General features: G+C 46.2%; 48 protein-coding genes and 3 pseudogenes. 34 read left to right on the top strand and 17 right to left on the bottom strand.

The features are described 5' to 3' along the window. Positions 1-51 precede the first annotated feature (51 nt). Positions 52-183 (top strand): annotated as a pseudogene (locus tag J7545_RS24040) (hypothetical protein); the annotation flags it as partial. On the opposite strand, the gene J7545_RS11355 reads toward J7545_RS24040, so the two are convergent. Together J7545_RS11355 and J7545_RS11350 are read right to left on the bottom strand one after the other, a co-directional pair. Next, entirely contained in the window at positions 172-474 is a 303-nt protein-coding gene (locus J7545_RS11355) for a DUF86 domain-containing protein (protein WP_318700175.1), read from the bottom strand. The pseudogene J7545_RS24040 and the gene J7545_RS11355 overlap by 12 nt on opposite strands. Next, the gene (locus J7545_RS11350) at positions 471-794 is read right to left on the bottom strand and encodes a nucleotidyltransferase family protein (protein WP_318700174.1); all 324 of its coding nucleotides are present in this window, start codon (positions 792-794) and stop codon (positions 471-473) included. The genes J7545_RS11355 and J7545_RS11350 overlap by 4 nt, the downstream gene beginning before the upstream one ends. Positions 795-1,018: 224 nt before the next feature. Between J7545_RS11350 and J7545_RS11345 the strand changes: the two genes are divergently transcribed. From J7545_RS11345 to J7545_RS11330, 4 genes are read left to right on the top strand one after another with little or no spacing between them, the layout of a single operon-like run. Beyond that, a complete protein-coding gene (locus J7545_RS11345; RefSeq protein ID WP_318719570.1) occupies positions 1,019-2,458 on the top strand; it encodes a cytochrome c biogenesis protein in 1,440 nt (479 codons plus the stop codon). A gap of 27 nt (positions 2,459-2,485) precedes the next feature. Continuing rightward, a complete protein-coding gene (locus J7545_RS11340) occupies positions 2,486-2,704 on the top strand; it encodes a hypothetical protein (protein ID WP_318719569.1) in 219 nt (72 codons plus the stop codon). A 53-nt stretch (positions 2,705-2,757) separates the two neighbouring features. Further along, positions 2,758-3,084, top strand: a complete 327-nt coding sequence (locus J7545_RS11335) for a Rieske 2Fe-2S domain-containing protein (protein WP_318700171.1) — start codon at positions 2,758-2,760, stop codon at positions 3,082-3,084. After that, the gene (locus tag J7545_RS11330; protein WP_318700170.1) at positions 3,084-3,206 is read left to right on the top strand and encodes a hypothetical protein; all 123 of its coding nucleotides are present in this window, start codon (positions 3,084-3,086) and stop codon (positions 3,204-3,206) included. The genes J7545_RS11335 and J7545_RS11330 overlap by 1 nt, the downstream gene beginning before the upstream one ends. A 489-nt stretch (positions 3,207-3,695) precedes the next feature. Here the strand turns inward: J7545_RS11330 and J7545_RS11325 are convergent, their stop codons facing one another. Beyond that, the gene (locus J7545_RS11325) at positions 3,696-4,250 is read right to left on the bottom strand and encodes a Uma2 family endonuclease (protein ID WP_318700169.1); all 555 of its coding nucleotides are present in this window, start codon (positions 4,248-4,250) and stop codon (positions 3,696-3,698) included. Positions 4,251-4,483: 233 nt separating this feature from the next. Here J7545_RS11325 and J7545_RS11320 point away from each other — a divergent pair, with 233 nt between their 5' ends. From J7545_RS11320 to J7545_RS11295, 6 genes are all read left to right on the top strand, one after another. Next, positions 4,484-5,083, top strand: coding sequence for a transposase (locus tag J7545_RS11320; protein WP_318700168.1), 600 nt, complete (start codon positions 4,484-4,486; stop codon positions 5,081-5,083). Between the two features lie 33 nt (positions 5,084-5,116). Beyond that, positions 5,117-5,521: a DUF3119 family protein gene (locus J7545_RS11315; protein WP_271939542.1), complete on the top strand. Its 405-nt coding sequence runs from the start codon at positions 5,117-5,119 to the stop codon at positions 5,519-5,521. Positions 5,522-5,546: 25 nt separating this feature from the next. Beyond that, entirely contained in the window at positions 5,547-6,893 is a 1,347-nt protein-coding gene (locus J7545_RS11310; protein ID WP_318700167.1) for a DUF3086 domain-containing protein, read from the top strand. 83 nt (positions 6,894-6,976) lie between these two features. Then, entirely contained in the window at positions 6,977-7,657 is a 681-nt protein-coding gene (gene plsY, locus J7545_RS11305) for a glycerol-3-phosphate 1-O-acyltransferase PlsY (protein ID WP_413038661.1), read from the top strand. Between the two features lie 28 nt (positions 7,658-7,685). Further along, on the top strand, positions 7,686-8,660 hold the full coding sequence (gene gshB, locus J7545_RS11300) for a glutathione synthase (protein ID WP_318700165.1): 975 nt from the start codon (positions 7,686-7,688) through the stop codon (positions 8,658-8,660). A gap of 50 nt (positions 8,661-8,710) precedes the next feature. Continuing rightward, a complete protein-coding gene (locus tag J7545_RS11295) occupies positions 8,711-9,283 on the top strand; it encodes a Uma2 family endonuclease (RefSeq protein WP_318700164.1) in 573 nt (190 codons plus the stop codon). Positions 9,284-9,323: 40 nt separating this feature from the next. Here J7545_RS11295 and menA read toward each other — a convergent pair whose 3' ends face one another. Further along, a complete protein-coding gene (gene menA, locus J7545_RS11290; protein ID WP_318700163.1) occupies positions 9,324-10,223 on the bottom strand; it encodes a 2-carboxy-1,4-naphthoquinone phytyltransferase in 900 nt (299 codons plus the stop codon). A 237-nt stretch (positions 10,224-10,460) separates the two neighbouring features. On the opposite strand from menA, the gene J7545_RS11285 reads away from it, so the two are divergent. The 11 genes and pseudogenes from J7545_RS11285 to J7545_RS11240 all read left to right on the top strand — a co-directional run bounded on the left by J7545_RS11285 (position 10,461) and on the right by J7545_RS11240 (position 19,114). Then, the gene (locus J7545_RS11285; RefSeq protein ID WP_318700162.1) at positions 10,461-10,796 is read left to right on the top strand and encodes a cation:proton antiporter subunit C; all 336 of its coding nucleotides are present in this window, start codon (positions 10,461-10,463) and stop codon (positions 10,794-10,796) included. Then, entirely contained in the window at positions 10,793-12,232 is a 1,440-nt protein-coding gene (locus tag J7545_RS11280; protein ID WP_318700161.1) for a cation:proton antiporter, read from the top strand. Before J7545_RS11285 ends, J7545_RS11280 begins: the two co-directional genes overlap by 4 nt. Continuing rightward, entirely contained in the window at positions 12,229-12,639 is a 411-nt protein-coding gene (locus J7545_RS11275) for a Na+/H+ antiporter subunit E (RefSeq protein ID WP_271939531.1), read from the top strand. Before J7545_RS11280 ends, J7545_RS11275 begins: the two co-directional genes overlap by 4 nt. Before the next feature lie 70 nt (positions 12,640-12,709). Next, on the top strand, positions 12,710-12,961 hold the full coding sequence (locus tag J7545_RS11270; protein WP_271939528.1) for a hypothetical protein: 252 nt from the start codon (positions 12,710-12,712) through the stop codon (positions 12,959-12,961). After that, on the top strand, positions 12,958-13,236 hold the full coding sequence (locus J7545_RS11265; protein ID WP_271939526.1) for a monovalent cation/H(+) antiporter subunit G: 279 nt from the start codon (positions 12,958-12,960) through the stop codon (positions 13,234-13,236). The genes J7545_RS11270 and J7545_RS11265 overlap by 4 nt, the downstream gene beginning before the upstream one ends. Positions 13,237-13,369: 133 nt before the next feature. Then, complete coding sequence (locus tag J7545_RS11260; RefSeq protein ID WP_318700160.1) at positions 13,370-14,809, top strand: cation:proton antiporter; 1,440 nt, start codon at positions 13,370-13,372, stop codon at positions 14,807-14,809. Between the two features lie 73 nt (positions 14,810-14,882). Next, positions 14,883-15,425, top strand: a complete 543-nt coding sequence (locus tag J7545_RS11255; protein ID WP_318700159.1) for a DUF4040 domain-containing protein — start codon at positions 14,883-14,885, stop codon at positions 15,423-15,425. Between the two features lie 87 nt (positions 15,426-15,512). Beyond that, on the top strand, positions 15,513-16,175 hold the full coding sequence (locus J7545_RS11250) for a Na(+)/H(+) antiporter subunit B (protein ID WP_318700158.1): 663 nt from the start codon (positions 15,513-15,515) through the stop codon (positions 16,173-16,175). Between the two features lie 83 nt (positions 16,176-16,258). Further along, positions 16,259-16,396 (top strand): annotated as a pseudogene (locus tag J7545_RS24035) (type II toxin-antitoxin system VapC family toxin); the annotation flags it as partial. An 80-nt stretch (positions 16,397-16,476) separates the two neighbouring features. Further along, positions 16,477-17,943, top strand: a complete 1,467-nt coding sequence (gene cysS / locus J7545_RS11245) for a cysteine--tRNA ligase (protein ID WP_318700157.1) — start codon at positions 16,477-16,479, stop codon at positions 17,941-17,943. Between the two features lie 76 nt (positions 17,944-18,019). Next, positions 18,020-19,114: an AI-2E family transporter gene (locus J7545_RS11240; protein ID WP_413038660.1), complete on the top strand. Its 1,095-nt coding sequence runs from the start codon at positions 18,020-18,022 to the stop codon at positions 19,112-19,114. 41 nt (positions 19,115-19,155) lie between these two features. Here the strand turns inward: J7545_RS11240 and J7545_RS11235 are convergent. Further along, positions 19,156-19,371, bottom strand: a pseudogene (locus J7545_RS11235) (hypothetical protein); the annotation flags it as partial. Between the two features lie 233 nt (positions 19,372-19,604). On the opposite strand from J7545_RS11235, the gene J7545_RS11230 reads away from it, so the two are divergent. The 3 genes from J7545_RS11230 (at position 19,605) to J7545_RS11220 (ending at position 21,882) form a co-directional block, all read left to right on the top strand. Beyond that, entirely contained in the window at positions 19,605-20,462 is an 858-nt protein-coding gene (locus J7545_RS11230) for a D-alanyl-D-alanine carboxypeptidase family protein (RefSeq protein WP_318700154.1), read from the top strand. 30 nt (positions 20,463-20,492) lie between these two features. After that, positions 20,493-21,215, top strand: coding sequence for an ATP-dependent Zn protease (locus tag J7545_RS11225; RefSeq protein ID WP_318700153.1), 723 nt, complete (start codon positions 20,493-20,495; stop codon positions 21,213-21,215). Positions 21,216-21,288: 73 nt separating this feature from the next. Then, the gene (locus tag J7545_RS11220) at positions 21,289-21,882 is read left to right on the top strand and encodes an Npun_F5749 family FMN-dependent PPOX-type flavoprotein (RefSeq protein WP_318700152.1); all 594 of its coding nucleotides are present in this window, start codon (positions 21,289-21,291) and stop codon (positions 21,880-21,882) included. A gap of 23 nt (positions 21,883-21,905) precedes the next feature. Here J7545_RS11220 and cysE read toward each other — a convergent pair whose 3' ends face one another. Further along, on the bottom strand, positions 21,906-22,709 hold the full coding sequence (gene cysE, locus J7545_RS11215) for a serine O-acetyltransferase (RefSeq protein WP_413038657.1): 804 nt from the start codon (positions 22,707-22,709) through the stop codon (positions 21,906-21,908). Between the two features lie 131 nt (positions 22,710-22,840). Between cysE and J7545_RS11210 the strand changes: the two genes are divergently transcribed. After that, the gene (locus tag J7545_RS11210) at positions 22,841-22,999 is read left to right on the top strand and encodes a hypothetical protein (RefSeq protein WP_318700151.1); all 159 of its coding nucleotides are present in this window, start codon (positions 22,841-22,843) and stop codon (positions 22,997-22,999) included. Between the two features lie 50 nt (positions 23,000-23,049). Here J7545_RS11210 and J7545_RS11205 read toward each other — a convergent pair whose 3' ends face one another. After that, positions 23,050-23,472, bottom strand: a complete 423-nt coding sequence (locus J7545_RS11205; protein ID WP_318719568.1) for an anti-sigma regulatory factor — start codon at positions 23,470-23,472, stop codon at positions 23,050-23,052. 652 nt (positions 23,473-24,124) lie between these two features. Here J7545_RS11205 and J7545_RS11200 point away from each other — a divergent pair. Beyond that, complete coding sequence (locus tag J7545_RS11200; protein ID WP_318700149.1) at positions 24,125-25,261, top strand: PP2C family protein-serine/threonine phosphatase; 1,137 nt, start codon at positions 24,125-24,127, stop codon at positions 25,259-25,261. Positions 25,262-25,271: 10 nt separating this feature from the next. On the opposite strand, the gene J7545_RS11195 is transcribed toward J7545_RS11200, so the two are convergent. After that, a complete protein-coding gene (locus J7545_RS11195; protein ID WP_318700148.1) occupies positions 25,272-25,595 on the bottom strand; it encodes an STAS domain-containing protein in 324 nt (107 codons plus the stop codon). Positions 25,596-25,961: 366 nt separating this feature from the next. Between J7545_RS11195 and J7545_RS11190 the strand changes: the two genes are divergently transcribed. Further along, positions 25,962-26,432 (top strand): hypothetical protein, encoded by a 471-nt coding sequence (locus J7545_RS11190; protein WP_318700147.1) that lies wholly within the window; start codon positions 25,962-25,964, stop codon positions 26,430-26,432. A gap of 81 nt (positions 26,433-26,513) precedes the next feature. After that, entirely contained in the window at positions 26,514-27,509 is a 996-nt protein-coding gene (locus tag J7545_RS11185; protein ID WP_318700146.1) for an anti-sigma factor antagonist, read from the top strand. Between the two features lie 33 nt (positions 27,510-27,542). On the opposite strand, the gene J7545_RS11180 is transcribed toward J7545_RS11185, so the two are convergent. Continuing rightward, complete coding sequence (locus J7545_RS11180; RefSeq protein WP_318719567.1) at positions 27,543-27,665, bottom strand: hypothetical protein; 123 nt, start codon at positions 27,663-27,665, stop codon at positions 27,543-27,545. Between the two features lie 111 nt (positions 27,666-27,776). Here J7545_RS11180 and recR point away from each other — a divergent pair, with 111 nt between their 5' ends. Beyond that, complete coding sequence (gene recR / locus J7545_RS11175) at positions 27,777-28,388, top strand: recombination mediator RecR (protein WP_413038659.1); 612 nt, start codon at positions 27,777-27,779, stop codon at positions 28,386-28,388. Positions 28,389-28,395: 7 nt separating this feature from the next. On the opposite strand, the gene J7545_RS11170 is transcribed toward recR, so the two are convergent. Beyond that, positions 28,396-29,004 (bottom strand): response regulator, encoded by a 609-nt coding sequence (locus tag J7545_RS11170; RefSeq protein WP_413038658.1) that lies wholly within the window; start codon positions 29,002-29,004, stop codon positions 28,396-28,398. A 233-nt stretch (positions 29,005-29,237) separates the two neighbouring features. On the opposite strand from J7545_RS11170, the gene lipA reads away from it, so the two are divergent. Next, positions 29,238-30,161, top strand: coding sequence for a lipoyl synthase (gene lipA / locus J7545_RS11165; protein WP_318700144.1), 924 nt, complete (start codon positions 29,238-29,240; stop codon positions 30,159-30,161). A 106-nt stretch (positions 30,162-30,267) separates the two neighbouring features. Further along, entirely contained in the window at positions 30,268-30,651 is a 384-nt protein-coding gene (locus J7545_RS11160; protein WP_318700143.1) for a GxxExxY protein, read from the top strand. Positions 30,652-30,685: 34 nt separating this feature from the next. On the opposite strand, the gene J7545_RS11155 is transcribed toward J7545_RS11160, so the two are convergent. The 5 genes from J7545_RS11155 to J7545_RS11135 form a co-directional block, all read right to left on the bottom strand. Beyond that, positions 30,686-30,868 carry a hypothetical protein gene (locus J7545_RS11155; protein WP_271939864.1) on the bottom strand — a complete coding sequence of 61 codons (183 nt, stop codon included), beginning with the start codon at positions 30,866-30,868 and terminating at the stop codon, positions 30,686-30,688. Between the two features lie 97 nt (positions 30,869-30,965). After that, positions 30,966-31,226 carry a MoaD/ThiS family protein gene (locus J7545_RS11150; protein ID WP_318700142.1) on the bottom strand — a complete coding sequence of 87 codons (261 nt, stop codon included), beginning with the start codon at positions 31,224-31,226 and terminating at the stop codon, positions 30,966-30,968. A 5-nt stretch (positions 31,227-31,231) separates the two neighbouring features. After that, positions 31,232-31,999: a YebC/PmpR family DNA-binding transcriptional regulator gene (locus tag J7545_RS11145; protein WP_318700141.1), complete on the bottom strand. Its 768-nt coding sequence runs from the start codon at positions 31,997-31,999 to the stop codon at positions 31,232-31,234. 84 nt (positions 32,000-32,083) lie between these two features. After that, positions 32,084-32,737: an HAD-IA family hydrolase gene (locus tag J7545_RS11140; RefSeq protein ID WP_318719566.1), complete on the bottom strand. Its 654-nt coding sequence runs from the start codon at positions 32,735-32,737 to the stop codon at positions 32,084-32,086. Positions 32,738-32,792: 55 nt separating this feature from the next. Next, entirely contained in the window at positions 32,793-33,320 is a 528-nt protein-coding gene (locus tag J7545_RS11135) for a hypothetical protein (protein WP_318700139.1), read from the bottom strand. A 252-nt stretch (positions 33,321-33,572) separates the two neighbouring features. Between J7545_RS11135 and purN the strand changes: the two genes are divergently transcribed. Beyond that, positions 33,573-34,223, top strand: coding sequence for a phosphoribosylglycinamide formyltransferase (purN, locus tag J7545_RS11130; protein ID WP_318700138.1), 651 nt, complete (start codon positions 33,573-33,575; stop codon positions 34,221-34,223). 88 nt (positions 34,224-34,311) lie between these two features. Further along, positions 34,312-35,799 carry a histidine kinase dimerization/phospho-acceptor domain-containing protein gene (locus J7545_RS11125; protein ID WP_318719565.1) on the top strand — a complete coding sequence of 496 codons (1,488 nt, stop codon included), beginning with the start codon at positions 34,312-34,314 and terminating at the stop codon, positions 35,797-35,799. Positions 35,800-35,886: 87 nt separating this feature from the next. Here J7545_RS11125 and J7545_RS11120 read toward each other — a convergent pair whose 3' ends face one another. Then, on the bottom strand, positions 35,887-36,942 hold the full coding sequence (locus J7545_RS11120; RefSeq protein WP_318700136.1) for a TIGR03032 family protein: 1,056 nt from the start codon (positions 36,940-36,942) through the stop codon (positions 35,887-35,889). 101 nt (positions 36,943-37,043) lie between these two features. Then, a partial coding sequence (locus J7545_RS11115; protein ID WP_318719564.1) for a beta strand repeat-containing protein occupies positions 37,044-40,459 on the bottom strand: 3,416 nt, incomplete at its 5' end.

Here is a 40,459-nt window from a genome sequence, read left to right as displayed (position 1 = left end):
TTCGCGCGGTAATAGGTAATAGGTAATAGGTAAACCATTTTTCACGCTATAATGCCCATTCTTCCGGCTTTTCATGGGAAGGCACTCTCAAGGAAAATTTCGATTACTGTACCTCATAACATCGAAAAGTGCTGTATCCCATGGAAGCAAATCGCAGGGATGAGGGACAAGTTAGTCCATGATTATCGACAAGTTGATATTGATATTATTTGGGAAGTCACCCAAGAAGTAGTGATGAATCATTTTGTCTCGCATTCCAGCAACTTCCTTCCAAGGGATATGAGGGTACTGCTCTTTGAATTCTGGCGGGATTTGTTTAGAAGCTTTACCAATAATTTCTACGGCATGAGTAACAGCAAATATCGTTTTTTGATCGGATTCAAAGGTGTCAAAATCAAAACCTATGACAAAAATTTCGGCAGCATTGATGGCTTCCAGGATATCTCGTAAGTAATCTTTGATGGTACGATTCATAGATAAACTACTTCCTTGAGGATATTTTCCCCGATATCGGGTTTTAAACCATCTTTAGTAACCAGATCTACTTGTTTACCCAGTTTTTCACTCAGGTAATTTTCAAGTTGACAGTAAGCAATTAGACCAAAACGAATGTCTGGTTGGAATTCAATGAGCAAATCAATGTCACTGGCTTCAGTTGCTTCACCTCGGACATACGAACCCAAAATCCCTAGCGTATTGATTTGGTATTGCTTTTGAATTTGGGGGAAGATTTCCCGGAGAGATTCAAGGATAGTGTCAGCAGTGAGAGCTGGAGTTTTATGGATACCGATCATGGATGAATTATAGAGATTATCTTGATCTTTATGCTCAATTATAGGTAAATTTTTATTTTGACTCCTACTTTATCACATAAAGGCTAACATTGTAGACTGATAAGTATAGGGTAATGGCTAGATGTTACCAGTGAGCAGAACAATTCCCCCCAGACAGTTACCAGTAAGGAATCAGGAATGTCTCAAGGCTTCCTTCCTCACCAAATCTGTAGCCTATACATTGTATGAATCCAATTAAATTTCTCATCGCCTTAACATTAGGTCTTCTCCTGTGCTTCTTTCCCGCATGGAAAGGGATAATCTCTAGTCCGGAAACAAGCTATGATTCTCTAAAAACACTGGCGGTGCAACTGGATGGACGCAAAAAGCCCCTCGATACAGTTGCCAGAGAAACGGTAACTCAAATTCATGGCAGTTTGCACTATCAACCTTTAAGCGGAGATAAGCTAGATTATCTCAATACTTATCTTTCCCTATTATTCAATAACCGAGACTGGAACGAAGAACCCTTTATCCTATTGAGTTATCGCCCTTTGAAAACCCAACTGGGATTCAATCCAGAACAGCAATATTTTTCCTTTGTGGAACTGGTTTCTTCTCCCTTAAGTTCGTTTGTTTTGCAAGCCCATAAAGATCAAGTGCAGAATCTAGATTTAACGCGAGATCAACGGGAAGCACTAACTTTAGAAGACCGTTTAGCGTTAATGTTAGAGACAGTTAGCAGTACCCAGTTACCGATTATTCCCCATCCAAGCGATCCGAAAGGGAAATGGTTGGGAATCGATCGGGCTTCTGAATATTATTCGCCGGAACAAGTCGAGACCTTGCAAGCAACCTATGGCGAAATTAAACAAGCGATGCAAATGGGTTTAACTTCCGATTTAAATGTCCAGGTTTCAACTTTGAAATCTCAACTGGTAGCATTAAGTCCCCAAGTCTATCCTTCTGGGGAAAAACTAATGCGAGAAGTTCGTTTTTATGGGCTGCATTGGTTTACCCAAGCCTGGATTTTATATGGTGTAGGCTTCCTGGTGATGTTGGTGACTTTGGGATGGGAAAAGTTACAAGCCTATTGGGTAGCATTAGGGTTATTTTGCAGTGGGTTAGCGGTGCATGGATATGGGTTTTGGGAGCGGATGCAAATCGCAGGACGACCCCCAGTGACGAATATGTATGAGTCAGTGATTTGGGTGAGTTTGGGAATAGCGGCGATCGCCGTTACCTTTGAGTTCCTGCATCGTGCGAAATATTACCTCTTGTCCGCTGCACTCCTATCTATCCTCTGCTTGATATTGGGCGATCGCCTCCCGGCTGTCCTCGATCCCAGCATTAAACCCCTGGTTCCCGTCCTACGCGATAACTTTTGGCTCAGTGTCCATGTACCTACCATTACCCTCGGTTACGCCAGTTTTGCCCTTGCCTTTGGCTTTGGTCATCTGCTCCTGGGCGCTTACCTATTCAAACCCACAGCCAAAGACTTTATCAATCGCCTCTCGCGCTGGAACTATTCCATCCTCCAAGTTGGCGTACTTTTCCTTACCACTGGTATTATCCTCGGTGGCATTTGGGCCCACTTTTCCTGGGGACGGTTTTGGGGATGGGACCCCAAAGAAACCTGGGCCTTAATCGCCCTCATGTGCTACATCGTGCCCCTACACGGTTGATTAGCCGGTTGGCTCGGCAACTTTGGCATGGCGATCGCCAGTATCGTCAGCTTTAATGCTATCCTCATGGCCTGGTATGGCGTGAATTTTGTCCTCGGAACTGGATTACACAGCTACGGCTTCAGTACCGGAGGCTCAGAACTGATTATCGGGAGCTTAATTGCCCTAGATCTCCTGTTTGTATTGGTCGTATTCCTGCGTCAAAAGATACTCAAAAACCCATCCCAATCTCCAGTCCTGTCCTAAAATTCAACTCCCATCTACTATCGAACGCTGTTACTTTATCAGTTGGATGACCCTTGGCGCACTCGTCAGCGTCCTCCCCCCCCACCCTCTCCAGTTGTCAGCCTGGAGAAACTCCCCCAACACCCTCCAGCAATGACACCCCTAAAATTGATACTTCCATGCGCGAAGACGGGTTTCAAGCCCTCGGTACAATCTCCCAACTCGAAGCCCAAGGAACCATTCTAGACCGACGCAACGCTCCCAAACCCGTCCTCATCTTCCGCCATCAAGAAACCCAAGCCATCACTGCCCTCAATCCCATGTGTACCCATCAAGGTTGCACCGTAGAACTGTTGAAGAAATTGAACCTTTTGAAATTCCTGCCAAAACCTATTTGGTAATGGCAGACAACCCAGAGTATGAGAACCTAGGGGCAGCCTTGTCTTTAGTGGAGCAAGATCAATTTCGCGGAGTGGTGTTTTTGCGGCTTTATCCGTTTAGTCGCATGGGAGGGATCAATTAACAATTAACAATTAACAATTAACAATTAACAATAGTACTATTACCATTAAGGAATCAGTAAAACTACTTTCTATAAGCGAAAAGAATCTTTAACGAAATGGCTAAATAAAAGCCTACCCAGTCGTTTTCAAAACAGAATCTTAAGTATAGATTTTTCAACAATGGTATTGTGGTGAAACTTAGTAGGACAATTAGAACAGAATGGGCGACCTATACCTGCTATGGATTCTCTGATTGCAGCGATCGCAATTCATAATTCTCTATCACTTGTCACCCGCAATGAAAAAGACTTTGCCGGGACAGGGGTTGTAATTATTAATCCTTGGTCTTTTTAACCGGACTTGATATAACCAGCTTCAGGATTTAAATTCATCAAGGTGGGCAGGGTCTATTGATGGGTATACAGATTTTCCTTTCTATTCTTGCCCACCCTACACTCTACTTGCCCTCTCCCACAGGAGAAGGAGGGGTAGGGGGATGAGGGGCATGATTATCCCAGGATTTCCTCAACTGAAAACTGGATATTGGGAAACAATTGCACCGCAACTTCTCCTTCTTCTAAGCGTTGCACCTGCTGATAGCCTTCTGGAGTCGGTTGTCGATAGACTTCTAAACACCGTTCGGGAATATTCAGCAGCCAAACCTCCGGAATTTGCGCTTGTGCATAAAGGGGAATTTTGATGTCGCGATCGCCGCGAAGCGTTGTATCTGCCACTTCTACCAGTAAAAATATATCATCCGGTTGCGGATGTCCCCCCTGATAAAAATCAGCACGGGGATGCGCCAGGCATAAATCTGGTTCTGGCTCAGAAGTATTATCTAACATAACTGGATCTTGTACTCTCACCAATACTCGTTTGCCGAATTGCAATATAAATAACTGAGTCAGGCGATTGACATAAGAGGCATGAATTGGGCCAATAGGTGACATTTGAATAATTTCTCCTCGGATTAGTTCTGTGCGATCGCCTTCAGACAGAATCCCAGTTGTGCCCATCCTATGGTACTCTTCCACCGTAAACAACCGTTTCAATAAGACTGACATCGCTCCCTCCTAGTTATACCCATGACCTATTTTACTGGGGATGGGGGGATCGGGACGCGGAGACACGGAGACACGGGGACGCGGGGATGGGGAGGATGGGATATAATGGGTCGTCAGTCTAACTTAGTTGGAGTATAGGAAGCGGCAGAGCTATTAGGTGTGTCAGAGCCAGACTATATGCCATAGAATAAATAGAGAGTAAAACAATTAAAGGAAGTAGCCAAAGATTGTAAGTGAAATCGTTCAAAACCTCACTCAACCTCAATAACAAGCAACGCACCTTAATGGCTAAACACGCAGGAGTAGCTCGTCACGCCTATAACTGGGAACTAGCCATCTGCATAGAAGCAAAAGAAAAAGGTGAAAAGCGCCCTAGTGCAGTCACCTTACATAAGCGCTTGGTAGCTGAGGTGAAATCGGAATATGAATGGTACTACGAAGTTTCAAAATGCGCTCCCCAACAAGCTTTGAGGGATTTAGAGAGTGCGTTTAAGAACTTCTTTACCGTGAAAGGACGTGGGTTCCCTAGATTCAAGAAAAAGGGAAGGCATGACAGTTTTTGCCTAGAAGGTAACCTTCAAATCAGGGGGAATAAAATCAAGTTGCCTCGCATTGGGTGGGTAAAGACCTATGAAAAGCATCTTCCTCCAATCTTAGTAAAATCCAACAGCAACGTAACCATTAGTCGTCATGCCGATCAATGGTTGATTTCCTACAAGGTGGACGTGGAACCGGAAAAAATTGACCATCCTAAAAGTGTTGTGGGTGTAGATTTGGGAGTGAAGACTCTAGCTACATGGTCTGATGGGGCATTACCAGCCAGGGCACGATAAAATAGTCAACCATAGGTGATTTAGAACTTTGTGATGACCTCAACTCCCTTTTCATCTTCAACCTCAAGCACCACCCTAGAAACGGTTACCCTGAAGCCCAGTTACCGGATACCCTTAGTGCTGGTGCTGTTGGCGATTCCTCTAGCAGCCGTGCAAATTGGATTAGGTGGGGCGATCGCCCTCTTTGGGTTATTCTTAACCCTACAAACCACCACTATCCGGCTCACCTTTACTCCAACGGCTCTTGAGGTTTACCGTTCCGACAAACAAATTCGCCAATTTCCTTACCAAGACTGGCAAAATTGGGAGATTTTCTGGGACAAACTGCCCATCTTGTTCTATTTCAAAGAAGTTAAGAGTATCCATTTTGTCCCCATAATCTTTGACTATTCAACCCTCAAGCGCACTCTGGAAGAACGCTGTCCCCGTTCTCGTTAATACCTGTAGAACTGATGAATAACTGATGAATACCGATCCATTGAATCCTTGGGACTCCAACCCCGAAACCTCTTCAACCCCCGTTCCTGAATCTGACGTTCCTCAACCCTCAGCCTCTCAAGAGACGGGGGAAAATGGCGATCGCCATGGCGATCGGAAAACAGAAGATGAAACCATAGAAAATCAAAAGAGTGAAACGGGAGATAGCTTACTTCCGCTTCAGCTTGATACCAAAACCCCCGATCATCCCGAACCCCGTGAAGAAATAGCAGCCACAGACGGGGGACTAGATCAACTAGATCAGGGTGAAGGAGTGGAGGAACAAGACTCGGAACCCCCCAGGGATGAAGAAGTGGATGAATGGCAAGCGCGGATTGAGGATCTGCGGTTTACTGAGCAAGCGCTGCAAAACCAGGTGGAGGAACTGCGACAGGAAGCCGAAACCCTGCAAGAGCAACTGACAGCCCAGCAATCAGCCATGGGACAATTGGTACAAGCGGGTTTAAGTGAGCTAGAACATCGCAAACATAAGCTAGAAGTTACGATTGAAAAACTAGAAAGACGTGCAGAGCGCATCCGTGCAGAAATGCGGACGAGCTTCGCTGGCGTTTCCCAGGATCTCGCTATCCGCGTTCAGGGATTTAAGGATTATTTGGTCGGTAGCTTGCAGGATTTGGCCAGTGCGGCGGAAAATATAGAGTTAGGGGCAGATGCTCGCGAACCCGTCGCTCCAGTGGAAGTGCCGATTATGCGATCGCGCGAGCGAGGCGAAGCCTTATCGCGTCGAGAACCAGAACGCCCCCCAGAATTAGAAAATCCCCAATTTGCCAAATCGAAGTTTGGCGATCAAGTGCGGCAAATTCGCCATCTATTGGATCAGTATCGCACCCGTCCAGATTATTATGGCCCAGCTTGGCAACTGCGGCGCACATTTGAACCCATCCATGCAGAACGGGTATCCCAGTGGTTCTTTACCCAAGGGGGACGGGGTGCAGTACGTACCATGGGGTCTCGTCTACAAAATATTTTGGTATCCTCGGCAGTAATTTCAGTCGTCTATAGTTTATATGGCGATCGCCTCAGACCGTTGATTTTAGTCAATACTCCAGAGCGCTTGGGCGAATGGCGACGGGGTTTACAGGATTGTTTGGGTATCTCTCGCATGGATTTTAGCTCGGACAGAGGGATTACTATGTTTGAAGCACCTGAACCCTTAGCCGTAAAAGCAGACCGAATTACCCAACAGAAGCAACTGCCTCTGATTATTATTGATGAGTCTGAGGATAAAGTGAGCGTGTCGATGTTGCAGTTTCCCCTATGGTTGGCCTTTGCACCGAATCCGGAAGCACCCCCGATGATTGATAATTGGTAAGGTTTCCCTGTTCCCTGAGCGGAGTCGAAGGGAACAGTGGGATGAGAACGTTAGATAAAGTAGATCGAGAAAGAGGTGAAGTTATGCAAGGGGCGATCGCCGTTGGTGTCTTGATTGGGGCTTATTTGTTGGGTTCTATTCCCACGGGATATTGGTTAACCAAAGCACTCAAAGGCATTGATATTCGCGAATCGGGTTCGGGTTCCACCGGCGCAACCAATGTATTGCGAACAGTAGGCAAAGGTGCGGCGTTAACCGTGCTATTGGTGGACGTTCTGAAAGGAGTAGCGGCAATTTTTCTCGTGCGCTTTGCCTATCAATGGCAGATTTTGACTTTAGATGAGCAAGGGCAATCCTGGATAGTAGTGTTAGCCGGATTTTTAGCCTTGTTTGGCCATAGTTTATCCATTTGGTTAATCTGGAATCAACCCGAAGGAAAATCCTTGAGTAAAGGAGGAAAATCAGCCGCCACCAGTTTAGGGGTATTGTTAGCTTTATATTGGCCGGTGGGTTTGCTCACCTTTGCCGTGTTTGGCAGCGTCATCGGCATTACCCGAATTGTATCACTCGGCTCGATGAGTGCGGCGATCGCCGTCTCTGCCCTCATGGCAGCCTTCCACCAACCCCTCGCCTATGAAATCTTTGGCATTATGGGCGGCTTATACGTCATTTGGCGACACCGCAGCAATATCGAACGCCTCTTAGCCGGAACCGAACCCAAAATCGGCCAAACTTCCCCCCAAGTTTCCGAACTCCCTAACTAACCCAATTTTTAATGATTAATTGAAAACCATGGATTTTGCCTTCATTATCGACCCCATTCACCGCCTCGATCCTTGCCATGATACCAGTGTGGCGATGATGGAAGCCGCTCAAAAACTAGGCCATCACGTTTGGATTACTGAAGCTCAAGACTTAGAAGTCAGATCCGGTAAAGCTTGGGCAAAACTATCTCCGCTCCACTTAACCCCAGTCGAATTAAAAGAAGATCATTGGGTGGCGACTCATCCCTGGTTTCAAGTCGAAAACCCAGTTGTTCGTCCCCTAGAAGAGATGGATGCAGTGTTTATGCGCACCGATCCACCCGTGACGATTTCCTATTTATATGCCACCTATATTTTAGATTATGTTGACCCGCAAAAAACCCTGGTGTTGAATAATCCCAAAGCGTTGCGCAATGCCAATGAAAAAATGTATGCGCTCCAATTTCCCCACTTGATCCCCGAAACCCAGGTAACAGCAGATAAAACCGCCATTCGCGAGTTTGTCCAAACTCACGGAAAAGCAATCATGAAACCCCTGGGAGGCAAAGCGGGGGAAGGGATTCTGATATTGGAGAGCGGCGATCGCAATTTCAACTCCCTGATTGAACTCAGTACCCAAAACGGGACATTACCAGTGATGGTACAGCAATTTTTACCAGCAGCCAAGGACGGAGATAAACGAATTATTCTCCTCAATGGAGAGCCGATTGGTGCAGTCAATCGGGTGTCCCGAACTGAAGAATTCCGCAATAATATGGCCGTCGGTGGAGAAGTAGAAAAGACAGAAATCACCGACCGAGAACAAGAGATTTGTTCCCAATTAGCCCCAGTTTTACAGCAAAATGCCCTCTATTTTGTTGGATTAGATGTCATTGGCGGCTATTTGACGGAAATTAATGTCACCAGTCCCACCGGTATTCGGGAAATTGACCGCTTAAATGACGTGCGCTTAGGAGAAGAAGTGATTGCTTGGTTGAGCGATTATGTGAAGTTTAGTTTATAACGATTCAAACAACAGTTCGTCGATTACCCATTCCTCACCCTCGACACACTATGACGGCTTATACACTCAACTTAGACTCGATTACAATGACTGACGAGCAATTTTTCCAACTCTGTCAGGACAATCAGAACTTGCAATTTGAGCGCAATGCCAATGGAGATTTAATTATCATGTCACCAACAGGAGGAGAAACAGGAAAGTGTAATGCCGCAATCACAGCACAACTGTGGGTATGGAATGGGCAAAGCAGACTGGGTATAGTTTTCGATTCCTCTACTGGCTTTAAGTTACCCAACGATGCAGAACGCTCTCCAGATGTTGCTTGGATACCCTTAGAGCGTTGGCAACAGTTAACCGCAGCAGAACAGCAGAAGTTTCTTCCCTTGTGTCCAGATTTTGCGATCGAATTACTGTCCCCAAGTGACAGTTTAAAAGTGACGCAACAGAAAATGCAAGAATATCTAGACAATGGCACTCGTTTAGCCTGGCTTATTATTCCTTTATCGCGGAAAGTGGAAGTTTATCGTCCGAATCAAGAAGTTGAAGTGTTAGACGCTCCAGATCGGTTGTCTGGAGAGACAGTTTTACCTGGATTTATATTAAATCTGGAATCAATTTGGTAAACGAAAATTATTAACTACATATGATTCAAAGCTATATCACCTATCCTAAAATAAATCCTAAACCCAATAAAACTCCACTGATAAAGTGAAAATTAACGGCAATAAACTTGCAGTTTTTCACTTGTTCCGGTTGGTCATGATAAGTTAGAACATGGTGACATAGTTGCACGGCAACGGGGATACTGAGGAAACTTAAGGCTGCCCATTGGGGGAAATATCCTTCAATAGTGAAAAGGGCGATCGCCGCAAAAACAGCTACACAAGCAGCCAACAGCAGTTGAGCGCCTTTTGTTGTACCAATACGGACAATGGGAGAGCGTTTTCCAGCGGCGATATCGTCTTCCACTTGATGGAAATGGGAGCAGAATAAAATAATACTGGTGGTAAGGCCAATAATAATGGATGCCTTCAGGCTAGCAGTTGACCAAGTGGCGTGTTGGGAATAGTATGCAGCAGAAACAGCTAAGGGGCCAAACGTAATAAAACAGATGATTTCTCCTAAACCTAAATAACCCAAACGAAAGGGCGGTCCTTGATAGGTATAGCCCAGAAAAACCGCTAAGGCAATTAGTTCTAGAATCATCGGATTATGTTGCCACCAGGTAATCAAGATCAATTCTAGGGCAGCGATCGCTAAGAGTCCATTGGCGATCCAAAAGACTAAGGTCTTATTGCCGGTTAAATTAACAACAGAATGGTGTTTATTAACGTCGATTCCCGTTTCAGAGTCAAATACATCATTAGTTAAGTTCAGCCAGGCTACAATGAGGATAGCTGCCGTAATAAAAGTGATAAAAATTGCCCAATTGAAGCTTCCTGTTTCCGCAAAAGCAACGGCACTGCCTACTCCAATGGGAATGACAGCAACACTATACATGGGTGGTTTAATGGCAGCTAACCATAGCTTTTTTCGCGAAATAGGAAGGGTGGGCGTACTCATGGAAAAGCTTCAAGATTGAGAACCAATTGGTTTATAGAGTTTACCTTAAAAGGGTTTTGTCTTGGTAATCGGTAATGGAGAGGCGATCGCTACATCATCGCTACATCAATGATAACCAATGGTTTTCCTTACGAATAACTTAAGTCCCTAATGGTTCTCAACGACCAGAAATTGTGTATTCTTATTAAAAAGCTTTCCAGAGCATAGCCCATTTCCCTGACCCCCTAAGCCCTGTCGATGTTAGAAGCCTGCATCCTAATTACCCTATTATTCGGATTTTTCGGCATTATCCTGAAAAAGAACCTTGTTATGAAGATCATCTCCATGGACGTAATGAGTACCGGAGTGATCGCCTATTATATCTTCATCGCCTCACGAGAAGGGCTGTTTACCCCTATTCTCGATCCCACCAAAACCGTTGAATATGCCGATCCTGTGCCACAAGCAGTGATTTTAACGGCAATTGTAATTGGCTTTTCGATTCAAGCGCTGATGCTTGTGGGAGTGATGAAACTGGCAAAAGATAACCCCACATTAGAAACCAAGGCGATTGAGAAAAACTATACACCATGAACTTTTTAACTATCGCCTGGCTTGCACTTCCCTTTATTGTTGGATTAGGGATTTACCTCCTACCGAGGCTTGATTGGGTTCTAGCCTTTGGGGTAACTCTCGTCTCCCTTGCCTATGCCACATTTGTATTTCGGCAACCTGAACCCATTCCCCTGGAACTCCTGGATAGTTTTGGGGTAACCCTGATCGCCGATCATCAGACTGGCTTCTTTGTTTTAACCAATGCCTTAGTCTGTATGGCAGTGTTGCTTTACGGTTGGCGAAGCAACAAAAGTTACTTTTTCTATACTCAGCTCATTATCCTACAGGGTAGTGTAAATTCAGCCTTTATCTGTGCGGACTGGATTACTTTATATGTCGCCTTAGAAGTCATTAGCATCGCTTCATTTCTCCTGATTACTTATCCGAGAAGCGATCGCTCCATCTGGGTAGGGCTACGCTATCTATTTGTCAGTAATGTGGCTATGCTCTTCTATCTTGTGGGCGCAATCCTAGTGTATCAAGCCAACAACTCTTTTGCGTTCATTGGCCTAACCAATGCTCCCACCGAAGCCATTGCCTTAATTTTCCTCGGATTGCTTGCCAAAGGCGGTATTTTTATCTCTGGACTCTGGTTACCCCTAACGCACTCGGAATCCGAAACCCCCGTTTCTGCGATGCTCTCAGGGGTAGTGGTGAAAGCTGGCGTTTTTCCCCTCGTACGTTGTGCCCTGATGTTAGAAGACATTGAACCCATCGTGCGCTTCTTTGGCGTGGGCACTGCCGTATTGGGAGTTGGGTATGCCGTATTTGAAAAAGACATCAAACGGATGTTAGCTTTTCACACCATTTCCCAATTGGGCTTTATCCTCGCAGCCCCCGAAGTCGGAGGATTCTATGCCCTCACCCACGGATTGGTGAAATCTGCCCTTTTCCTAATTGGAGGGAATTTACCGAGTCGTAACCTAAAAGAATTGAAACATAAACCCATTCCCAATCGCATGTGGATTGCCTTAACCCTGGCCAGTTTTTCCATCTCCGGTTTTCCCCTACTTGCCGGTTTTGGCGCGAAAGTCCTCACGATGAAAACCCTAATGCCTTGGCAAATCATCGGCATGAATATTGCTGCCTTGGGAACCTCTATTTCCTTTGCCAAACTCATCTTTCTACCCCATCAAGCGGCAAAAGAAGAGGATAAAAAGCAATCCATTGGCTTCTGGTTAGCTGTCGTGGTCTTGATTGGAGGACTGGTGGGAGCAAACGTAGTCTATTATCAAGCCTATACCCTAACCAATATTGTTAAACCCCTGGTGACGATCGCTCTCGGTTGGGTCGCCTACTTTCTCATCTTCCGCAACGCAACGGTCAAACTGCCCCGAATGCTGGAACAGTTCGATCATCTGATGGGGATGATGAGTTTAATGTTGTTGCTGCTGTTCTGGATGGTGTGGGCATGATTGGATATCTGGATCTGATACTACGATTGACAATCTGGTTTTTGCTCACCTCCGATCTGAGCCTAGCCAATATTGTTATTGGCGTAGCCGTAGCCTTTCTCCTACCGAGATCGGTGACTGCTCCAGCAGTCCTCAAAGATTGGTTACACGCTCTTTGGGAGATTGCGGTCGCCATTCCTCAAGCTTATATAGAAGCGATCGAGTTGATGGTTCGTCCCCATCAAGAAGAAGAAACCACCCTGGAGCAAGTTAAACCCAACCGGACTCCCGGATTGATCTTTTTAGATATTTTCGTAATTACCTTTACCCCCAAAACCATCGTGGTGAAGTATCACGCTAGGGGGTCGTATGAAGTTCATTGGGTGAGACGAAGAAGGCGGGGACGCACAGAGACAAACGCTCCCTGAGTGGAGTCGAAGGAGGCACAGACACAGCGATCGGGAGACTTAGAGATATGGGGATGGAGACTTTTAAAAGATGACTGTAATTTTGGTTTTGATGATTTTTGCACTGTTAATTCCCATGTATGAGGCTTGTCAAGATAGTGATATTTGGCAGAAAATGTTGGCCTTTGCCAGCATTGCGACCAAAACTTCAATGATGATTTTAATTGTCTCGGTATTACGCGATGATTTAATGCTAGGTGTGGTTGGCATCATCATCTTAAGTGTAGGGAATGCAGCATTAATGTTGTTAGCTCATGTAATTAAACGAGTGGGGGAGGGATGATTACAACCTTGAGTTATATCTGTATGGGAGTGGGGATAGTGTTCTGGTTTTGGGGAACCTTTCCTTTAATTGGCGATCGCTCCGTTCTCTTTAAACTCCATAGTCTCTCTGTCGCTGATACCCTCGGTTCCATGAGTATGATTATCGGTTTGCTCCTGCAAATTCCCAGAGAATGGCCCTTACTGGTATTGGGTATTATTTCTCTCGCCATTTGGAATACCGTTTTGGGATATGTCTTAGCCTATTGTTCCAGTGGGGGAAATGATGACGAGTGATATTTAATCATGACCCTCTGGCCTTTTCTGGTTATTTTCCACTCTGGTAGATTGGGTATTATACATAACATCATAATGGGTCCGTACCGGTGGCATTATTAGAAACCAAGGAGATTGGGAAAAACTACACACCATGACCATCCTCACAATCGCTTGGCTTCTCCTCCCTTTGATTGTTGGCTTAGGAATTTATCTCCTACCAAGGCTCGATTGGTTTCTGGCCTTTGGGACGACCCTAGTCTCGTTTGCCTATGCGACCTTCGTATTTCAGCAACCCGAACCCATTGTCCTGGAATTGCTCGATAATTTCGGAGTTACCCTGATCGCCGATCAACAGAGTGCCTTCTTTATCTTAACTAATGCTTTCGTCTGTGTAGCGGTGCTGCTCTACTGTTGGCGGAGTAACAAAAGCGCCTTCTTTTATACTCAGCTTATGGTTTTACAGGGCAGTATCAACTCAGTCTTTGTCTGTGCTGACTGGCTGAGTATCTATGTCGGCATAGAAGTGATGACCATCGCCGCATTTCTGCTGATTTCCTATCCAAGAAGCGATCGCGCCATCTGGATAGGACTGCGGTATCTATTGCTTAGTAATACCGTCATGCTCTTGTACTTAGTTGGAGCCATCCTCGTCTATAAAGCAAACAACTCCTTCGCTTTAACCGGTTTAATCAACGCTCCCGCTGAAGCCATTGCCCTGATCTTCCTCGCACTTCTAGCCAAAGGCGGTATCTTTGTCCCCGGATTCTGGTTACCCCTGACACACTCAGAATCAGAAACCCCTGTTTCTGCCATCCTCTCAGGAGTCGTCGTCAAAACTGCAGCCTTTCCCCTAGTGCGCTGCGCCCTGACTTTAGAAGAAATTGACCCCATCATACGCTTCTTTGGCGTAGCTACTGCCCTATTAGGTGTAGGGTATGCCCTATTTGAAAAAGACATCAAACGCATGTTAGCCTTGAGTACAATTTCCCAATTGGGCTTTGTCCTTGTAGCCCCGGAAGTGGGAGGATTATATGCTCTTACCCACGGACTGGCCAAATCTGCCCTATTCCTAATTGGGGGTAACTTACCCAGTCGTAACCTAAAAGAATTGCAACAAAAACCCATGGCCAATTCCCTGTGGATCGCCCTCAACTTGGCAAGTTTATCCATCTGTGGTTGTCCCCTACTTGCCGGTTTTGGCGCTAAAGTCCTAACCCTGAAAAACCTGATCCCTTGGCAAATGCTGGGCATGAGTTTCGCTGCCGTGGGAACAGCAACCGTCTATGGACAATTCATCTTTTTGCCCCATGAAAGGTCAGAAGAGGACACTCAAAAGCTATCCATCGGTTTCTGGTTGGCAGTGGTCATTTTAATCAGTGGACTCATCGGCGCAAACGCCTTTAATTATCAGACCTATACCCTGGCAAACATAGCCAAACCCCTCGTCACGATCGCCCTGGGTTGGCTTGCCTACTTCATCATCTTTCGTAACTCAACCGTTAAACTCCCTCAGACGCTCGAAACGCTTGACCATCTGATCGGCATGATGAATTTAATGTTGTTGTTTCTATTCTGGATGGTTTGGCAATGATTGTTGTATTTGAGTGCCATAATCTCTCTATTACCGATAGGATATGTTTTAGCCTCTTGTTCCAGTGGGGGAAATGATGACGACTGATATCTCTCTATTATTAATTGTTGCCCTATTGCCATTAGCCGCAGGTCTAGTGGTTCTGCAAAAGAATCCCTACCATGCCCTAGTCATTCGGGGGATCTTGGGAGCTGTAGCAGCACTGGTGTATGCCGTGTTAGGTGGGGCAGATGTGGCCTTAACAGAAGCTCTAGTGGGGACAATGTTAGCCATTACTTTATATGCGGTAGCTGTGCGATCGTCTTTAGTGATGCGTCTGGGCACGATTTCTGAAGACATGGAGAAGGAAAATCCCCAATTTGAAGCCTTAATTAACAGCTTACAGAAAACCTTAGATAAATATCATATGCGCCTAGATCTGGTTTCCTATAGCGATGATGCCAGTCTACATCAGGCGCTGATGGATAAGGAAATTCACGCCACTTGTATTTCCTCTTCAGCCAGTCAAGAGACAAAACCCTACCATACAACCATTCGGGTAGAGCGACTTTATGAGATTATGCAGACTGAATTACCCAGTGAAGTAACCAGTTTATCGATGAAAAATCATGTGTAGGGTTAGGCAAAAGACGAACAAGGGGCCCCTTGACCAATTCATGGCAAAGTTCAAGCGAAATGGCGATCCGTGGAGGAAAAACAGCAGATGAAATGGCTTTATTTGGTAGCAGGCATTATCTTTTTAGTCAAAATGTTAGTGATGCAAGATCCCACATTCGAGGGGGGCGAGATTTCGATTGTCGAGTCTGTGGTTGCAGATAGTGGCATCCCCAACGCTGTTTCCGGAATTATCTTTAGAAATCGGATCTACGATACGATATTTGAAGTAGTGGTGTTTACGATCGCCATTATGGGAGCAAAATTCTTATTAGCCAATGAGCAACCTTCAGCCATAGTTCGCCAGTTTACCGACCAACCTTCGATCGTTTTAGCTCGTTTAGGTGCAACTATATCCGCTTTGGTCTGTATCGAGTTAGCCATCCGAGGTCATCTGAGTCCAGGAGGCGGATTTGCTGCCGGTGTCGCGGGTGGAACGGCGATCGGTTTAATTGCGATTACCTCGCCTTCCGAACGGATGGAAGAGATTTATGAACGTTGGAGAGCATCCACCTGGGAAAAGATTTCCGTTTTAGTCTTTATTGTATTAGCCGCGATCGTATTAGTCGGTCTACAACTCCCCCAAGGAGAGTTAGGTACACTCCTAAGCGGTGGTATGATTCCGGTTCTGAATATCTTAGTTGCCCTAAAAGTGGCTTTAGGCTCATGGGCAGTGATTCTAGTGTTTATCCGCTATCGAGGTCTACTTTAGGGCGATCGCTTGACGGTCTATGAATTCTACAGTTTACGGATTGGATTATGTATTAACTTGGAATTGTAAGTAAATGATCCTCACCCGGTGATTTTCACAAAGATCCAGCAGATAGAATCATTGTTGCCACAGCCAGATTATCTGATGCTTCTATTGTGACGATTGATCGGAAAATACTCAATTATCCCTATGTTCAAGTTATTCCACCAACGACCCCTTGATTGTTTTCTCTGCGATCGCGGGAATAAAACCAGATTTGGTATGATGAGGGCTGACCCCTTAAAGAGTGTGCAATCGCCCCATGACCCTAACGTTGACCAATACCCTCACGCGCAGTAAACAACCCTTCGAGTCCCTAGAACCAGGGAAAGTACGGATTTATTGTTGTGGAGTCACCGTTTATGACTACTGTCACCTCGGTCATGCACGGTCCTACATTGCTTGGGATACCCTACGGCGCTATTTGCAATGGCGAGGCTATCAGGTGTGCTACGTACAGAATTTTACCGATATTGACGATAAGATTCTCAACCGTGCCAGAGAAACCGGGTCAACCATGGAAGCAGTCTCTGAAAAATATACCCAAACCTACTTTGAGGATATGGCTCGCCTCAATGTCCTGGAAGCCGATGAATATCCCAGGGCAACCCATACCCTGGATGGCATTTTACGCCTGATCCATGAATTAGAAGCCAAAGGATATGCCTATGCTTCCGAGGGCGATGTCTATTACCAAGTACATCAGTTTCAGGACTATGGGAAGCTCTCCGGGCGCAAGTTTGACCAGATGCAAGCGGGAGCATCGGGAAGAGTAGGAGAAAGTGCAGAAGACACAAAGAAAAAAGACCCCTTTGACTTTGCCCTATGGAAAAGCGCAAAACCCGATGAACCGAGTTGGGACTCTCCCTGGGGAAAAGGTCGCCCTGGATGGCATATTGAATGTTCGGCAATGATACGGGAGTGTTTTGGAGAGACGATTGATATCCATTGTGGGGGTGCAGATCTGGTGTTTCCCCACCATGAGAATGAGGTCGCGCAGTCGGAAGTAGTGACGGGTCAACCCTTGGCTCACTATTGGTTACACAATGGGTTTGTGACGGTGAATGGGGTAAAAATGTCCAAATCTTTGGGTAATTTTACGACGATTCGGGATTTGTTGGACTCGGAAGAGGGGCCAGAACCAATGGCACTCCGGTTATTTGTGCTTCAGGCCCAATACCGTAAACCGATTGATTTTACCGCGGAGGCGATCTCCTCGGCTCAAAGTGCTTGGAATACCCTCAAAGAGGGATTATCCTTTGGCTATAAACAGGGGTCAACCTGGGCATGGGATCTCAACAAGCAAGTCAACCGGGAAGATCTCAACCCCGAAAGTCTGGCGATTTTCAACAGTGCGATGGATGATGACCTGAATACATCAGGCGGATTAGCCGTATTATTTGAATTAGCCAAAGGATTGAACCGAGAAAATAATCGCTTGGTTCATGAAGGTAAAACGGAGGTTGATCCAGAGCAGTTATATCGACAATGGAAAACCTTAGTTACCCTCTCTCAAGTGTTGGGGTTAGAAGTGGAACCGGAGGGAACACCTGAGTCTCCAGGATCGCAACTGAGCGATCGCGAAATTGAAGAAGCAATTTCCGCTCGACAAGCCGCCCGCAAAGCCAAAAACTTTGCCGAAGCCGATCGCATTCGCGATGACTTACAAAGCCAAGGCATTACGCTTATCGATCAACCCGGTGGCATTACCCAATGGCATCGCAATTAATGTCCTAAAGCGGGAAAATTGTTTTTTTCTATTCCCTATTTCCTATTCCCTATTTCCTATCCCCTATTTCCTAGTTATGCGCGAACAACGGATTGCTTTTTCCCTATCCACGTTCCTATTAACCTTACTCTCGGTTTTGTTAATTGTCTTATTTTGGCAATTACGGGGACTCGTGCTTTTGTTAATGATTTCGATTGTGCTTGCCGCTTCTATTGCTCCCTTAGTAGATGCGGCGGAACACTTACGCATTCCCCGATGGTTAGGTGTAATTTTAGTTTATCTTACCCTGATTTTTGGATTAACAGGTCTGGGCTTATTAATCGGCCCAACTGTCTTTCAGCAAATTGAGCGTTTGCTGCAAAAACTCCCCTCCTATGCTGATGTCCTCTTACAATTAGCGGAAGATTCACTCAACAATTGGACAAATACACCTCCCGAACTCCTTGAACTTGTAGATTTTCAACAAATCACCAGTTGGTTGATCCGCTCAAGTCAACAATTGGTACTGCGATCGTATAGCATTACGCGAGGCATTATTGGAGGAGTTTTTAGCTTAATTTTATCTTTCTTTATTTCCGGTTATATGGTCGCCGATAGCCAAACTTTAATTAATAGTTTGGTGCGTCTACTGCCTGAACCTTGGGACACCAAGGTTGCGGCCCAAATTCCCACTATTAGTTACCGTATGGGTAGCTATATTCGCGGTCGGTTAGTCGTTTCTTTTATCCTAGGCATTGTCACAACTCTAGGCTTGGGTATCCTGGGATTACGTGAATTTTCCCTCGGTTTAGGAGCGATCGCCGGAGTCACCAACCTAATCCCCTTTATCGGCCCGGTTTTAGGCGCTATTCCCGCCCTCGTAGTAGCGATCGCTTCCGGGGGCTGGGCATTCTTATGGGTGTTATTATTTTTTGTGATTATTCAAAATCTAGAAACCTATATTCTCGATCCCTTCCTGGTTGGCTCATCGGTAGGCGTTCATCCTCTCTATCAATTACTAGCCGTCCTTGGTGGAACTCAAGTCTTAGGAATTATTGGGGCCTTAATTGTGCCCCCTTGGGTGGCAGGGGGGGCAACCCTCTTGGAAAATCTTTATATTCAACCTAAACTAGAAGCCGAAAAACAAACTCACATGAATTCTCAGGCGACAGAAGACTTGGGGGAGACATAAACCGCATTGGTGCGATGAAATAACGTGGGGTAAGGAGGATAATAAACCGCCGAAATTTCAGGGCTGATCTTCACTTTTCCTTTGATCACCGATCGCAATAACCGATTCATCGATCGCTCATCTTCTTCCGTTAAGAGTTCATCTAAGGTAGCAGCCATAAGACCATAGCGATCGGCCAGAGTTAACACCCCCGTTTCTCGTGCAGAAACTAGAATTTCGGATATCGCTCCAGGTAGGATTTGGTGTTTTCTTAACATAATCAGTCCATACACGAGTCATCTTCACTTTACTATCAACGATATCTAGCATTTTAACTGTGATTGATATCGCTCTTCTCAAGTGATTTGGATCGCTCTAGGTCGCTCGAAATTCGCCCTAAAAGCATCAATTTGTCCGTGTGTTTTTGTGCTTTAATTATCTTGATTTGGATCTAAATCCCTAATCTTTGGTAAGGTTAAGAAGAATAATTCCGTGTTGGAGTAAGTCACCGATGAGTGAAAATCTACCCAATTTTTTCACCTCCCAGGAGGAAGAAGTAATTACCGATGATATCCCAGAAGCTTTACGGGATACTCCTGTACCGGTGGCTGAGGTGCAAGAAACTGCATCATCGGGTTCTGGGCGCGGAATGTGGATCGGATTTGCAGGAGTGGCGATCGCCCTCAGCACCGGTATTTTCATTTTCAGTAGTAATTTCCTTACCCCAAACACTGCCTCAGAGTCTAGAGTTCCCCTATCCTCAGCCACAGAAACCAACGAGTTGGGTGAAGATAGAGCTGAAGAGGCTGAAAACCCAACAACGCCCGATCGAGGGAACTTACTGGGTCATTTGGCTTATGAAGAAGCCCCAGTGGATGATTTAATGGCGATTACCGCTGATGGTAGTTTACGATTACGAAAAATGGCAGCGATTAAATTCCAACAGATGGTGAATGCAGCCCAAAGAGATGGAGTGGTGTTGGTTCCTTTGTCTGCCTTTCGTAGCTTAAACGATCAGGAGTATTTATTTTTTGACGTTAAAGCTCAACGAGGACAAGTCGCAACTCAACGGGCAGAAGTAAGCGCTCCTCCAGGTTATAGTGAGCATCATACTGGGTATGCCATCGATATTGGCGATGGCTATGTACCGGCAGTTGATTTTTCTCCAGAGTTTGAGAATACTTCTGCTTTTAAGTGGTTAGAAGAAAATGCCGCTTATTATAGTTTTGAGTTGTCCTTTCCCCGAAATAATCCTCAAGGCATTAGCTATGAACCCTGGCACTGGCGTTTTGTCGGCGATCGCCATAGTTTGGAGACGTTTTATAAGGCCCGAGAGGAGTTCCAGACTGACGAAGCATCAGAGGAATAAGGAGAAATTATTCGTTATCGAGAGAAATTCATGAATCAACTGAGCTTAAATTTGATCGCGATCGCCGTTTTTACCCTAACCCTGTCGAGTCTATTGGGGCCCATAATCCATTTAAATCCAGCAATTCCAGCAATAATAGCCTTTGGAATTTTGGGATTTATGGCGATCGATAGCCTCCAATGGCAAGGCCAAGGCAGTAATCTAGGGTTAGGCTTAATTGCCAGTTTATCGCCTGCATATCGCGATCGCCTCTTACACCACGAAGCCGGTCATTTTCTCGTCGCCACTCTTCTCGATATTCCCATTACTGGCTATACCCTCAATCCCTGGGAAGCCCTGAGAGCGGGGCAACGAGGACAAGCAGGCGTAAGTTTCGATCGAGAAGCCATAACTGAACAACTTAAATCCACAGCTCTCACCCAACAATGGATCGACCGCTATTGTCTCCTATGGATGGCCGGTGTTGCAGCCGAAGAACTCGTTCATGGTAATGCTGAAGGCGGAGCAGATGACCGACAAAACCTCAACATGCTCTTGAAACTCTATTCCCCTACAACTGTTGATTTTACCCCTAAGCAAAAATGGGCTAAATTACAAGCCCGAACCTTAATTGAAAACCAGTGGGAGGCCTATCAAGCTTTAGTCATCGCTATGGGTCAACGTTTATCCGTTCCTGAATGTCAAGACCAAATTAAACAACAGGCTTGTATAACCTCAACGGGTTTAGCTCCAATTGATATCTGCTGCCAATAATAGATGGATGATGGAGCCTCAGATCGCCATAAATTCGCTAAAATAATCCCATTTTCCGTGTCTTCCTTTCCCTATGTCCGCCTCATTTTCCCATCGTCCCCCCTGGCGATCGCTCCTAGAGCAAGCCTTAAAGGATCGCCGAGATCGTCCAGAATCCCGTTACTTTCAATTGGCTACCATCCGCTCCAACGGGAAACCCGCCAATCGGAGTGTTGTATTTCGAGGATTTCTCGACTCCACCCATCAACTCCAAATCGTCACTGATAACCGCAGCGATAAAATACATCAATTGCATCACAGTCCTTGGGCCGAAATTTGTTGGTATTTCAGCCTCACACGCCAGCAATTTAGGATTTCAGCCCAAACCACTTGTATTGATGAAAATACTGATAATTCTTTTCTTCTGTCAAAAAGAAGCCAAGTTTGGCAACAGCTCTCGGATGCCACTCGGCAACAATTTACCTGGCCCGCTTGTGGAACCAACCGAGACAAAAACGGTTTTCCAGGAACGTATCCCAATCCTGAGACTCCCTTACCCAATTTTGTCCTAGTCCTATTCCAGCCCATTGAAGTCGATCTTGTTGATTTACAAGAGTCTCCCCCACAAAGGATACACTATCAGTTGCAACCGGATGGTGATTGGAGCGAGCGATCCCTCAATCCTTAAGAGATCGCCCATGACTCCTTGCTTCAAATCCCCGATCCATCTAAAAACTCTTCAAGCGCTCGATCCTTCAGGGCACAATTGCTGTAATTAGAGCGATGGGATGGGGACTCTAATTCCTCCTCCTGCACAACAGACTGATTCCAGGAATCCCAACTCGCTGAACTAACACCTTGGCTCTCTAGGCTAACGCCCTTACTTTCCTGAAGCGAACGCACCTGTTCTTCCAATTGCTCAATTCGGTCTACCAAAGTGCGAATCATCTCTGCTTCCGCATCTGGCAGTCGTCCGTGTTCTAGGGGATTAACCCGAACCCCAGAACGATAAACAATACGTCCTGGAATACCAACCACCGTACAATCGGAAGGTACATCCCGCAAGACCACCGATCCCGCACCGATGCGGACATTATTTCCAATTAACAAATTACCGAGAACCTTAGCTCCCGCACCCACCACTACATTTTCGCCCAGGGTAGGATGGCGTTTACCACTTTCCTTACCCGTTCCGCCCAGAGTTACCCCTTGATAGATTAGACTATAGTCTCCGACGATCGCCGTCTCACCAATGACAACACCCATACCATGGTCAATAAAAACTCCTTTACCGATGGTCGCTCCTGGGTGAATTTCAATCCCCGTAAACCAACGAGCCAGATGGGAAATCAGCCGGGGAATAAACGGAAGTCCAAGGACATGGAGCCAATGGGCCAAGCGATAAAACAGTAGCGCTTGTAGTCCAGGGTAGCAAAACAGGACTTCCAGCCAATTTCGGGCAGCGGGATCGCGATCGAAGATGATACGGAAGTCAGCAACAAGATTACTTAGCACGATTGAAAGTATCCAACGCTTCATCAAACAGATCATTGTAGATCTTAACGTTTAGTGGCCAGTTTACCCAAGCGATTGGCGTTAAGTTAAAGTGAAATCGAGTCATCTTTTCCTGAACCTAAACGCAATCAATGCCCATCCTGATTTTGCTCATCGTCTTAATTGCCGGATACTTCGGCAGTGAACTCATAGCACTAGAAGCCATCAGTCTTTTGAAAAGCCTCTCTCTTTCCCCTTGGCTACTGATAACCCTCGTCGTCTCCTTATTTATCTGGTGTTTTGGAGACTAGCTGAGATATTGCACTACACTTGGTCCGCCCCAATTTTAAAGCTTGCTGCTCTAGTAGTATTTAATTAACTTCAAACAATTGCGTCGATCCTCTGTATGAGTATAGCTGAGGCGATCGGCGATATCGGACATCATAAACCAACCCCGTCCCCCTTCCTGGTCAGGGGTTGGGCGAGGTTGGGTTCTGAGCCATTGCTCAATATCGAAGCCTTGGCCATAATCCCAAATCGATATGGTGATTGAATCAGCAGCTAAGATCACTTCAATATCAATAGTCGTATCTTTAGCCAAATGATGATGGGCATGTCGAACAGCATTGGTTAATCCTTCATAAAATGCAGTTTGACACTCAATCCAGGTGTCTTTAGGAATGGGTAGGGAGGGAGGCTTAAGCTCTTCAAACCAGGCCAAGGCATGGGATAAAGCCTGGCCATTAGAATGAACTTGCAGATAAGCTCTATGGGGCAATTTCAATGGTATAACCCTTAAATCAGGCAATCAGCACAGGTAAAGAAGCATTCAAACCCTTGAACCCGCGAACCCAAAGGCTATCATTTCATCATAACCGTTGGTTTGGAATCGGTAAGATAGAGACGAACGCTAAATCGAGGGTCACGCTTCTTACTCAATTGCGGGTTTGGTGCTTCTGCTTTTGACATTCCCCGGCCATTGGATGCGGAGATTCTTGGTTCAACGAGTCCACTTAGACTAAATCCCTTGCGAAATTCAACCCAGAGGTAGGTCTCTCCTCAAGCGTTACTTTCCGAGTGCCCCTCGGTAGTTGGATCATTCCAAAATTGGTTTTTATTTCAATCCTGTGTTGTCTAGCCCCTTTGAAGATTTTACCTATTCCTAGGGGAAAACTAGAACAATGGAATAGAACCCCATATCTTCAATTGCCCAGGTACAGATTGCCGTTAGGCATTTAGGTTTTTATACAGGTTAATTACCATTCCTGTGAATCCCATTGTACCATAAGGTCAGGTTAAAACCTGCCCGCTCGCCTTCATCCTCGGAATGAATTTACGGGGTTTTCAGCATATCTCTTATAAGCGATCAAATAGGCTATCAAAGCGATCTCACTTTTGTCAGATTTTCCAGCTCCCAGTCTGATGACATTTAAATCATGTACAAAGTTTTGATTATAGAGGATGACCCTTTGTTTCGGTTAGTGTTGACCAAAGCACTGAAGAATCAAGGGTATGATGTGACCGTAGCCACGAATGGTGAAGACGGCTTAGAACAAGCAGCCAGTCTGCGCCCTGGATTGATTTTGTGCGATTGGATGATGCCTCGCATGGATGGATTGGAGGTTTGTCGCCGCATTAAGGCTAATCCTGATTTGACAACGACGTTTTTTGTGCTGCTGACGGCCCGTGAGGGAGTGGAAGACCGGGTTCAGGGTCTCGATAACGGGGCAGATGATTTTTTGTCTAAACCCATTGAGGTGAATGAGTTACGGGCGAAGGTGCGGGCAGGTTTACGACTGCACCAACTCAGTCAAGATTTACAAACGGCTAAACAGAGACTTGAAGAAGAGTTGACAGAAGCGGCAGATTATGTTAAATCACTTCTTCCCGGCCCTTTGCACGAGTCCGTTTCGATTGATTCGAGGTTTATTCCTTCTCGTCAATTGGGAGGGGACTGTTTTGATTATTATTGGCTCAATGAAAATCAGCTCGTGATTTATGTGGTGGATGCGGCGGGTCATGGGGTGGGCAGTGCCCTGTTATCGGTTTCTGTCTTGAATTTATTGCGCTCTCAATCTCTCTCTGGGGTTGATTTTTCTCAACCCCATCAGGTGCTAATGGGTCTGAATGATACGTTTCAGATGGAAACTCAAGGCGATCGCTACTTTACGATTTGGTATGGGGTTTATCACCGAAAGGAACAGTCTCTGGTCTATGCCAGCTCCGGTCATCCTCCAGCTATCCTCTTATCTCCTAGTCCCAACCAGGATATAGAGGTTCAACATCTGAAGACACCCAGTTTCCCGATTGGTATGTTTCCTGGAGTAGAGTATGGGGTACATCAGTGTCATGTCCAACCCCAGAGTACCCTCTATGTGTTTAGTGATGGGGTCTATGAAATTCATCAGACCGATGGCACAATCTGGGGACTTGAGGCGTTTAGTGAGTTTTTGGTCACCCATCAACACCTCTGCTCTGAATTGTTAGATCATTTACTCCATTGCATTTATACATTAAATTCCAATACCATCTTGAATGATGACTTATCGTTACTTCAGATTAAGTTTCATTAACGGCCGGCACTTATGGATTTTGCAATTTGTTCTCGCACTCCTCACGGCTAGAATAGACTTCAAATACTCGATCCATGCTGGTGAGTTCAAAGAGCATCCTCACTTGCTCGTTAATGGAGCAGATCAGGAGTTTTCCCCCCGCAGAGCGTACAGTTTTTAAAGCAGCTACTAAGGCCCCTAGGCCAGAACTATCAATAAAGGTTACTTCTTTGAGGTCAATCACGATCGCCTCAGCACCCGATTTCACTAATGCACTGACTTCATCTCTAAACTGACCTGCTTTGGTACTATCTAAAATGCCGGAGGGTTGAATGTGTTTAACGGTTTGACTCATAGGTTTGGTTGACAGAAGTTGCTAAGTTGGTTAGTAATCCCGATTTATTGGATTTAGTTCAATAGGATACTATAATCTTGGATTCGGGTTAATCTGATTCTATCCGGATTAACGGAGAACTCAAAGGGGGGCTAAAATCCTGGATATTTGTGTGTTTAAGGCGATTGCTGCAATCATTGTGGGATTGTCCTCGGAGTCAAACCAAGGTATTTTGAGGGGAGTAGGGTAAAGGAATGACGTAGGTTGCTCCTCAAACCCCAAGCGATCTTTGACTAAAATAGGATCGCAATTATGGCTAAATGATTATGGGAAATCAATGCATCTATAACAATATAGAGCGATATAGAGCGATCGCCATTAAAAAGAATGATTCTAACCACAGTTGGCACTGAACCCTATCCCTTTAATCGTTTGATGAGTTGGTTGCAGGTTCTGGTGAACCGAGAATTGATTCAGGAAGAACTCATTGTGCAATACGGCAGTTGTAGTGTTTGGCCTGAAAGCGAAGACTGTTTTGCTGATATTCCAGAGACGAAGTTAGTTCAATTGGGGGGTGAGGCTCGTCTGATTATTGGCCACTGTGACCCTTATTGGCTCAAATGGTTGGATCAAACCAGCAAGCCTTACATTTTAGTTCCTCGTTCCCAATGCTATAAAGAGCATATTGACGATCGCCAAATTGAGTTGGCCAGTAATCTCGCATTGGCAGGAGTTCCTATTGCTTGGTCTCCAGGAGACCTGGTGCGGTTTCTTTATTCTCCTCGAAGGATTTCTCGGTCTACCCTAATGACAGTCGCCAATGAAACGGTGAAACGCTCTCTAAAAAAGGGCCGTTGACTCAGCCCTCTGATTTTCACCATAGGGTATTTTTTCTGTTTTGACAGAATAGAACTGCAATAGACTCCCCTTGAGGTGTTTATGAACAATCCAGTTAATCCCCCTGAGTTTGCCATGACTTCCTTTGGGGCTTGTTGTTTGGTTCAATTATCCAAAAATTTTACCGTTACCCAAGCAGTGGCGTTTAAGGACTATTTTAAGCAGGTCTGCGATCGGCAATCGGGTCTTGAGCGGGTGATTTTGGATTTAGGACAAACTACATTTATTGATAGTAGTGGTATTGGTGCTTTAGTGGGCTGTTTGAAAATAGCTCGTGCCCAACAGATCGAGTTGATTATTTGGAGTCTTCATCCTCAAGTGAAGATGGCTTTTGAATTAACGGGACTTACAGAGGCCTTTACCATTGATATGGGGACAGATGCCCTGTTAACACCAGTTACTGAGATTCCTCAGACCTCTCCAAAGATTCATCCTTCGGTACGATCTCCCCTGAAGCGGTTATTAGATATTATCGGTAGCTTGGTGGGCTTAGGGATTACGGCACTTCTATTTCTCCCGATTGCGATCGCCATTCAAATTGACGATCCTGGGCCCATATTTTTCGGTCAAATTCGCTGTGGCTGGATGGGGAAACGCTTTAGAATCTGGAAGTTTCGATCTATGGTGGCTAATGCTGAAGCTCTGAAGCATCAAGTTAAAAATGAAGCAGAAGGAGCCTTTTTTAAAAACAAGGACGATCCGAGGGTTACCCGTGTGGGGAAATTCTTACGTCGTACGAGTCTAGATGAACTGCCCCAGTTTTGGAATGTTTTAAGGGGGGAAATGAGTCTTGTGGGAACTCGTCCCCCTACAGCAGATGAAATTGAGCGCTATGAGATTCCTAAATGGCAACGGCTTGATGTGAAACCGGGTATGACCGGAGAATGGCAGGTGAATGGGCGATCGTCCATCCGAGACTTTGAAACCGTGATTCAAATGGATTTACGCTATCAAGAAAACTGGAGTTTATTCCATGATATTAAACTCATTTTGAAGACAATTGTGGTCTTATTTCAAAAAAATGCGGGAGCGATGTAGAACTCACAAACCCCCAGCTAATCATGATTAATCCTATCCACCAGCGGCAAAGGTAAACATCACCAGAGCAGATAAAAGAATTCCAGGACTGAGCAATAAAATCAATGTCAGTAAATCATGAACCGTCATACCCAATCGCTCTCCTAAAGTAAACACTACATTTTGTTAGGGTATCCCATTCCTTCCAAAAAGCAACCCCAGAGTGAAGATTCTTAATCCTCGCTTAAGCTCATTGGTCAGTGTTACCCTGGAGAAGCATCTGTACGAATAAGGAGCAAGAAAACGGTTTATCCTAGTCCTTTAGCTCGTCTCATTGAGCAATTCCAACGGTTACCTGGTGTTGGGCCAAAAACCGCGCAACGTCTGGCTCTTCATACGATAAAGCGGCCAGAAGCAGAAATCAAAGCTCTGGCACAGGCTCTACTAGATGCTAAACAACAAGTGGGGTTGTGTCAGAAGTGTTATCATCTTTCCGCCGATCCTTTATGTAGTATTTGTCGTAATCAAAATCGCGATCGCCAAATCTTGTGCGTAGTTGTAGACTCGCGAGATGTTATTGCCCTGGAAAAAACCAGAGAATACCGAGGACTCTACCATGTTCTCGGAGGTGTAATTTCCCCCATGGATGGAATTGGTCCAGAACAACTAACTATTCAATCGCTGGTGCAACGAGTGAGCCAAGAAAACATCCAAGAAGTGATTCTAGCGATTAGTCCTAGTGTGGAAGGAGAAACCACTACCCTCTATATCGGTCAACTCCTGAAACCCTTTACACGGGTGACCCGCATCGCCTTTGGATTGCCCATGGGAGGAGATCTAGAATACGCTGATGAAGTCACCCTCGCTCGTGCCTTAGAAGGTCGCCGGGACCTCAATTAAAACCCAATTATTTCAGTTTTTGCTTAACAAAGTTGAAAATTTTCACGACCTGTTGTTTCAACGGTTCGATTTGAGCGACTTGTTTCTTCAGTGCGTTAATTTCGGCTTGCATTTTCTCAATTTGCTCTTTTAGGGCGGCAATTTCGGCCCCAGATGCTCCGGCTGAGGGTGCAGCACCTGTAGGAGTCGATCCCGTATTGCCAGCCGTTGTGTCTCCTCCCTCTAGAGCAGGTCGAGGTTTTTTGGCTTTAGCCATAGCTGACTTAATAGCAGCAATCAAATCTTTTTGTTCAAACGGCTTGGGGATAAATTCCCAAAATTCAAAGGGTTCTTTAATTTTTTCGGTAACCTCTTCCTTACGTCCTGACATTAAGACCAGAGGAATTTTACGCAAATCGCTATTACCCTGAATTTGCTGGAAAACCTCAAATCCGCTGACTTTGGGTAAGAGGAAATCGAGCATAATCAAGTTAGGGTGTTCTTGGCGGATCAAATTGAGTCCTTCTTCACCATCTTTGGCTTCAACGACTTCAAAGTTACCTTTTGGTAACATATCCTTGACTCGCGCTCTGATGACACGACTATCATCAATGACTAGAATTTTATGTCCCACAATGAACTCCTTGAAAGGGTGACGATTGAATAGCAATCCTGAGTTGAGCAGGGGGGCGAACGGTGGTGTTCAGAGGTCTAGGTCAATCCAGAAGAGGAATGGGGTGAGGTCACGCCCATGATGATGATTAGAAGATCATCAAGGCAATTCCTCTCTTTTCTGCTCTATCTATCAATAATAATAGAATTCTGACCCTAATCACTGGAGTCGTTTGAGAACCCTATTGATTGTTAACCATGAATTCTAATCCATCTGATGTATCGGTTACACCTCCTACTGTTTCGGCTACTACCCAGAAGAGAGCGCGATCGCCTTTAGCGAAGCTTCCCCCTTGGCTACGGCGCTCTATTGGTAAAGCGAGCGAGCTATCGACGGTACAAAAAATTATCAAGCAACGCCAAATTTATACTATTTGTGAGGAAGGGCGATGTCCCAATCGGGCTGAGTGTTATAGCCAAAAAACGGCAACTTTTTTACTCATGGGACCGACTTGTACCCGTGCTTGTGCCTTTTGTCAGGTGGATAAGGGACATGCTCCCATCCCCCTCGATCCAGAGGAACCGGATAAAATTGCGGAATCGGTGCAGCTCTTGGACTTAAAGTATGTGGTGTTAACCTCGGTTGCTCGCGACGATCTACCGGATCAGGGGGCTGGATGGTTTGTGAAAACAATGGAGCGGGTGCGCGAAGTGAATCCGGAAACGGAAATTGAGGTGTTAACTCCTGATTTTCGGGGACAACGGGATTTAGTTGTGCAAGTGGCTGAAGCGAATCCGGCTTGTTATAACCATAATATTGAAACGGTGAGACGTTTGCAGCGCCCGGTGCGACGAGGAGCGAAATATGAGCGTTCTTTGGATGTGCTGCGGTGGGTGAAAGAGCTGAATGCCAATATTCCTACGAAATCTGGGTTAATGTTGGGGCATGGGGAAACGGAGGCGGAAATTGTGGAGACGTTGGAGGATTTACGGGGAGTTAATTGCGATCGCCTAACTCTGGGTCAATACATGCGCCCTTCCCTGGATCATCTCCCTGTGCAGCGCTATTGGCATCCTGATGAATTTGAGAAATTAGGCGAAATTGCCCGCAATATGGGCTTCAATCACGTTCGTTCTGGGCCTTTGGTTCGTAGCTCCTACCATGCGGGACAAGAGGCCTAGTTGGGAAGGGAGAGGATATGATGAACCACGGAGGCACGGAGGACATTGAGATGGAGGGTGGGAAGGGAGAGGATATGGAAACCACGGAGGCACGGAGGACACAGGGATGGAAGGTGGTGATTTGAATAAGATATCGGGGGAGGTGATTGGGGGAGCAATTGAGGTGCATCGAGAGTTGGGGCCGGGTTTGTTGGAGTCTGCCTATGAAAATTGCTTAAGGTATGAATTGCAGCAGCGAGGATTACGAGTTGAGCAGCAGGTTGCCCAGCCTGTTTTCTATAAGGGATTACAGTTGGAGTGTGGTTATCGTTTAGATTTACTGGTTGAAAATCAAGTGATTGTGGAGCTAAAAGCTGTTGAAGCTATCCTACCCATTCATCAAGCCCAACTTTTGACCTACCTCAAACTCCGTCAACTCCGCCTAGGATTGCTCATCAACTTCAACGTTCCCATTCTTAAAAACGGCATCAAACGCCTGATCAATGGCTAATCCAAAACCCAGTGTACTCTGTGCCTCCGTGGTTTTATGTATAACCTAGGGACAAAAAAGAAGGGAGAACATCACATTCTCCCTTCTTTTGTTCACCCTTTAAGCGCTTGCGTAGCATTTGGGTTTGTTTTTTCAGTTGTCGCTGGCGGGCCGATCCGCCTTTTCCTTTGTCGTTTCTCCCCTTGCGACGGGGCGATTCCCATCGTTTGAGCCTCATGAACCCTCCGTTTACTGGTCTGACTTTTTGCACTCTTTCCGTATCTTAGCACAGTTGAAAGAAAGGCAGAGAGCTTCTCCTCCCATTCCCCATTCCTCTATCCTCCACTAACGGGAGGAATTAAGACAACTTCATCGCCAGATTCTAGGATTCGATCTCCCTCTACAAACTGTAAATTAATCCCAAACCGGGTTAGGGGTTGCCATGGGGCTAATTGGGGATATTCGCTAATCATGCGATCGAGTACAGCAGAAACGGGGGTATGGGGGGGGAATTCCCAGGCAAGTTCAGGCACACCATAGGCTTCTTGATAAACGGCAAAGAGCTTAATGACGATCGGAATAGGAGATGCAGCCATAATTGCTAAACAACACTTAAAGACATTAATCGATCGCTCATTTCAAAATTGGGGGTTACAGTTTGAATATCATCTAAGTCTTCGAGAGCATCTAGTAATTTAAGGAGCGATCGCGCTAAATCTTCTTCTTTTACGTCTACCGTCATATTCGGTATCCAGCGTAACTCTGAGGTGATAACCTCTAGTTTTGCTTCTTGTAGGGTTTGCGTCAAGTTTTGCAGATTTCCCGTCTCGGTAAACACTTCTACGGTTGCCTCATCATCGGGATCGTCAACCCATTCGTAGGTTTGCGCTCCTGCTTCGATGGAGATTTCTAATAACTCATCTTCATCTACCTTACCGGTGAGTCGCACGACTCCATTCTGGGTAAACATCCAGCTCACACATCCAGTTTCCCCTAAGTTTCCCCCATTTTTATTAAAGGCTTCTCGCACATCTGCGGCTGTACGATTACGATTATCGGTGAGAGCTTCAATCAGAATAGCCACGCCACTGGGCCCATATCCCTCATAGCGGATAAACTCATATTGGTTATTATCGGCTTCCCAAGTACCGGCTCCTTTGGCGATCGCCCGATCAATATTGTCATTGGGGATTCCTGCTGCTTTTGCCTTCTCAATTGCCGCCCGCAGTTGAAAATTCCCTGCTGGATCGGCACCACTGCGAGCCGCCACAATAATTTCTCGCGACACTTTAGTAAATACTTGTCCTCTTTTCGCATCTACCCGTGCTTTCTGACGCTTAATATTTGCCCACTTACTGTGTCCTGCCATAACCCGGTTTAGGGATTTAATAATCCAACTTTTCTTAACCTTCTATTATAACATATTCTCACTTTCCAATCAACCCATCCAAACCTATTCAGACCTCTTAAGTGCTGCGACTACATCAATCAACTCCCTGGGTTCTGAGAGCAAAAAATCCGGATCGTACTCTGATAAAATCTCTGGCCACTGAAATCCCCACCCAACGGCGATCGCCTTAACTCCGATTTCATGAGCTGCTTGAATATCACGCACTTCATCCCCTATATAGATTACCTGTTCTAGAGACCAGCGTCGTTTTTTAATTATCTTCTTAATCACCCGACTTTTTCCGAAGACATTTAACTCCGATTCAATAAACTCAAATAGATGATCTAACTGGTGTTTTTTCAAAAAACTATTGACATTCTCTCGTCCATTTGAGGTCACAATTCCCAAGGTACACCCTTGATGTTTGAGGGTCTCTAATATGTCTGCCATATCCTGAACTAAATTCAAAGTATGAATGGCTTGATTCATTTCCCGTCTTAGCCGCAGCATCAGAAAAGGTAACTTATACCAAGCCACTCCTACTTTCTTGAGAACCTGTTCCGTAGAGTTGTTTCTGAGGTGATGGAGTTCTTCTGGCGAAGTGGAGCGATAGCCAAATTCGGGAGCAAGACGGTTGCTAATTTCAACCACCAGATCCAAAGATTCTGCTAATGTACCATCAAAATCAAAGATGAGGTGTAGAGTATTCAGCACCACAATTACAAGAGAATATGGGGACAACCGATCGGGATAACATCAATAGAGGTCAGGATTATGGACAGGGGCGATCGCCCAGGGGACTGGTCTGGAGTTGAGTGAGGGAGGCTGGAGTAAGGGTAATTGGGGTGATGGGCATCCACTTAAAGACCGTAGTTTTATCGGCCTCTTGAGAGATGTAAACGGGAGCGATTCGATCGAATTCCTCTTGATTCAACTCTAGGGAGAATTTATAGAGGGTATAGACAGTAGGTAAATTATAGCCTTTAGAGATTTTTTGGCATAATTCAGTTCCTAGAGATAAAAAGCGAGATCTTGAAAGCGTTAAATCCAATTCTTCCTGAATTCCCCGCATCGCCGCTTGAATGGGTTCTTCACCTGATTTGAGCTTTTCAGATACGCCCGCGAGATCTCTTTTGCGAGTATCCCCTCGATCGAGAATTTGATAGGCTTCAAATAACTGAAGTTCCGCTGGCAGATACGTCACTCGCACGCAAGCGACTTGAATATAGCGGATACCCTCTTGAAGCACGGATTCTCCTGATTGAATCTCTTGTTGGAGTTGTGCTATTGTTCGTTGCATGATTTTACCTCGGGCAATTTTTAAAGATGATTTTTATCGGGTTGTGATACTTCTGCCATTGTCCTTCCCTCTTTTGCGTCAGTACAACAAACAAAACAGGACTATTTAAGCAAAGGTTTTCAGGAATATCAGTCAGAATTAAGATTTGTTTTATAAATCTTCTAGAACCTTAGGAATCTTCTGTTTTCAGGAAGACGACCTATGTTAAACTACTGATTCAGGACTATTGTAGGGTTACCGGGGGCATAAAAAATGAAAACTGCTGCCATCGATCGGAGTTTAGTTTCTCCAGAGTGCGATCGCTATCCTCAGTTTACGGAACCTCTGCAATTAGGGGTGATGGCATCGGGGAGCGGCAGTAATTTTGAAGCCCTATTAGAGGCGATCGCCGCCGGGAAACTAAACGCCCGAATTAATGCCCTGATCTACAATAACCCAGGGGCAAAAGTTGCCGCTCGCGCTCAACGGTGGGGTATTCCTGCTATTTTACTCAACCATCGAGACTATAAAAAGCGTCGTCAAGAATTTGATGCTGCCATTGTCGAAACCCTAAAAGAACACAGAGTACAATGGGTAATTATGGCAGGATGGATGCGGATCGTTACTGAAATAATCCTCAGTGCTTTCCCTAACCGTGTGATTAATATTCATCCCAGTTTATTACCCAGTTTTCGCGGAATTCGTGGGATAGAAGATGCCTTAGAATCCGGGGTGAAAATTACAGGATGTACCGTACATCTAGCGGATTTAGAAGTAGATACAGGGCCGATTTTAGTGCAAGCAGCGGTTCCCGTGCTACCCGATGATACTCCAGAAACCCTACATGCCAGAATTCAAATACAAGAACATCGAATCTTACCCCAGGCGATCGCCCTAGCTGCCCAGCAATATAGCGCGTTGTAGGGAATGGGGAATACCAAGATATAATAAGAGAAAACTCGGATCGGTTTAAAATCTCTAGTCCCTAAAAAAAACAAATGGCTGCGTAAAAATGACAATGGATGAGCGTGAGAATCAACTGGCATTTGCTGTAAGTGGCGATCGCCAACGGGAACACGATCGATTACAGACCTTACAAAAACTTGGCTTACTCGACAACAGTAGTGTACCCATCTTTGAAGAAGCCACCCAAACCGTTGCCCACTATCTGCAAGTTCCCATTTGCATTTTAGGCATTGTCGATCGTCAAGTCGAATGGCTCAAAGCCGCCTTTGGCCTCTCGCGCCTGGGACTCATGAACGATCTAGCCGCTCAACGCTCCATTCCCCTACAACATTCCCTCAGTCGTCAAATTGTCGAAACCCGCAAAAAATGGCTGATTGCTGATTTAGCTAATCATGAAGAACTCAGCCAAAATTTCCTCTATCAAGAATATGGAATTCACGCCTATTTAGGCATTCCTCTCCTTCTCTCTGAAGGCGAATGTATTGGAGCCTTAGCTGTTTTAGATCTTGAACCCCACAGATTCACCTCGCAAGAAATTTCCTATCTAGAAATGACAGCTCGCTGGAGTTTGAGTGAATTTGAACGTGCCCATATACTAAAAATACCCTCCAACCAAACTGGATTAGTCGGTGTGAGTGCAACGCCCCAAAATTCCTCTTCTCAAGAATTCACGACCTACTCTTCCAGAACAGCCCCGGCCATGGCAAGTAAAAACAAACTTCTAAATCAACTGAGCCAAGAGCTACGCACGCCCCTAACTTCGGTTCTGGGAATGGCTAAAATGCTCAACACCGAAACCTATGGCCCCCTAACCCCAAAACAAAAAGAATACATGACCATTATTTACGATAGCGGTCAAAATTTACTCTCTTTAATTAATCAAATCTTAGAATTAGCTGTTCTTGATGACCTCGCTCCACCGCTCAAAATTAAGCCCGTTGATGTAGAAATGCTCTGCCAGCAAGCTACCAGTCATTTAGAGACCTTAGCTAGCGATCAAAACAAACAAATTCGTTTATCTATTGAACCCGGAATCCGCATTTGGCATGTTGATAAAGTTTTAGTCCAACAAATTCTCTACCATCTGATTGCCAGTGTCATGGAGGGTGCAGCCGAAGAAAGTATCATTCGCCTTCATGCCTCTCATCGGGCAGAGCAATTGTATTTTTCCATTTGGATTTCCCATCCTTGGCTTGGAGAAGGACTTCCTAACCTAGATGAAGTGAAACGCTGGTTTAAACAAAAAGAATTAAGAGACTCTAAGCAAAGTGTAGCTTCTCCTGATAGCTCTTCTGGTTGGTCTGAATCTCCTGCATATGATTCTGTAAAATCTGATGGATTCACTGAGGTTTCGTCCCCATTAGAAACTCCAGAAGAGCAACGAGAAACTTCTAGTAGCTTCAAAACTAAAATGCAGTTTCTACGTTTAGAGTTAAGTTTTAATCTGGCTCAACTCCATGGAGGACATTTAGAGATTCAAGGGAAAAATGCGGCTAGTTATCGGTATATAGTACGATTGCAAGAATATCTATAGGGCTTCGTGCTAGAGAATAGGGAATTGGTAATCTTGGCCATTGCTTTCCTGTGGTTCCAATGGCAAATGTTTCACAGGACTTGATACTCAGGTTGGTAACGAGTCACCAATAGTAATCACTCGGCGGATTTCATCGGTCTTAAACCCTAGAGCCATGGGTCGCCGGACATTGGGCAAAACAGCTACATCATACATTTCTTCAATGTAGCCATCAATGCGCAGCCAATGAACGATATCTCCAGTACGCAAGTCAATCACCTGCAAACCACAGCGAGCTTCAGCATCTTTTGCTTTTAGGGTTTCATCTAGAGGCAAATCCATAAACGTCTTATTATGCCTGGGTTTTGAGAGTCCAACTATGGCAAAATCTCCCGCAAAAGCCAGACCTCGCAAGTATCCGGGACAGAAAGTCACGGGTTCAAACTGGCCTGTTTGTCGGTCAACATATCCGAAATAACCCGTACCTGAATTGAGTAACCATAGTTTATCTCGATACCATCGGGGGGAATGGGGCATCGATAAATCCCTGAGGACGACCTCATTGGTGGTCACATCCATAATACAGCCGCCGTTCACCCGGCGATCGCGCCAACCATCAGCAATATCCGTTTGACTGACCATACTCACATAGCGCGGCTCCCCATTCTCCATTGCCAAACCATTCAGATGACAGCGGTCTTCAGCAGCGAGTTTGGAGATAAACGGAGGTTTCCAGAGAGGAATGAAACTATGGGTTGCGCTCATTGTTGCCAAACACCCGAATAAGGTATTGACAAAGATAATTTGACCGCTCTTATCAATTGCAATATCATGAATGTCCAAATCGCCCGTAATATAGCTGATTTGGGGTACGTAGAGGCGATCGCAGCCTTCATGGATTTGTCCCGGTTCTAGGGCATTTTCAAAGCGCCACAATTGATACAACGAACTCAGATACAAGCTCGACAAAGTAGCACATAAACCCATCGCCCGATTAAACGTGCGCTCAAAAATCCACAGCCGTCGATCCGCCCCAGTACCAATCAGAAAGAGCTTTCCTGTCTGATACGTGGTAAACGCCAAACTAACATTCTGCTCCGCCAGCCAATGAGGTAACTGGCGCGAACCCATGATTTCCGTCGGTGTAGAGTGAGTATCAGTCATACCATCCTATTTGCAAGTATCGATCCGGTAGGGGCGGGTTGTCCAATATCTTCGTTGGCAGAAGAGATGGCTCATGAACCCGCCCTGACAAATTTGTGGGCTTAAATCATAATCCCCGTCTGGTCAACATTATCGCTGACCACCAAACGTAACTGATTCAACTCGTAAGTCGTGAAACCGCCGCTACTGCTGCTGGTAAACCCTAATGCCGATAGATTGGCCGTAACCGCATCTCCCACATTACCTGTCACTCTCAGAGTGCGGAACCCAGAGCCAGATGTGCTTTCCGAGACCAAATGCAACAGAGATGCATAATCAAGAGTGAGGCTATTATTCCCCGAACCCGTCAGGTCAATGGTCTCGAGTCCCTTAATCTTCGTATTATCCGAACTACCGGTTAAATTCAGAGCCATACCCGCACCACCGAACGTGAGGGTATCGTCGCCCAAACCGCCATCGAGGTGACTGAAACTGGTGTTGGCAATCTGCAACTGGTCATTGCCAGCCCCACCATAGAGCAGGATATCGCTAAACCCACCATCGCTGAGGACATCATTACCTTCCCCGCCAACCAAAGCCTCACTATTGGCAGTAACCGTTAGGTTATCAGCACCAGTAGTCCCCATCTGGGTCACCGCCGCCGTAAAGTTGCCCCCAAACACCACATAAGAGCGACCGGAACGATTACCATTGGGGTCGGCACCAAATGCCCCAACAATCAGGTCATCAAAGCCATCCCCATTCACATCTCCCGCTGAGGATACGGAAATACCGGATTCGTCTAAAGCCGCCTCGCCGTCGAGGGCAAAGCCTCCCGTGCCAGCGGTAATATCGCTCAAGTTGACCGTCGTGCCATCGCTTTTGCCAAACACCACATAGGAGCGACCAGAATTACTACCATTGGGGTCAGCATCATCTGCCCCAACGATGAGGTCGTCCAAGCCATCTCCATTCACATCTCCCGCTGAGGATACGGAATAACCGGAGCCGTCTAAAGCCGCCTCGCCGTCGAGGGCAAAGCCTCCCGTGCCAGCGGTAATATTGCTCAAGTTGACCGTCGTGCCATCGCTTTTGCCAAACACCACATAGGAGCGACCGGCATTAGCAGTACCATTGGGGTCGGCATCTTCTGCCCCAACAATGAGGTCATCCAAGCCATCCCCATTCACATCTCCCGCTGACGAGACAGAAGTACCGGAGAAGTCATTACCTGCCTCGCCATCAATGGCAAAGCCTCCCGTGCCAGCGGTAATATCGCTCAGGTTGACTGTCGTACCATCACTTTTGCCAAACACCACGTAGGAGCGACCGGAATTACCACCATTGGCGTCGGCACCATATGCCCCAACAATGAGGTCGTCCAAGCCATCCCCATTCACATCTCCCGCTGAGGATACGGAATAACCGGAGTTGTCAAAAGCTGCCTCGCCGTCGAGGGCAAAGCCTCCCGTGCCAGCGGTAATATCGCTCAAGTTGACTGTTGTACCATCGCTTTTGCCAAAGACCACATAGGAGCGACCGGAATTATTACCATTGGGGTCGGCATCTTCTGCCCCAACAATGAGGTCATCCAAGCCATCCCCATTCACATCTCCCGCTGCCGATACCGAACGACCGGAGCGGTCACTACCTGCCTCGCCGTCGAGGGCAAAGCCCCCCGTACCAGCGGTAATGTCGCTCAAGTTGACTGTGGTGCCATCGCTTTTGCCAAACACCACATAGGAGCGACCGGAATTACCACCATTGGGGTCGGCACCAGATGCCCCGACAATCAGGTCGTCCAAGCCATCCCCATTCACATCTCCCGCTGCCGATACCGAACGACCGGAGCGGTCATTAGCCGCCTCGCCATTAATGGCAAAGCCTCCTGTACCAGAGGTAATATCGCTCAGGTTGACCGCCGTGCCATTGGCTTTACCAAACACCACATAGCTGCGACCGGAACTACCACCATTGGGGTCGGCACGAAATGCCCCAACAATGAGGTCGTCCAAGCCATCTCCATTCACATCTCCCGCTGAGGATACGGAAACACCGGAGCGGTCATTAGCCGCCTCGCCGTCGATCGCAAAACCCCCCGTTCCCACCGGTATACTAGTCTGGTTCGTAATGGCACTTAACTCCACTTGCGAGACCACCGTCATGGTCGCAGTCCCCGTATCGCTCCCTCCATTCCCATCGTCTACCGTATAGTCAAAGGTCGCCGTGCCGGTAAAGTTGGCATCCGCTCGGAAGGTAATCGTGGTTCCATTTAACGACACCGTGCCATTGCTGGCATTGGAGACGGCTGTAACCGTGAGAGTATCCATCTCTGGGTCAGTATCGTTAGCCAGCAGGTCGGCTGCATCAATCTCCAGAGTAGAACTGAGCAATACTGAATCTGCCACTGTATCATCTGTCGCAACAGGAGCTGTATTAGAGACTATCCCCGTTTGGTCAACCTCATCGCTGACTACCAAACGTAGATTATCCGACTCGTAAGTGGTGAAACCGCCACTACTACTGGTAGTAAAGGTTAACGCCGATAAGTTAGCACTGATGCTATCTCCGCTATTCCCCGTCACTGTCAGAGTTTGGAATCCAGAAGTTGCTGTATTTTCCGAGACCAAATGCAACAGAGAAGCATAATCAAGAGTGAGGCTATTATTACCCGAACCCGTCAGGTCAATCGTCTCCAGCCCCTTAATCTTCGTATTATCGGCACTAGCCGTCAGATCCAGTGCTATCCCCCCACCGTTAAAGGTAAGGGTATCGTCGCCCAAACCCCCATCGAGGCGATTAAAACTGGTATTGGCAATCTGCAACTCGTCATTACCCGCACCGCCATAGAGCAACAGATCGGTAAAGCCACTATCGCTAAGGATATCATTACCTTCACCCCCCACCAGAGCCTCGCCATTGGCCGTAGCCGTGAGGTTATCGGCACCAGTAGTCCCCGTCTGGGTCACCGCTGCTGTAAAGTTGCCCCCGAACACCACGTAGGAGCGACCGGAACGGTTGCCATTGGGGTCGGCAAAAAATGCCCCAACAATGAGGTCGTCAAAGCCATCTCCATTCACATCTCTCGCTGCCGATACGGAAAAACCGGAGCGGTCATCTGCTGCCTCGCCGTCGAGGGCAAAGCCCCCCGTACCAGCAGCAATGTCGCTCAAGTTGACTGTGGTGCCATCGCTTTTGCCAAACACCACATAGGTGCGACCGGAATTATTACCATTGGGGGAGGCACGAGATGCCCCAACAATGAGGTCGTCCAAGCCATCCCCATTCACGTCTCCTGCTGACGATACCGAACCACCGGAGTAGTCATAAGTTGCCTCGCCATTGAGGGCAAAACCTCCGGTACCATTGGTAATGTCGCTCAAGTTGACTGTTGTAGTATCACTTTTGCCAAACACCACATAGGTGCGACCGGAATTATTACCATTGGGGGAGGCACGAGATGCCCCAACAATGAGGTCGTCCAAGCCATCTCCATTTACGTCTCCTGCTGCCGATACGGAATGACCGGAGCGGTCAT

The sequence above is a fragment of the Roseofilum sp. SBFL genome (assembly GCF_017746885.1).
Lineage (GTDB): Bacteria > Cyanobacteriota > Cyanobacteriia > Cyanobacteriales > Desertifilaceae > Roseofilum.
The sequence above is the reverse complement of the archived record's forward strand: the minus strand, read 5'-3'. Positions and strand labels throughout refer to the sequence as shown.

Coding starts and splice junctions, on each gene's coding strand:
- J7545_RS11355 (WP_318700175.1), bottom strand. CDS start 474: ATGAATCGTACCATCAAAGATTACTTACGAGATATCCTGGAAGCCATC.
- J7545_RS11350 (WP_318700174.1), bottom strand. CDS start 794: ATGATCGGTATCCATAAAACTCCAGCTCTCACTGCTGACACTATCCTT.
- J7545_RS11345 (WP_318719570.1), top strand. CDS start 1,019: ATGAATCCAATTAAATTTCTCATCGCCTTAACATTAGGTCTTCTCCTG.
- J7545_RS11340 (WP_318719569.1), top strand. CDS start 2,486: ATGGCGATCGCCAGTATCGTCAGCTTTAATGCTATCCTCATGGCCTGG.
- J7545_RS11330 (WP_318700170.1), top strand. CDS start 3,084: ATGGCAGACAACCCAGAGTATGAGAACCTAGGGGCAGCCTTGTCTTTA.
- J7545_RS11325 (WP_318700169.1), bottom strand. CDS start 4,250: ATGTCAGTCTTATTGAAACGGTTGTTTACGGTGGAAGAGTACCATAGG.
- J7545_RS11315 (WP_271939542.1), top strand. CDS start 5,117: ATGACCTCAACTCCCTTTTCATCTTCAACCTCAAGCACCACCCTAGAA.
- J7545_RS11310 (WP_318700167.1), top strand. CDS start 5,547: ATGAATACCGATCCATTGAATCCTTGGGACTCCAACCCCGAAACCTCT.
- plsY (WP_413038661.1), top strand. CDS start 6,977: ATGCAAGGGGCGATCGCCGTTGGTGTCTTGATTGGGGCTTATTTGTTG.
- gshB (WP_318700165.1), top strand. CDS start 7,686: ATGGATTTTGCCTTCATTATCGACCCCATTCACCGCCTCGATCCTTGC.
- J7545_RS11295 (WP_318700164.1), top strand. CDS start 8,711: ATGACGGCTTATACACTCAACTTAGACTCGATTACAATGACTGACGAG.
- menA (WP_318700163.1), bottom strand. CDS start 10,223: ATGAGTACGCCCACCCTTCCTATTTCGCGAAAAAAGCTATGGTTAGCT.
- J7545_RS11285 (WP_318700162.1), top strand. CDS start 10,461: ATGTTAGAAGCCTGCATCCTAATTACCCTATTATTCGGATTTTTCGGC.
- J7545_RS11280 (WP_318700161.1), top strand. CDS start 10,793: ATGAACTTTTTAACTATCGCCTGGCTTGCACTTCCCTTTATTGTTGGA.
- J7545_RS11275 (WP_271939531.1), top strand. CDS start 12,229: ATGATTGGATATCTGGATCTGATACTACGATTGACAATCTGGTTTTTG.
- J7545_RS11270 (WP_271939528.1), top strand. CDS start 12,710: ATGACTGTAATTTTGGTTTTGATGATTTTTGCACTGTTAATTCCCATG.
- J7545_RS11265 (WP_271939526.1), top strand. CDS start 12,958: ATGATTACAACCTTGAGTTATATCTGTATGGGAGTGGGGATAGTGTTC.
- J7545_RS11260 (WP_318700160.1), top strand. CDS start 13,370: ATGACCATCCTCACAATCGCTTGGCTTCTCCTCCCTTTGATTGTTGGC.
- J7545_RS11255 (WP_318700159.1), top strand. CDS start 14,883: ATGATGACGACTGATATCTCTCTATTATTAATTGTTGCCCTATTGCCA.
- J7545_RS11250 (WP_318700158.1), top strand. CDS start 15,513: ATGAAATGGCTTTATTTGGTAGCAGGCATTATCTTTTTAGTCAAAATG.
- cysS (WP_318700157.1), top strand. CDS start 16,477: ATGACCCTAACGTTGACCAATACCCTCACGCGCAGTAAACAACCCTTC.
- J7545_RS11240 (WP_413038660.1), top strand. CDS start 18,020: ATGCGCGAACAACGGATTGCTTTTTCCCTATCCACGTTCCTATTAACC.
- J7545_RS11230 (WP_318700154.1), top strand. CDS start 19,605: ATGAGTGAAAATCTACCCAATTTTTTCACCTCCCAGGAGGAAGAAGTA.
- J7545_RS11225 (WP_318700153.1), top strand. CDS start 20,493: ATGAATCAACTGAGCTTAAATTTGATCGCGATCGCCGTTTTTACCCTA.
- J7545_RS11220 (WP_318700152.1), top strand. CDS start 21,289: ATGTCCGCCTCATTTTCCCATCGTCCCCCCTGGCGATCGCTCCTAGAG.
- J7545_RS11210 (WP_318700151.1), top strand. CDS start 22,841: ATGCCCATCCTGATTTTGCTCATCGTCTTAATTGCCGGATACTTCGGC.
- J7545_RS11200 (WP_318700149.1), top strand. CDS start 24,125: ATGTACAAAGTTTTGATTATAGAGGATGACCCTTTGTTTCGGTTAGTG.
- J7545_RS11195 (WP_318700148.1), bottom strand. CDS start 25,595: ATGAGTCAAACCGTTAAACACATTCAACCCTCCGGCATTTTAGATAGT.
- J7545_RS11190 (WP_318700147.1), top strand. CDS start 25,962: ATGATTCTAACCACAGTTGGCACTGAACCCTATCCCTTTAATCGTTTG.
- J7545_RS11185 (WP_318700146.1), top strand. CDS start 26,514: ATGAACAATCCAGTTAATCCCCCTGAGTTTGCCATGACTTCCTTTGGG.
- lipA (WP_318700144.1), top strand. CDS start 29,238: ATGAATTCTAATCCATCTGATGTATCGGTTACACCTCCTACTGTTTCG.
- J7545_RS11160 (WP_318700143.1), top strand. CDS start 30,268: ATGGAAGGTGGTGATTTGAATAAGATATCGGGGGAGGTGATTGGGGGA.
- J7545_RS11155 (WP_271939864.1), bottom strand. CDS start 30,868: ATGAGGCTCAAACGATGGGAATCGCCCCGTCGCAAGGGGAGAAACGAC.
- J7545_RS11150 (WP_318700142.1), bottom strand. CDS start 31,226: ATGGCTGCATCTCCTATTCCGATCGTCATTAAGCTCTTTGCCGTTTAT.
- J7545_RS11145 (WP_318700141.1), bottom strand. CDS start 31,999: ATGGCAGGACACAGTAAGTGGGCAAATATTAAGCGTCAGAAAGCACGG.
- J7545_RS11135 (WP_318700139.1), bottom strand. CDS start 33,320: ATGCAACGAACAATAGCACAACTCCAACAAGAGATTCAATCAGGAGAA.
- purN (WP_318700138.1), top strand. CDS start 33,573: ATGAAAACTGCTGCCATCGATCGGAGTTTAGTTTCTCCAGAGTGCGAT.
- J7545_RS11125 (WP_318719565.1), top strand. CDS start 34,312: ATGACAATGGATGAGCGTGAGAATCAACTGGCATTTGCTGTAAGTGGC.
- J7545_RS11120 (WP_318700136.1), bottom strand. CDS start 36,942: ATGACTGATACTCACTCTACACCGACGGAAATCATGGGTTCGCGCCAG.